Below are 57671 nucleotides of genomic sequence, written 5' to 3'. Positions count from 1 at the left end.
CCACCAACCGTCCTGACGTACTCGACCCGGCGCTGCTGCGTCCAGGTCGCTTCGACCGCCAGGTAGTGGTCGGCCTGCCGGACATCCGCGGGCGCGAGCAGATCCTCAAGGTCCATATGCGCAAAGTGCCGATGGGCGAGGATGTCGCACCGGCGGTGATCGCACGGGGTACGCCGGGCTTCTCCGGTGCCGACCTGGCCAACCTGGTGAATGAGGCTTCGCTGTTCGCTGCGCGCGCCGGCAAGCGCCTCGTCGAGATGAAGGAATTCGAACTGGCCAAGGACAAGATCATGATGGGTGCCGAGCGCAAATCCATGGTCATGTCCGAGAAGGAAAAACAGAACACCGCGTATCACGAGGCCGGTCACGCGATTGTCGGTCGTGTGGTGCCCGAGCACGATCCGGTCTACAAGGTGTCGATCATCCCGCGCGGTCGCGCGCTGGGCGTGACCATGTTCCTGCCGGAAGAAGATCGCTACAGCCTGTCCAAGCGTGCGCTGATCAGCCAGATCTGCTCGCTGTACGGCGGCCGTATCGCCGAAGAGATGACCCTGGGCTTCGATGGCGTCACCACCGGTGCCTCCAACGACATCATGCGGGCCAGCCAGATTGCCCGGAACATGGTCACCAAGTGGGGCCTGTCCGAGAAGTTGGGTCCGCTGATGTATGCCGAGGAAGAGCAGGAAGTGTTCCTGGGTCGTGGCGGCGGCGGTCAGGGCGGTAGCTTCTCCGGCGAAACGGCCAAGCTGATCGACTCGGAAGTGCGCAGCATCATCGACCAGTGCTACGGCACGGCCAAGCAGATCCTGACCGAACACCGCGACAAGCTCGACGCCATGGCGGACGCGCTGATGAAGTACGAAACCATCGATGCCGAGCAGATCGACGACATCATGGCCGGTCGTCCGCCGCGCGAGCCGCGTGACTGGGAGGGCGGTTCGGGTACTTCGGGCACCCCGCCGGTTATCCAGAACGAACGACCTGAAACGCCGATCGGCGGCCCTGCGGCTGATCATTAAGGTTTGAAATGACTTCTGTTCAGTCCTCGACCCGGTTGCCTTGCGGCAACCGGGTTCTTGATTTGGCCCAGACCCATGTCATGGGCATTCTCAACGTCACCCCCGACTCCTTTTCCGACGGTGGTCGCTTCAATCACCTGGATGCCGCCCTGCGTCATGCGCAGGCCATGGTCGAGGCCGGCGCGACCCTGATCGATATCGGCGGCGAGTCGACACGTCCCGGTGCCCGGGCGGTCTCTCCCGGCGAGGAGCTGGAGCGTGTCGCGCCGGTGGTCGAGCGTATTCACCGGGAACTGGATGTGATCATCTCGGTCGATACGTCCACGCCGGAGGTCATGCGCGAGAGCGCGCGGCTGGGGGCGGGCCTGATCAATGACGTACGCTCGCTGCAGCGCGACGGTGCCCTGGAGGCCGCCGCGGCGACGGGGCTGCCGGTGTGCCTGATGCACATGCTCGGCGAGCCGGGCAACATGCAGGACGACCCGCACTACGAGGATGTGACGCGCGAGGTGGTGGATTTCCTCGCCGAGCGCATGGCCCGGTGCGCGGCGGCAGGTATCGCGGCCGAGCGGATCGTGCTCGATCCGGGGTTCGGCTTTGCGAAAACCCTGGCGCACAACCTGAGTCTGTTCAAACACATGGAGGCGCTGCACGCCCTGGGTCGGCCCTTGTTGGTCGGCGTTTCGCGAAAGAGCATGATAGGGCAGGCCCTGGGTCGCCCGGTCGGTGAGCGCCTCTATGGTGGCCTGGCCCTGGCTGCATTGGCGATGAGCAAAGGGGCGCGGATTCTTCGTGTGCACGATGTCGCCGAAACGGTTGACGTGGTGCGCATGATCGCCGCCGTTGACGCTGCGCAATAGGAATGATGGAGCACTGATGAAGAAAAAATATTTCGGCACCGACGGTATCCGCGGGCGCGTAGGGCAATACCCGATCACTCCGGACTTCATGCTCAAGCTCGGCTGGGCCGCCGGCATGGCGTTCCGCAAGCTGGGTGCGTGCCGGGTGTTGGTGGGCAAGGACACGCGGATCTCCGGCTACATGTTCGAATCGGCCCTGGAGGCCGGTCTTTCCGCGGCCGGTGCCGATGTGATGCTGCTGGGGCCGATGCCGACACCCGCCATCGCCTACCTGACCCGGACCTTCCATGCCGAGGCCGGGATCGTGATCAGCGCTTCGCACAATCCCCATGACGACAATGGCATCAAGTTCTTCTCCGGTGCGGGCACCAAGCTGCCGGACGAGGTCGAGCTGATGATCGAGGAGTTGCTCGATGCGCCGATGACCGTGGTTGAGTCGGAAAAGCTCGGCAAGGTCTCGCGGATCAACGACGCGGCCGGTCGCTACATCGAATTTTGCAAGAGCAGCGTGCCGACCGGGACCAATCTCTCGGGCCTGAAGATTGTCATCGACTGCGCCCACGGTGCCACCTACAAGGTCGCGCCTAGCGTGTTCCGCGAGTTGGGTGCGCAAGTGACGGCCCTGTCGGCGGCGCCCAACGGCCTGAACATCAACGACAACTGCGGCTCGACGCACATGAAGCCGATCCAGGCGGCCGTGCTGGCCGAGCAGGCGGACCTGGGGATCGCGTTCGACGGCGACGGTGACCGGGTGCAGATGGTCGACCACACCGGTGCCGTGGTCGACGGTGACGAACTGGTGTTCATCATTGCCCGGGATATGGCTGAGCGCGGCAAGCTGAACGGCGGCGTGGTCGGCACCTTGATGAGCAACCTGGGCCTTGAGCTGGCGTTCAAGGAGCTGAACATTCCTTTTGTGCGCGCCAATGTCGGCGACCGTTATGTCATTGCCGAACTGCTGGAGCGCGAATGGCTGGTGGGCGGCGAAAACTCCGGACACATTCTTTGCCTGAATCACACCACCACGGGGGATGCGATCATCGCGGCCCTGCAAACCTTGATGGCGCTGCAACGCCGCGGTGAAAGCCTGGCGCAGGCGCGCCAGGCGATACGCAAGTGCCCGCAGGTGCTGGTCAATGTGCGTTTCGCCGGTGGCGTCGATCCGGTCAAGCACCCGAAGGTGGTCGAGGCCTGCGAGCAGGTCACCCAGGCCATGAACGGTCGCGGCCGCGTGCTGTTGCGCAAGTCCGGCACCGAGCCGCTGGTGCGTGTGATGGTCGAAGGCGAGGACGAGGCAACGGTTCGTGGCCACGCCGATGCGCTGGCAAAACTGGTGACTGAAGTTTGCGCCTGATTTCGGCTTGCCAGTAAGGATGCGGTTGGGTAACATCTGCGCCCACTTTGACCTGCGAGGTACAGCATGCGTCGCCCAATGGTAGCTGGTAACTGGAAAATGCACGGTACCCGCGCCAGTGTCGTCGAGCTGATCAAAGGCCTGCGAGACCTGGCCTTGCCGAGCGGTGTTGACGTGGCGGTGTTCCCGCCTTGTCTGCATATCAGCCAAGTGGTTGAAGGTTTGGAAGGCCAGTCGATTTCGGTCGGCGCGCAGAACTCGGCAGTGGAATCCATGCAGGGTGCGCTGACCGGTGAAATTGCGCCGAGTCAGTTGGTCGATGCAGGGTGTTCCCTGGTGCTGGTAGGGCATTCCGAGCGTCGCCTGATTCTGGGCGAGTCGGATCAGACCCTTAATCGCAAGTTTGCGGCAGCGCAGGCTTGTGGCTTGATCCCGGTGCTCTGTGTAGGGGAAACCTTGGAGCAGCGTGAAGCCGGCAAGACGCTGGAAGTGGTTTCGCGTCAGCTGGGCAGCATTATCGAGGAGCTGGGTGTCGGCGCTTTTGCCAAGGCTGTCATCGCTTACGAACCGGTCTGGGCCATTGGCACCGGGCTGACAGCTTCGCCGCAGCAGGCGCAGGATGTGCACGCAGCCATTCGTGCGCAGTTGGCGGCAGAGAATTCTGAGGTCGCGCAAGGTGTGCGGCTTCTATACGGCGGCAGCGTGAAGGCGGCCAATGCGGTCGAACTGTTCGGCATGCCGGATATCGATGGGGGGCTCATTGGTGGAGCGTCCCTGAATGCAGATGAGTTCGGTGCGATCTGTCGCGCCGCGGGAAACTGAAAAATGCTGGAAACAGTCGTAGTCGTTCTTCATCTGTTGGGTGCGCTGGGCGTTGTTGGTCTGGTATTGCTGCAACAGGGTAAAGGTGCGGACGCTGGCGCGTCTTTCGGAGCAGGTGCATCAAATACTGTGTTCGGAAGCCAAGGTTCCTCTACCTTTCTTAGTAAGTTTACTGCTATACTTGCCGCAGGTTTCTTCATAACCAGCTTGGGGTTAGGTTACTTTGCTAAAGAGAAGGCTCATGAGCTGACTCAAGTAGGTTTGCCAAACCCAGCGGTGTTGGAAGTACCAAAGCAGAAACCGGCATCTGATGATGTACCGGTGCTCCAGGAGCAGAAGTCGGCCTCACCGACTGATGTACCCAAGGCTCCAGAGCAGAAGTAAAATGGGTTTCATGTTGTAAACGTTGTATTGCCGAGGTGGTGGAATTGGTAGACACGCAACCTTGAGGTGGTTGTGCCCATAGGGTGTAGGGGTTCGAGTCCCCTTCTCGGTACCAATTATCAGGAGAGCCCGCTGTTGCGGGCTTTCTTGTAGGTGGAAGGTTACATTGACCCTGCAAGGGATCGGTCGTATACTTTCGCCCCAGCTTTGTCGCGGGGTGGAGCAGTCTGGTAGCTCGTCGGGCTCATAACCCGAAGGTCGTCGGTTCAAATCCGGCCCCCGCAACCAGTTTTCGCGGAGCCCCTTTTCAGGGGCTTTTTGTTGGCTGGGCACTTCATGACGCCGCTGTTCGACGGCGTTTCAGGGATGGGCGATTCGCCCATTTTTTGTTTATTTCAATAGCATGCACAGAGATGCACGAGGGGGTTCAGGTGTCGAGCAAGCTAGAACAGTTGCAGGCCTTGTTGGCCCCGGTGGTCGTGGCCCTTGGCTATGAATGCTGGGGTATTGAGTATTCGGCTCAAGGTCGCCATTCCGTGTTGCGCGTTTATATCGATAAAGAAGGCGGCGTGCTGGTGGACGATTGTGCCATCGTCAGCCGCCAGATCAGTGGTGTGCTGGATGTCGAAGATCCGATCTCCACTGAGTACACCCTTGAGGTTTCCTCTCCTGGCATGGAACGCCCGCTGTTCACCCTTGAACAGTTTGCCTCGCATGCCGGCGAACAAGTGAAGATCAAGTTGCGCTCGCCTTTCGAAGGTCGACGTAATTTTCAGGGCCTTCTGCGCGGAGTGGAAGAGCAGGACGTCGTGGTGCAGGTGGAAGACCACGAGTTTCTGTTGCCGATCGATTTGATCGACAAGGCCAACATTATTCCCAGTTTTGACTGAGACGCGGATCCCGCGGATCCAATGGCTTGCGAAAGGCGAGGCGTACGATGAGCAAAGAAGTATTGCTGGTTGTTGAGTCGGTATCCAACGAAAAGGGTGTACCGGCAAGCGTGATTTTTGAGGCGCTGGAGATTGCTCTGGCGACCGCTACCAAGAAGCGCTTTGAAGATGAAGTTGACCTGCGTGTGGAAATCAACCGCCACACCGGTGCCTATGAGACTTTCCGTCGCTGGACAGTCGTCGAGGAAGCCGATCTTGACGATCCGGCGATCGAGACCTGGCCGAGCAAAGTGGCGCAAACCCATCCGGGCGCCAAGGTGGGCGACGTCGTCGAAGAGAAGATCGAATCCATCGAATTCGGTCGCATCGCCGCTCAGACCGCCAAGCAAGTCATTGTGCAGAAGGTTCGCGAAGCCGAGCGTGCGCAGGTAGTCGACGCCTATCGCGAGCGCTTGGGGGAAATCATCTCCGGCACCGTGAAGAAAGTCACCCGTGACAACGTCATCGTTGACCTGGGCAACAACGCCGAAGCGCTGCTGGCCCGCGAAGACATCATTTCCCGCGAGACTTTCCGCGTGGGTGTCCGGGTTCGCGCCCTGCTCAAGGAAATCCGCACCGAGAACCGCGGCCCTCAGTTGATCCTGTCGCGTACCGCGCCGGAAATGCTGATCGAGCTGTTCCGTATCGAAGTGCCGGAAATCGCCGAAGGCCTGATCGAAGTGATGGCAGCGTCCCGTGACCCGGGTTCGCGGGCCAAGATCGCGGTCCGTTCCAAGGACAAGCGCATCGACCCGCAAGGTGCCTGCATCGGCATGCGCGGTTCGCGCGTCCAGGCCGTCTCCGGCGAGCTGGGCGGCGAGCGCGTGGACATCGTCCTGTGGGACGACAACCCGGCGCAGTTCGTGATCAACGCCATGTCGCCGGCGGAAGTCGCGGCAATTATCGTTGACGAGGATGCCCATGCCATGGACATCGCCGTCGGCGCAGACAATCTGGCTCAGGCCATCGGTCGCGGTGGTCAGAACGTGCGTCTGGCCAGCCAGTTGACCGGCTGGACCCTGAACGTGATGACCGAATCGGACATCCAGGCTAAGCAACAGGCAGAAACCGGTGACATCCTGCGCAACTTCATCGACGAGCTGGAAGTCGACGAAGAGCTGGCACAGGTGCTGGTCGATGAAGGTTTCACCAGCCTGGAAGAGATTGCCTACGTACCGTTGGAGGAAATGCTCAACATCGACGGCTTTGACGAAGACATCGTCAACGAGCTTCGCGCTCGGGCCAAGGATCGCTTGTTGACCAAAGCCATCGCTACTGAGGAAAAGCTGGCAGACGCCCATCCGGCCGAAGACCTGCTCTCGCTTGAGGGTATGGACAAGGATTTGGCGATGGAACTGGCGGTGCGCGGCGTAATTACCCGCGAAGACCTGGCCGAGCAGTCTATTGACGACCTGCTCGACATCGACGGCATCGACGACGATCGTGCCGGCAAGTTGATCATGGCCGCCCGAGCCCATTGGTTCGAGTAATAGGCGCGGCCTGAGGAGAGAAGTGCATGACGCAAGTCACGGTGAAACAACTGGCCGATGAGGTCAAAACACCGGTAGAGCGCCTGCTGCAGCAGATGCGTGAGGCAGGTCTGCCGCACACCGCCGCCGATGAAGGTGTGAGCGACAGTGAGAAGCAGTCTTTGCTGACTCACCTGAAGAGCAGCCACAAGGCGAAAGTGGAAGAACCGCGCAAGATTACCTTGCAGCGCAAGACCACCAGCACCCTGCGTGTTGCCGGTAGCAAGAGCATCAGCGTTGAAGTACGCAAGAAGAAAGTCTTCGTACAACGCAGCCCGGAAGAAATCGAAGCCGAGCGCAAGCGCGAGCTGGAAGAACGTCGTGCCGTAGAGAATGCGGCCCGTCAAAAGGCTGAAGAAGAAGCCAAGCGTCGCGCCGAAGAAGAAGCGCGCCGCCAGCCCGCTCCTGCTCCGTCGGTCGCTCCCGTGGTTGAAGCGGTTGCCCAGGCACCGGTCGCCGAGCCTGTACGCGAAGCCATGGTGGCTGCTCCCGCAGCACCGGCCGTCGAGCGCAAGCGCGAAGAGCCGCGTCGTCCGGACAAACCCCGTGCCGACGATAGCAATCGTCGTAGCGGCGGTGGCGATGGCGAGCGCAAGAACGCTCCACATCGTGCTTCGGTCAAGGAAAAGGCTCCGGCGCCACGTGTGGCACCGCGCACTACCGACGAAGAAAGCGATGGTTTCCGTCGTGGCGGTCGCGGCAAGGCCAAGCTGAAGAAACGCAACGCCCACGGTTTCCAGAGCCCTACCGGGCCAGTGGTGCGCGACGTGAAGATCGGCGAGACCATCACCGTCGGCGACCTGGCACAGCAGATGTCGGTCAAGGCGGCCGAGATCATCAAGTTCATGTTCAAGCTGGGCACCCCAGCCACCATCAACCAGGTGCTGGATCAGGAAACTGCCCAGCTGGTTGCCGAGGAACTGGGCCACAAGGTGACCCTGGTCAGCGACACCGCCCTGGAAGATTCCCTGGCCGAGTCCCTGAAGTTCGAAGGTGAAGCGTTCTCCCGTGCACCGGTCGTGACCGTCATGGGCCACGTTGACCACGGTAAGACCTCGCTGCTCGACTACATCCGTCGTGCCAAGGTTGCCGCCGGCGAAGCCGGTGGTATCACCCAGCACATCGGTGCGTACCACGTGGAAACCGATCGCGGCATGGTCACCTTCCTCGACACCCCGGGTCACGCCGCGTTTACCGCGATGCGTGCCCGTGGTGCCAAGGCGACCGACATCGTGATCCTGGTGGTTGCTGCCGACGACGGCGTGATGCCGCAGACCATCGAAGCCGTTCAGCATGCCCAGGCAGCTGGCGTGCCGCTGGTGGTGGCGGTGAACAAGATCGACAAGCCGGGCGCCGATCTCGATCGCATCCGCAGCGAACTGTCGGTTCACGGCGTGACCTCGGAAGACTGGGGTGGCGATACGCCGTTCGTTCCAGTTTCGGCGAAAGTCGGTACGGGCGTTGACGAGCTGCTCGAGGCCGTTCTGCTGCAAGCCGAGGTTCTGGAGCTCATGGCAACGCCTTCGGCACCTGGCCGTGGCGTTGTGGTCGAGTCGCGTCTCGACAAGGGCCGTGGTCCGGTGGCAACCGTGCTGGTACAGGACGGTACGCTGCGTCAGGGCGACATGGTGCTGGTCGGTTCGAACTATGGCCGCGTGCGCGCCATGCTCGACGAGAACGGCAAGCCGATCAAGGAAGCCGGTCCTTCCATCCCGGTCGAGATCCTCGGCCTGGACGGTACGCCGGATGCCGGCGACGAGATGAGCGTGGTTGCCGACGAGAAGAAAGCCCGTGAAGTGGCGTTGTTCCGTCAAGGCAAGTTCCGCGAAGTCAAACTGGCTCGCGCGCATGCCGGCAAGCTGGAAAACATCTTCGAGAGCATGGGCCAGGAAGAGAAGAAGACGCTCAACATCGTCCTCAAATCCGACGTCCGTGGTTCGTTGGAAGCACTGCAAGGTGCGCTCAACGGCTTGGGTAACGATGAAGTGCAAGTGCGCGTCGTCGGTGGCGGTGTCGGTGGTATCACCGAGTCCGACGCCAACCTGGCACTGGCCTCCAACGCTGTACTGTTCGGCTTCAACGTGCGTGCCGATGCTGGCGCACGCAAGATCGTCGAGCAGGAAGGCCTGGATATGCGTTACTACAACGTGATCTACGACATCATCGAAGACGTCAAGAAAGCCCTGACCGGTATGCTGGGCAGCGACGTCCGGGAGAACATCCTGGGTATCGCCGAAGTCCGCGACGTGTTCCGTTCGCCGAAGTTCGGTGCGATCGCCGGTTGCATGGTGATCGAGGGTACTGTCCACCGTAACCGTCCGATCCGTGTACTGCGTGAAGACATCGTGATCTTCGAAGGCGAGCTGGAATCCCTGCGCCGCTTCAAGGATGACGCTTCCGAAGTCCGTGCCGGCATGGAATGCGGTATCGGCGTGAAGAGCTACAACGACGTCAAGGTCGGTGACAAGATCGAAGTCTTCGAGAAGGTCCAGGTTGCTCGCAGCCTCTGACTCGTACACTTCAGGAGCCGTGATGGCCGGTCGCATGCAAATGCCCGGCACCTCGTCCGGACTCTAAACGCAACGCCCGGTCCGGCTTCTGCCAGGCCGGGCGTTTGCCGCTTTCAGACCTTGCGGGTTTCACCGCAGGGCAGCTACAGGTAACAAGACATGGCAAAAGAATACAGCCGTACCCAACGCATCGGCGACCAGATGCAGCGCGAGCTCGCGCAACTGATCCGTCGTGAAGTCAAGGACCCGCGCGTCGGCCTGGTCACCATTACCGCCGTCGATGTCAGCCGTGACGTCGGCCACGCGAAGATCTTCATCACCGTGATGGGCCAGGACAATCCGGACGACATCGCCCAGAGCATCAAGGTGCTCAACGCGGCGGCGGGCTTCCTGCGCATGCAACTGGCCCGTGAGATGAAGCTGCGCAGCGTGCCGCAGTTGCACTTCCACTATGACGAAAGCGTCGTGCGTGGCGCGCACCTGTCGGCGTTGATCGAGCGTGCCGTGGCCGAAGACAGCCAGCACGTCGACGGCGCGGCGGCACAAGACAATCTTCCAGAAGACGCCCGGGAGTAATCGGTGGCTCAGGTCAAGCGTATCCGTCGTAATGTCAGCGGCATCATTCTGCTGGACAAGCCGTTGGGGTTCACCTCCAACGCCGCCTTGCAGAAAGTCCGCTGGTTGCTCAACGCCGAGAAGGCCGGCCACACCGGCAGCCTCGATCCGTTGGCCACCGGCGTGCTGCCGCTGTGCTTCGGCGAGGCCACCAAGTTCTCGCAATACCTGCTCGATTCCGACAAGGGTTACGAAACCCTGATGCAATTGGGCAAGACCACCACCACCGGGGATGCCGAAGGCGAAGTTTTGCAGACGCGTGCGGTAACCGTTGGTCGCGCCGATATCGACGCGGTGTTGCCGGAATTTCGCGGTGAAATCAGTCAGATACCGCCTATGTACTCGGCGCTCAAGCGTGACGGACAGCCGCTTTACAAGCTGGCGCGTGCCGGTGAGGTAGTGGAGCGCGAACCGCGTTCTGTTACTATTGCGCGCTTGGAATTGCTCGCCTGCGAAGGCGATACTGCTCGACTGGCGGTGGACTGCAGCAAGGGCACCTATATTCGTACCCTGGTGGAGGATATCGGTGAGAAGCTCGGTTGTGGCGCGTACGTTGCCGAACTGCGACGGACCCAGGCCGGACCCTTCACCCTGGCCCAGACGGTCACGCTCGAAGAGCTGGAAGCGGTACATGCCGAAGGCGGCAACGAGGCGGTCGACCGCTTCCTGATGCCGTCGGACAGCGGCCTGCTGGACTGGCCGCTGCTGCAGTTCTCGGAGCACAGTGCGTTCTATTGGCTCAACGGCCAACCGGTACGTGCCCCGGACGCGCCGAAGTTCGGCATGGTGCGGGTACAGGATCATAACGGTCGCTTCATCGGTATCGGTGAAGTGAGCGAAGACGGGCGCATCGCGCCGCGTCGACTGATTCGGTCAGAATGACCGGAACCAGCCTGTGTCACAGCAGGCTGGCGAGGGTGGCTGTCAACAGGCACGGTCACTGCTCATTTATAGATACAGGGATTTGTCCCTGGCCTGTTGAAACCGTTTCTCTGAAACAGTTTCCTGATAAAAGGATTGCCTCATGGCTCTCAGCGTTGAAGAAAAAGCTCAAATCGTTACCGACTACCAGCAAGCCGTTGGTGATACTGGTTCGCCAGAAGTGCAAGTTGCACTGCTGACCGCCAACATCAACAAACTGCAAGGTCACTTCAAGGCCAACGGTAAAGATCACCACTCCCGTCGTGGTCTGATCCGCATGGTTAACCAGCGTCGCAAGCTGCTGGACTACCTGAAAGGCAAGGACGTGAGCCGTTACAGCGCTCTGATCGGTCGCCTGGGTCTGCGTCGCTAATCAGCGATTGCGCTATGAGGTTGGTTGTTTGCCAGGCGTCAGCGGGTTTCCCGCAGGCGCCTGGCAAGCTCCCAGCCTCTAGTTTTATCTGGACACCTGTTTTGCCTGAGTGACAGCAGCACCTGGACAATCACAGTCGGGCCGATTCCCGGCGTTGCCCAAGAATTTCGCAAGAAGACAAGTTCCCCAAGAGCCACAAAAGAAGGTAGGACACCGTGAACCCGGTTATCAAAAAATTCCAGTTCGGTCAGTCGACCGTTACCCTCGAGACGGGCCGTATCGCCCGCCAGGCCTCCGGCGCCGTATTGGTCACCGTTGACGACGACGTCAGCGTATTGGTGACCGTAGTGGGTGCCAAGCAAGCCGATCCAGGCAAGGGCTTCTTCCCTCTGTCGGTTCACTACCAGGAAAAAACTTACGCTGCCGGTAAGATCCCTGGCGGTTTCTTCAAGCGCGAAGGCCGTCCTTCCGAGAAAGAAACCCTGACTTCCCGACTGATCGACCGTCCGATCCGTCCGCTGTTCCCGGAAGGCTTCATGAACGAAGTGCAGGTTGTCTGCACCGTCGTCTCCACCAGCAAGAAGACCGATCCGGACATCGCTGCGATGATCGGTACCTCGGCGGCCCTGGCCATCTCCGGTATTCCTTTCGACGGCCCGATCGGCGCCGCTCGCGTAGCCTTCCACGAAAGCACCGGCTACCTGCTGAACCCGACTTACGAGCAACTGAAAGCCTCGAGCCTGGACATGGTCGTTGCCGGTACCTCGGAAGCGGTACTGATGGTTGAATCGGAAGCCAAGGAGCTGACCGAAGACCAGATGCTGGGTGCCGTACTGTTCGCCCACGACGAATTCCAGGCCGTGATCCAGGCCGTCAAGGAACTGGCTGCCGAAGCCGCCAAGCCAACCTGGACCTGGGCTCCACAAGCCGAAGCCACCGAACTGCTGGGTGCTATCCGTGCCGAGTTCGGCGAGGCGATCTCCCAGGCCTACACCATCACCGTCAAGGCCGACCGTTACGCTCGCCTGGGCGAGCTGAAAGACCAGGTGGTCGCCAAGCTGTCGGGCGAAGAAGGCCAGCCTTCCGCCGCTGACGTGAAAGCTGCGTTCGGCGAAATCGAATACCGCACCGTTCGCGAAAACATCGTCAACGGCAAGCCGCGTATCGATGGTCGTGACACCCGCACCGTACGTCCTTTGAACATCGAAGTCGGTGTTCTGCCAAAGACCCACGGTTCGGCCCTGTTCACCCGTGGCGAAACCCAGGCCCTGGTCGTCGCCACACTGGGTACTGCCCGTGACGCACAGCTGCTGGACACCCTGGAAGGCGAGAAAAAAGACCCCTTCATGCTGCACTACAACTTCCCTCCGTTCTCGGTGGGCGAGTGTGGTCGCATGGGCGGCGCGGGTCGTCGTGAAATCGGTCACGGTCGTCTGGCCCGTCGTTCGGTCCAGGCCATGCTGCCAAGCGACAGCGATTTCCCATACACCATCCGTGTGGTCTCGGAAATCACCGAATCCAACGGTTCCAGCTCCATGGCTTCGGTCTGCGGTGCTTCCCTGGCCCTGATGGACGCCGGTGTGCCGATGAAGGCGCCGGTGGCCGGTATCGCCATGGGTCTGGTGAAAGAGGGCGAGAAGTTCGCCGTCCTGACCGACATCCTGGGTGACGAAGACCACCTCGGCGACATGGACTTCAAGGTAGCCGGTACCGCCAAGGGCGTCACCGCGCTGCAGATGGACATCAAGATCAAGGGCATCACCGAAGAGATCATGGAAATCGCCCTGGGCCAGGCCCTGGAAGCGCGCCTGAACATCCTCGGTCAGATGAACCAGATCATCGGTCAGTCCCGCAGCGAGCTGTCCGCCAACGCTCCGACCATGATCTCGATGAAGATCGACACCGACAAGATCCGTGACGTCATCGGTAAAGGCGGCGCGACCATCCGTGCGATCTGCGAGGAAACCAAGGCTTCGATCGATATCGAAGACGACGGTTCGATCAAGATCTTCGGCGAAACCAAGGAAGCGGCTGAGGCGGCTCGCCAGCGCGTCCTGAGCATCACCGCGGAAGCCGAGATCGGCAAGATCTACGTCGGCAAGGTCGAGCGCATCGTCGACTTCGGTGCGTTCGTCAACATCCTGCCGGGTAAGGACGGTCTGGTGCACATCTCCATGCTGAGCGACGCTCGCGTTGAGAAAGTGACCGACATCCTGAAAGAAGGCCAGGAAGTGGAAGTGCTGGTACTGGACGTGGACAACCGCGGCCGTATCAAGCTGTCCATCAAGGACGTTGCAGCAGCCAAGGCGTCGGGCGTTTAATCGCGCTTCGACTTCAAGCTGAAAAAAAGCACCCTCCGGGGTGCTTTTTTTATGGGCGTTGTTCTGCGGCTCAGTGGCCGCGCTTGCTGTCGATGCGCTCCAGGCGTCCGCCGACGAAGCGCAGGTACTGGACCATGCCGCCGCTCTGGGGATAGACCCACTCTTCGATCGGCACCTCGACCCGCCGGTCGAAGCTGCGTTGATAGCCCACCACGTCCTGGGAGCGAGGTGTCCCGCACTTGTCGAGCACCTCCGACTTCCTGTCCCCGACACTGATCAACTGGCTGCCGCAACGCAAGCTGTCGGCCTGGACCTGGCCGGCGCTCAACGCCAGCGCCAGGCCGAACATCACCGGCTTGAACATGTTCACTCGCTATCCAGGTGCAACGGCGTCACGACGCTGCCATCTTTCTGCGCCTCGCCGAGGTTGGCGTCGATAAAGTACACGCGGTCGTCGGCCAACTGGCCCTTGTCCACCAGGAAGTCCTTGATGCTGCTGGCGCGGTCCTGGCCGAGCTTGCGCAGCAGCAGCTCATTGCCGCTCCAGGCGGTGATCACCCCTGCCTGCAGCTTGGCGGTACGCTCGTCGCGGCCCAGCTTGGCCCATTCGGCAGGCGGCTGCTGCTTGAGCAGGGTGCGATAGATGCCTTCGAGCATCGGTGCTTTTTCACCGTCCGGCACCTGGATCATCGAGGCCTGGGCCGGGACCTTGTCGCCACGGCGCTGGAGCATCTTGTAGTAGGTGTCCTGATACTCGCGATCCAGGCGCTGCTGGGCGATCAACGCGCCGTCGCTGCCCTGGGCCGCGGTGCCTTCGATCTCCAGGCGCAGGTTGGGGCGCTCCTTCAGGGCGGCCGCGAGCTTGGTCAGGGACGCTTGGGCACCACCGCTCAGTTCGCTGGAGCCGGGGGCAAAGGACACGTTGCTGAGGTCCTGGGCGTCGCCGCCGGAGATCAGCCCGCCAATGAACTTGAAGGGCGCGGTGGCGGCCCGCACGATCAGGTTGCGCAGGGTCTGCCAGACAATCGGCATCACGCTGAACTGCGGGTTGTTGAGGTCGCCGCTGACCGGCAGTTCGATGGAGATGTTGCCGTCGGAGTCCTTGAGCAGGGCAACCGCCAGCTTGATCGGCAGGTCCACGGCATCCGGGCTGTCGACCTTCTCACCCAGTTGCAGCTGTTCGACCAGCACTTTGTTTTCGGCTTTCAGCTGGCCCTTGGTGATCAGGTAGTGCAGGTCGAGATTGAGCCGGCCCTTGCGGATGCGGAAGCCGGCGAACTTGCCGGAATAGGGGGTCAGGGTGGTCAGCTCGACCCGCTTGAAGCTGGTGGCGATATCCAGGCTGGTCATCGGGTCGAAGGGCGTCAGGGCGCCCTTGATGGTCACCGGCGCATAGCGGTCGACCTTACCCTTGATATCGACGCCGGCAGGTTTTGGCTGGCGGTTGTCGATAGTGCCGATCTGGCCGTTGAGCTGTTGGATCGCCGTGGCGAAGTGGGGCGTCAGGCTGAAGTCGGCAAAGTTGGCCGAGCCGTCATTGATGGCAATGCCGCCGACGTGGATACCCAGTGGCTTGCTGTTCGAGGCCGCGGGTTGCGCCGTGGCTTTTTCATCGGACTTGCTCGCGGGCGGTTGCGGGATCAGCAGGTCATCGATGTTGGTGGTGCGGTCATCGTTGATCATGAAGCGCGCATAGGGTTGCAGCAGGTTGACCTTGTCGATCGACAGGCTGTCGCCGTGCTGATAATTCAGCCCGTCGACCGTCAGTTTCTGCCACTTCACGAAGTCGCGGCTCTTGAGGGTGTCGAGGGTGTGCAGCTGCTCGACCTGGGCCTTGCCGGTCACGCTGAAGGCCAGCGGGTCGGTGCTTTTCAGATTGACCGCGAGGTCGCTGCCGAGCATGCCGCTGCGTACTTCCAGGCGCATGAACGGCTCGACATAGGCCTGGGCCACCCGCAGGTCGATGTCCTGGGTATTGACCTTGAGCCTGGCGCTGATCGGGCTCAGGTTGACGTCGCCGCTGGCCAGGATCTTGCCCTGCTTGCCCAGCCCGGTGTCGAGCTTGAGGGAGAAGGGCGACTGGTTGAGGCTGTCGAAATTCTCCAGGTCCAGGTTCAGCGGGCCGAGCTCCAGGGCCACCGCGGTTTTCGGTACGCGGTCGGCCAGGTGCACGCGGTAGTCGCGCAGTTGCACGTCCTTGAGCAGGACCTGCCAGGGCTTGCTCGGCGCCGCCGGTTCGGCCTTGGCGGTGTCGGAGGCGGCCGGGGCTTCCTTGGCCGCTGGTTTGGCCGGTTGCGAGGCGAAGAGTTTCTGCCAGTCGAGTTGCCCGTCCTGCTCGCGGGCGGCCCAGGTTTCCAGTTTGTTGCTGCGGATTTTGCCGACGACCACCTGCTGCTTGGCCAGGTCGAGGCTGGTTTCGCTGACGTCCAGGCGTTCCAGACGCACCAGCGGGCGACCGTCCGGGGCCTTCATGGCGAAGGGGGCGACGCTGACGGCGGCGTTGCTCAGCTGCAACTCGGTGCCTTTGGCGAGACTGAACGTGTAGTCGCTGCTGAGGTTGACGACGCCGTCTTCCAGTTCCAGCGGCAGGGCATCGCGCACATAGGGCCACCAGGCTTTCATCCGGTTGTCGGTGACCTTGAGCGAACCTGCGGAGGTGACGGGCACCAGGCTGAGATGACCTTTCCAGTCGATCCGTCCACCGTCGGCGCCGATGGCCGCCAGGGTCATGTCGGCGTTGTCGTCAGGCAGGGTGCTGAGGTTCTTCAGCGCCAGGTCCATCGGGGTGTAGGTGAACTCGATCGGTTCGCTGGGGCGCAGGTCCTGGAAATGCAGGCGCCCGCCCGCCAGTGTGATCTGGTCGATGCGTACTGGAAACGGCTTGCTGTCGGGGGCGGCCGGGGTCGGCTGGCTGGGCGGCAGCTTGAACAGCTGGGTGAGGTTCAGGGTGCCGTCCTTGCTGAACGTCACCTCGGTGTTGGGTTTGTCCAGCTGGATGTCGGCCAGGTGCAGGGCGTGGGTCCAGAGGCTGTCGATCTGCAGGTTGACATAGAGGCGTTCGAAGGCGACCTGTTCCTTGCCCGGCTGGCCGATATTCAGGCCCCACAGCGTCAGTTCGAGACTGAACGGGTTGAACTCCAGGCGCTGGAGGCTGGCGGGCACCGTGGCGTAGTTCGCCAGTTGCTGGTTGGCGATACGCAGGCCGACGCCGGGGAGGATCAGGAACCCCAGCACGGCGTACAGCGCGAGGACGGTCAGCAAGGCGCCGAGGGCGCGTTTCAATCCTTTGGACATGTGAATCGTCGTCTTTCTCAGTCGGAGGTGCCTTGGAGTATGGCATGCGTTTGCGGTTCCAAAGCAAGGCTCTTGTTGCGCCGCAATAATGGCTGTTTGCGAGGCATTCCTAGAGTTGCAGAACCAGGGTCTTAAGTGGTGGTTGCAGGTCGCGGGAAGGGAAGTCGGCGGCGGGACTCAGCACCTGCCATTCGCGTACCGGACGCCCGGCTTTTTCCGCACAGCGCAGGACCTGTTCGCGCCAGTCCTCCATGCTGACTTTCGCCAGGTTGTTGCAGCAGATCAGCACGCCGTTGTCGGCGGTCGTCAGCAGGGCCGGCTTGAGCAGGCTCTGGTAGTCACGCAGCAGGTCGACGGTACCGAAGGCGCTCTTGGCCCAGGCGGGCGGGTCGAGCAGCACCAGGTCGTACTGGCGTTGGTCCAGGCGCGGGTAGCTGGGCAGCTTCTGTCCGCGCCGCTGGCTGATGGGCAGGCCGGCGAGCTGGCGAATGGCGGGGAAGTAGTCGGACTGGATGAACTCCATCTCCGGCAGTTGCGGGTTGAGCCGGCCGTTTTCCCGGCCTACCGCCAGGTTGCCTTCGGCGAAGTCCAGGTTGCAGACCTCCCGGGCCCCCCGGCCGCGGCACTGAGGCCGACGCCGCAGGTGTAGGCGAAGAGGTTCAGCACGCTCTTGCCGGCGCTGTGCTGCCGGACCCAGCCGCGAGCGTTGCGCAGGTCGAGAAACAGCAGCGGGTCCTGGCCGGGGTGACGGCCACGGACGCGATAGTTCAGGCCCCATTCGTGGCCCACCAGGTCGGCGAGGGCGGCGGCGTCGGCGCGATAGACCGGGTCTTCGCGATCGATGCGCGAGTTGCCCCGGGAGCGGTCGTTGTAGACCAGCAGGGTGTCCAGGTCCAGGTGTCGGTTGATCGTCGCGTGCAGCGCCAGCAGTTCTTCACGTTCCAGGGTCTGGTGGAAGGTCTGCACCATCAGTTGTGGACCGTAGCGGTCGACGGTCAGGCCGCCGGCGCCTTCCTGGCTGCCATGGAACAGGCGATAGCAGTCGGTGCCCTGGCTGTGCAGCTCGGCGAGCAGGTCCTGGCGATGATCGAGGGCGGCGCGCAGCGCCTGGTTCAAGGAAGACATGCACGGCGCCTTGGAATCGGATTTGGCGCGGGAGTTTACCAGCCTTCAGGGGGTCAGGCCCATGCGGCGTTTGGCGCGTTGGGCGGCGCCGTTGCGCATGGCCCAGCGCAACAACGGTGCGCTGCGTTTGACGCCGGCCCGGATGGCCTGGCGTTGCAGCGGGCTTTGCGACTGCCCGAGCATCTCGGCGGCCCAGTCCGGCAGCAGGTCGATACCGGCCTGCATGATCAGGCTGCCGAATGGCTGGGCCAGGCGGCTCGGCGCGGGGGCGGCCAGCAGCAGGCGCACGACTTCGAGGCTGCGGTCGTCGCAGAGCAACTGTGGGCGCATCCGTTGCAGGTAGTCGGCGATGGCCTGGCGCGAGCGCGGCACGTCCCGCGCGCCCAGGCGTTCGGCGATCAGGGCGATCTCATCGTAGTAGCGGTCCTGGTCCGCCGCCGACAGGTCTGGATTACGGTAGCGCAGATGGGCTTTGAGAAAGCTGCTGACTTCGGCCACATGTACCCAGGTCAACAGTTCCGGGTCGCTGGCGGCGTAGGGCCGGCCATCCGGTGCGGTGCCGACCACCTTCAAGTGGATGGTGCGTACCCTGTCGATCAGCCACTCGGCGTCCTTGCGTGAGCCGAAGGTGGTCCCGGCAATGAACTGGCTGGTGCGGCGCAAGCGTCCGAGCATGTCCTGGCGGAAGTTGGAATGGTCCCAGACCCCGGCCAGGGCCAGCGGGTGCAGGGCTTGCAGCATCAGGGCGCTGGTGCCGCCGATGAGCATGCTGCTGAAGTCGCCATGCACCCGCCAGCACACCGAGTCCGGGCCGAAGAGGCCGGGGTCGCCCTTGGGTTTTTCCAGGTCGAGCATGCCCAGGGACAGGCCGGTCAGACTCATGATCTGGGTTTCGATGCGGCGACGAAGGAATTCCATGCTGGCTCGGTGGTTGGGGCGGCGAATGTTGTTCGCCACCCGGGGTTCAGGGATTCAGGCGTTGTTCGATCAGGCCGTCGACCACCCCCGGGTCGGCCAGGGTCGAGGTATCGCCCAGGTTGTCCAGCTCGTTGCTGGCAATCTTGCGCAGGATACGCCGCATGATCTTGCCCGAACGGGTTTTCGGCAAGGCCGGGGCCCATTGGATCAGGTCCGGCTTGGCAAAACTGCCGATCTCCTTGCCCACCAGGGCCAGCAGGGCCTTCTTGAGGGTGTCGTCCGGCTCGACGCCTTTCATCGGGGTGACGAAGGCATACAGGCCCTGGCCCTTGAGGTCGTGGGGATAGCCGACCACGGCGGCTTCGGCCACGCTTTCATGCAGCACCAGGGCGCTTTCCACCTCGGCGGTGCCGATGCGGTGGCCGGAGACGTTGATCACGTCGTCGATACGGCCGGTGATCCAGTAGTCGCCATCCTCGTCGCGGCGGGCGCCGTCGCCGGTGAAGTAGTAGCCCGGATAGGGCTTGAAATAGGTCTCGAGCATGCGCTGCGGGTCGCCATAGACGCTGCGGATCTGCCCCGGCCAGCTGCTTTTCAGGGCGAACACGCCGCTGCCGGCACCGCTGATTTCCCGTCCCTGCTCATCCAGCAGGACCGGCAGCACGCCGAACATCGGCTGGGTGGCGCAACCGGGCTTGATGCGGCTGTTGGCGACCAGCGGGGTGAGCATGATGCCGCCGGTCTCGGTCTGCCACCAGGTGTCGACGATGGGGCAGCGCTGCTCGCCGACGGCATTGAAATACCATTCCCAGGCTTCCGGGTTGATCGGCTCGCCGACGCTGCCGAGCAGGCGCAGGCTGGCCCGCGAGGTGTTTTCCAGGGGCGCGTGGCCTTCGCGCATCAGGGCCCGCAGGGCGGTGGGCGCGGTGTAGAAGATATTCACCTGGTGTTTGTCGATGACCTGCCAGAAACGCGAGGCGTCCGGATAGCTCGGTACGCCTTCATAGATCAGGCTGGTCGCGCCGTTGGCCAGGGGACCGTAGACGATATAGCTGTGGCCGGTGACCCAGCCGACATCGGCGGTGCACCAGAAGACTTCGCCGGGGCGGTAGTCGAACACGTACTGGAAGGTCATGGCGACCTGCAGCAGGTAACCGCCGGTGCTGTGCAGCACGCCCTTGGGTTTGCCGGTGCTGCCGGAGGTGTAGAGGATGAACAGCGGGTCTTCGGCGTCCATCGGTTCCGGCGGGCAGTGGTCGCTGATGCCGTGCAGGGCTTCGTGGTACCAGAGGTCGCGTCCCGCGACCCAGTTCACCTCGGCCTGGGCGCGTTCCACCACGAGCACTGTGCTGACATTCGGGCAACTGAGCAGCGCCTGGTCGACATTCTGCTTGAGGGGGATGTATTTGCCGCCGCGTACGCCCTCATCGGCGGTGATCACTGTGCGGCAGTCGGCATCGAGGATGCGGTCGCGCAGGGCGTCGGGGGAGAAGCCGCCGAAGACCACCGAGTGAATGGCGCCGAGGCGGGCACAGGCGAGCATGGCGTAGGCGGCTTCGGGAATCATCGGCATGTAGATGCAGACCCGGTCGCCTTTCTTCACGCCGCGGCCCTTGAGCACGTTGGCCAGTCGGCAGACGTTGTGGTGCAGTTTGCGGTAGGTGATCTGCGCCGATTCGTGGGGATTGTCGCCTTCCCAGATCAGGGCGATCTGGTCGCCCCGGGTGGCGAGATGACGGTCGATGCAGTTGTAGCTGACATTCAGTTGTGCGCCGGCGAACCAGCGGGCCTCGCCGCTGTGCAGGTCCCATTGCTGGACCTTGTCCCAGGGGCTGGACCAGTCGAGAAAGCGTTTGGCCTGTTCGGCCCAGAAAGTGTCGGGTTGATCGATGGACTGGCGGTAGAGGCGCCGATAGTCGTCCTGGCTCAACTGCGCGGCCTGGCGCACGGCGTCGGCCTTGGGATAGGTGCGAAGATCGAACATGGCGGTTCCTTGTTCTTGTCTGCGACAAGTCTCAAGGTTGCACCCTGTTGAGGCGGGGTTCAAGAGGGTAAAAGGGCGAACATGGCTCCTACAGGTGTCGGTGATATCCCGGGCGGATGCGCCCGCCCGGGATACTGTGATCAGCCGCGATGGCGACCACGGAAGTAGTTGATCAACCCTTGGGTCGAAGCGTCTTCCGCCGCGCTTTCCTCGCTGCCGGTCAGGCGGTTGTAGACGCCCTTGCCCAGTTCCTTGCCCAGCTCCACGCCCCATTGGTCGAAGGCGTTGATGCCCCAGATCACGCTCTGCACGAAGACCTTGTGTTCGTACATCGCTACCAGGGCACCGAGACGGCGAGGGCTGATGCGCTCGACCACCAGGGTGTTGCTCGGACGGTTGCCCGGGATCACCTTGTGCGCTGCCAGTTTCTGCACCTCGGCTTCGCTCATGCCCTTTTCACGCAGCTCGGCTTCCGCTTCGGCGCGGGTCTTGCCGAGCATCAGTGCCTGGCTTTGCGACAGGCAGTTGGCGTACAGCCACTGGTGGTGGTCGGCCACCGGGTTGAAGCTGACGATCGGCACGATGAAGTCGGCCGGGATCAACTGGGTGCCCTGGTGCAGCAACTGGTGGTACGCGTGCTGGCCGTTGCAACCGACGCCGCCCCAGATCACCGGACCGGTATCGGTGGACACTGGCGTGCCGTCCTGGCGCACGCTCTTGCCGTTGGATTCCATGTCCAGCTGTTGCAGGTGCTTGGTGATGTTGCGCAGGTAGTGGTCGTACGGCAGGATCGCATGGCTCTGCGCGCCCCAGAAGTTACCGTACCAGACCCCCAGCAGGGCCAGCAGCACCGGCATGTTCTGTTCGAACGGCGCGGTCTGGAAATGCTGGTCCATGGTGTAGGCACCGGACAGCAGTTCCTTGAAGTTCGACATGCCGATGGCCAGGGCGATCGGCAGGCCGATGGCCGACCACAGCGAGTAGCGCCCGCCGACCCAGTCCCACATCGGGAAGATGTTCTCTTCACGGATGCCGAAGGCCACGGCGGCGGCGTTGTTGCTCGATACCGCGATGAAGTGCTTGTACAACTCCGCTTCGGAACCGCCCTGGGCCAGGTACCAGTCACGTGCGGCACGGGCATTCTTCAGGGTTTCAAGGGTGGTGAAGGTTTTCGACGAGACGATGAACAGGGTGGTCTCGGCGCGGATCTTGGCCGACAGCTCGTGGAACTCACTGCCATCGATATTCGCCAGGTAATGGCAGCGCACGCCTTTCTGGGCGTAGGACAGCAACGCCTCGGAAACCAGTTCCGGACCCAGGAACGAACCACCGATACCGATGTTCACCACGTCGGTGATCGGCTTCTCGCTGTAGCCGCGCCACAGGCCGTCGTGGATTTTTCCGACCAGCTCGGTCATCTGGTTCAGCACTTTGTGCACGTCGGGCATCACGTTGACGCCTTTGACCGACAGCTTGTCGCCTACCGGGCGGCGCAGGGCGGTGTGCAGCGCCGGACGACCTTCGGAGGCGTTGACCAGCTCACCGGCGAACAGCGCCTTGATCGCGCCTTGCAGGTCGACTTCGTTGGCCAGGCCCACCAGCAGGTTGCGGGTTTCCTGGGTGATCAGGTTCTTGGAGTAGTCGAGGAACAACCCGCAGCTGCTGAGGGTGAACTGATTGAAGCGCTGCGGATCGGCATTGAAAGCTTCGCGCATGCTGAAATTGTGCATGTTGTCGCGGTGTTGGTTCAGCGCCTGCCAGGCGGGCAGAGCGGTCACGTCGTGAGGAGTGCGGTAGTACGCCATCGCTGCGGGTTTCCTTTTACGAGAGCTGCCTTTTGGACATTTGGCTTGTTGGACACCAGAAACGCCGGAACGTCCCTTTAATCGGTGGCAGTGTCCGGCAACCTGCGTCAGCACGGTTGAATGATGCAGGGGCGATTACAGTAACGCTCGCGCCTGCATCTGTCTTGGCTTTGTCTGACCTTTACTCGGTACTTTTTCGCACTCTCAGGGCTGAAAGGCGTTTTTGCGTACGCGGCCGGGCGGCGATCAGGCGACCTGCACCGGAATCGAGTGGCTGGTGTGGCTCAACTCGTTGCCCGGGGCCATGTAGAGCATGCGGGGTTTGAAGTCGACCAGCTCGGCCTCGCTGTAATGGGCGTAGGCGCAGATGATCACCCGGTCGCCGACGCCGGCCTTGTGGGCCGCGGCACCGTTCACGGAGATGATCCGCGAACCTTCCTCGCCGCGAATGGCGTAGGTGGTGAAGCGCTCGCCATTGTCGACGTTGTAGATCTGGATCTGTTCGTATTCACGGATGCCGGCCAGGTCCAGCCACTCGCCGTCGATGGCGCAGGAACCTTCGTAATCGAGCACCGCGTGGGTGACTTCGGCGCGATGCAATTTGGCTTTGAGCATGATGGCGTGCATGGGCTGTTTCCTTGGTCGGATCCTCGTGCGGCGCCACGCATTTGCGGTGCGTGGCGCCGGGCGGCGGCAGTTTGCCCGAACCCGTGGGGCCGGGCAATCGGGCGATCAGGCCGGGCTGTCGAGGTTCAGGTGCAGGTTGTCGATCAGGCGCGTGGTGCCGAGGAACGCGGCGACCAGGATCACCAGGTCACGGTCCTCCGGCGTGGCCGGGCGCAGGGTCAGGGCGTGGCGGATTTCCAGGTAGTCGCCCCGGAAGCCGGCGCTTTCGATCTGGCGGCTCTGCTCGGCCAACAGCTTGGGATAGTCGCGCTCGCCCTGTTCGATGGCGTCGGCGATCTGTTTCAGGCTGCGGTACAGCGTCGGCGCCTTGGCCCGCTGTTCTTCGCTGAGGAAACCGTTGCGCGAAGACAGCGCCAGGCCGTCGTTGGCGCGTACGGTCGGCTCGCCGATGATCTGGATCGGCATGTTCAGGTCATGCACCAACTGCCGGATCACCGCCAGTTGCTGGAAATCCTTCTGGCCGAACACCGCCAGGTCCGGTTGGACCATGTTGAACAGTTTGCTGACCACCGTCGCCACCCCTTCGAAATGCCCGGGACGGCTGGCACCGCACAGGCCTTCGGACAGTTGCGGGACACTGACGCGGGTCTGTCCGCTCATGCCGCCGGGGTACATTTCCTCGACGCTGGGGGCGAACAGCAGGTGGCAACCGGCCTCGAGCAGCTTTTCCTGGTCGGCGGCGAGGGTGCGCGGGTATTTGTCCAGGTCTTCGTTGGCGCCGAATTGCAGCGGGTTGACGAAAATGCTCGCCACCACGAAGTCCGCGCGCTGGGCGGCCTTGGTCACCAGGGCCGCGTGGCCGCTGTGCAGGTTGCCCATGGTCGGCACGAAACCGATGCGTTTGCCCTCGCTGCGGGCGCGGGCCACGGCGGCGCGCAGTTCGCGAACGGTCTTGACTGTGTTCATGCGCTGAATCCGTGTTCGATGCCGGGGAAAGTGGCGGCCTTGACCTCGCTGACGTAGGCGCTGAGCGCCCCGTGGAGGCTGTCCTGGCCGGCCATGAAGTTCTTCACGAACTTGGGCACGCGACCGCTGATGGACAGGCCGAGCATGTCGTGCAGGACCAGGACCTGGCCATCGGTGGCGCTGCCGGCGCCGATGCCGATCACCGGGACCTTCACCGCCTGGGTGATTTCCGCGGCCAGTTCGCTCGGTACGCATTCGAGGAGGATCATCGCCGCGCCGGCCTGCTCCAGGGCGATGGCGTCGGCACGCATCTGCCGGGCCTGGGCTTCGCCGCGGCCCTGGACCTTGTAGCCGCCGAAGAGGTTCACCGACTGCGGGGTCAGGCCCATGTGCACGCACACCGGTACGCCGCGTTCGGCCAGCAGGCGGATGGAGTCGGCCAGCCAGGCGGCCCCTTCGACCTTGACCATGTGCGCGCCGGCCTGCATCAGCAGGCCGCTGTTGTGCAGGGTCTGCTCGACGGTGGCGTAGGCCATGAACGGCAGGTCGGCAATAATGAAGGCCCCCTGGTTGCCGCGCTTGACGCTGGCGGTGTGGTAGCACATGTCGGCCACTGTGACCGGCAGTGTGCTGTCATGCCCTTGGGTAACCATGCCCAACGAATCGCCGATCAGCAGCACTTCGACACCGGCGGTGCAGCAGGCATGGGCGAAGGTCGCGTCGTAGCAGGTCAGCATGGTGATTTTTTCACCCTTTTGCTTGAGGCCTTGCAGGGTGGTCAGGGTAATGTCTGGCATGAAAAAAGTCCTCATTCAGGCGCCGTGCAAATGACTGCGAGTAACGCGCGTGATTCGTCGTGTATACAGGCGCACGTTCTGATGTCGTGCTTGCAAAGCCTGGATTGCGCCCTTCAAACGCCGCAGGGGCGGCAACGGGACGCCTATAGTCGTGAGGAGAACTGGGGAAGTCAATCGTGTGTGTTACCGCCATGTTACGCCGTGAGTGTTACCGGCGTAACTGATGCGATTCAGCAAGGTGGCAGTACCTATCGGTCACTTTGGGAGCGGCCGGTCGACGCGTCTAGTGGGGAAGACGTTCCAGGCCGACGAACGGGCAGTCCGCCAGCAGTGCCTTGAGGGTGCGGCCATCGGCCAGTTGCAGATCGACCGGTGCCAGTTCCGCCAGCGGATACAGCACGAACGGCCGGGCCTGCATATGGTAGTGCGGGACCTTCAGGCGCGGCTCGTCGATCAGGCGGTCGCCGAACAACAGGATATCCAGGTCGAGGGTGCGTGGCCCCCAGCGCTCGTGGCGCTCGCGGCCCTGGTCGATTTCGATGGCCTGCAGCGCATCCAGCAGCGCCAGGGGCGCCAGGTCGCTGTCGAGGGCGACGACGGCGTTGGTGTAGCGCGGCTGGCCGGGCAGCAACGAATCGCTCTGGTAGAACGCGGAAACTCCCACCAGCACGCTGTCGGGTAGTTGCCCCAGGGCCTGGACGGCGTTGCGCAACTGCTCCGCCGGGTCCGCCAGGTTGCTGCCCAGTCCGATATACACGTGTTCCATCGACTTACTCGTCCGTACCGGCGGCACGCTTGCGCTTGCCGGCACTGCTGCGACGGCGTTTGCGCGGACCGGTGCCTTCTTCCTTGCTGCCCAGGTCGCGGATCATGTCGCGACGACCGGCGTCGTTGGCATCCTGGTAATCGGTCCACCAGTCACCCAGGCCATCGGTCTCCTCGCCGGCGGTTTCGCGCAGCAGCAGGAAGTCGTAGCCGGCGCGGAAGCGCGGGTTGTCCAGCAGCACGTCGGCACGCTTGCCGCTGCGCCGTGGCAGGCGTTCCTGCATGTCCCAGATCTCGCGGATCGGCAGGGTGAAGCGCTTCGGAATCGCAATGCGCTGGCACTGTTCGCTGATCAATTCGTGGGCGGCTTCCTGCATCGCCGGAATCGGCGGCATGCCACGGGCCTGCAAGCGCAGGACGCGGGCGGGCAGGGCCGGCCAGAGCAGCGCGGCGAACAGGAACGCCGGGGTCACCGGCTTGTTCTGCTGGATGCGCAGGTCGGTGTTGATCAAGGCTTCGCTGATCAGCGTGTGGGTGTAGGTCGGGTTGTGCTCCAGGGCCTCGAAGCTGGCCGGGAACAACGGTTCGAACAGCTTGAGGTCCACCAGCATTTCGAAGGTGTCGGCGGCATAGCCCGAGAGGAACAGCTTGAGCACTTCTTCGAACAGGCGGGCCGACGGGATCTCGCGCAGCATCGGCGCCAGGTTGCGAATCGGCGTGACGGTGTGCTTCTCGATACCGAAATCCAGCTTGGCGGCGAAACGCACGGCCCGCAGCATGCGAACCGGGTCTTCCTGGTAGCGCTGGGTCGGGTCGCCGATCAGGCGGATCAGGCGGTTGCGGATATCGTGCACGCCATTGGCGTAGTCGAGGATGCGCTCGCTGACCGGATCGTAATACAGGGCGTTGATGGTGAAATCGCGGCGTTGCGCATCGTCTTCGAGGGTGCCGTAGACGTTGTCGCGCAGGATCCGCCCGCTTTCGTTGCGCGAGGACTGGTTGCTGTCCTCGTCTTCGTCTTGCGGGTGGTTGGCGCGAAAGGTCGCGACTTCGATGATTTCCCGACCGAAGTGGATGTGCACCAGCTTGAAGCGACGACCGATGATCCGGGCGTTGCGGAATTCGGCGCGGATCTGCTCGGGCGTGGCGCTGGTGGCGACGTCGAAATCCTTGGGGGTGATGTTGAGCAGCAGGTCGCGCACGCAGCCGCCGACCAGGTAGGCCTGGTAGCCGGCGTTCTGCAGGCGCTCGACGATATTCACCGCATACCGGCTGAACTGGGCCTTTTGCAGCGAGTGTTGGCTGCTGTTGAGCACTTCAGGGGTGCTGCGTTTATGTTGCGTTCGACGCGAGGGAGAACGGAATGACTGGAACAGCTTCTTCAGCATGGGAGGCACTGTTTGAAGGAATATTCGGCCACCACGAAGAATGACCGCACGATGGGCGAGGATTCTAGCATTTAGTCGAGGGATGGTGTAGGAAGCCGCCGCAGTATCGGGCAGAGACCGGGGCAGACCGCTATCCACAGGCGTTGGAGGCCCGCGAATCGATCGATCCGGCGTCAGGGTGGGGGCTTGCAGGGGGCTGTATCGCGGAAACTACAAGGGGAGCCGAAGCTCCCCCAGAAGTAGTTGCGTGCTCTATTTTTATTATGGTTGCGGGCTTCTTGTTTTTGTTGATCGCCCTGTGCCACTAGGCTTCAAGCCTGTGGGCGCTCCCAACCGGGAGCCAAGAGCAAACGGATTGCTTTGATCGCTGTAGTGTGATGATCCGGGGGATCCAACCAGTTCAGGCGCTGCCTTGAGGGCAGTTTTTGTTGTTCTCGGCCTGGTCGTGGGGCAAGCCCCAATTACAGTACTTCTCCAAAAGAATCAGTTAGCTACGCCTCTCGCCGTGTTGTTTTTATTGTGCGTGAGTCGATACGTCTTGTTTTTATTGTCTGGTGCATTGCTTGTTATTGTTCTTGTACCAAAGCTATAGCAGGTGCCGTGCCAACTTTTGCGAAACCCCGTAAACATTGGGTTTTCCCGGGCGGATGGTTTTTTCAGGGCAGAAAAAAGCCGGATCCTCGTTACCGATAGACCCGGCTTTTGTTACGTGAAAATCCTGGGGTAACAGTTTTTTCAGCGCACGGAGTGTTACCCGTGCGCGCGCCTGGCTCAGCTCTCGCTGGCCACGCCGGTCTTGCGCCGTGGAATGCCCAGGCGCTGGCGCCGTTCCCACAGGCACTTGCGGCTGACGCCGAGCTTGCGAGCCAGCTCGGTCTCGGTCATGTGGTCCTGGTGCTCGAGGACGAAATGCTGGAAGTAGTCTTCCAGCGACAGGTCTTCGGTCGGCTCATGGCTGGCGTTGCTGGCGCTGACCGGTTGCGGCGCCAGGCTGATGAATTCTTCCTCTTCCAGGTCGCCGAGCTCGATGTCGATGCCCAGCAGGTCGGCGGAGATTTCCGGGCTTTCGCACAGGATCACCGCGCGCTCGACCGCGTTCTCCAGTTCGCGGACATTACCCGGCCAAGCGTAATGGCGAATGGCCTGTTCGGCGTCGGGGGCGAATCGCAGGTCGCTGCGGCCCACCCGCGCGCTCTGGCGGGCGAGGAAGGCATTGGCGATCTCGTTGACGTCGGCCCCACGCTCGCGCAACGCCGGCAGCTTCAGGGCGATGACGTGCAGGCGGTAGTAAAGGTCTTCGCGGAACTGGCCGATCTTGGCCAGGCTCTTGAGGTCGCGGTGGGTCGCGGCGATCAGGCGCACGTCGACTTTCTGCGACTGCACCGAGCCGACCCGACGGATCTCGCCTTCCTGCAGCACCCGCAGCAGACGCGCCTGGGCTTCGAGGGGCAGTTCGCCGATTTCGTCGAGGAACAGGGTGCCACCGTCGGCGGCTTCCACCAGACCGGCGCGACCGGCGCTGGCACCGGTGAAGGCGCCTTTTTCGTGGCCGAACAGTTCGGACTCGATCAGGCTTTCCGGGATCGCCGCGCAGTTGACCGAGATCATCGGCGCCTTGGCTCGCTTGGACAGGTTGTGCAGGGCGCGGGCTACCAGTTCCTTGCCGGTGCCCGACTCGCCCTGGACCAGGACGTTGGAGTCGGTGGGCGCCACTTTGCGGATCTTGCCGTAGAGGTCCTGCATCGGCGCACAGGAGCCGATGATGCCGATTTCGCCGTTGCCGGCACCGGCTTTTTCCGCCGCGCCATTGCCCTTGCCGGCGACTTTCTCGGCCGGGGCGCCTTGTCCGCCCTGCCGATCGCGCAGGATGCGGGCCACGGCCTGGAGCATCTCATCGTGGTCGAACGGCTTGGCGATGTAGTCCACCGCGCCCATTTTCATCGAGTCCACGGCCGAGCGCAGGCTGGCGTAGCTGGTCATGATCAGCACCGGCGTGCCTTGGCCGAGCTTGATCAGTTCGGTGCCGGGGGCGCCGGGTAGACGCAGGTCGCTGACGATCAGGTCGAACGAGGGGATACTGAAACGTTCCTGGGCTTCCTGCACCGAACCGGCTTCGCTGACCTGGTACTGATTACGTTCCAGCAGGCGACGCAGGGCGGAGCGGATAATGGTTTCGTCTTCGACGATCAGAATGTGAGGCATTGATTCGGTTCTCTCGACGGTCTCAGTTCACAGCGGACGTCGCTTCGACATGACGCGGCAGGGTGACCCGGATACGGGTGCCGCGTTGGCTTTGGATGTCAGCCGGGCTGTCGATGGTGATTTGTCCATAATGCTCTTCAACGATGGAATAGACCAGAGCGAGGCCCAGTCCAGTGCCCTCGCCAGGATCCTTGGTGGTGAAGAAGGGTTCGAACAAACGGTCCATGATGTTCTTCGGGATGCCAGTGCCTTCGTCTTCGACGATCAGGTCGACCGTGTGTTCGAAAGCTTCGCTCTTGACCCGCACCGCAGCGCCGGCAGGGGAGGCGTCGCGGGCGTTGGAAAGCAGGTTGATCAGCACCTGGGCCAGGCGCTGGGAATCGCCGTCGACCCAGTGCTCGGGATCGCACAGGTTGAAGAACTGTACTTCGAAGTTGCGCCGATTCAAGGCCAGCAGACCAATGGCATCCTGGGCGACCTCGGCCAGGCAGACGGCTTCGTCGTTGTGCTGGTGACTGCCGGCGTGGGCAAAGCTCATCAGTGACTGGACGATGCGCGACACACGCTTGGTCTGTTCGAGGATCTGCCCGCTGATTTCGGTCAGTTCACCGTCGTCCTCGCGCTCTTCGCGCAGGTTCTGCGCCAGGCAGGCGATGCCGGTGATCGGGTTGCCGATCTCGTGGGCGACGCCGGCCGCCAGCCGGCCGATGCTCGCCAAACGTTCGGAGTGCACCAGCTTGTCTTCGAGCATCTGGGTTTCGGTCAGGTCTTCGACCAGCAGCACCAGGCCGCTGTTGCCCGGTGCCAGCGGCTCGTCGATGGCCGCCTTGTGCAGGTTCAGCCAGCGGGTCTGGCCGTCGAGGGCCAGGTGCTGCTTGTGCAGGTGTTCGTCCGGCAGGTTGATGAAGCCTTGCAGCAAATCCTTCCAGGGCTCGCCCAGGGTGCCCAGGCGCGAACCGACCACACGCTGTGCAGTCACGCCGGTGAGCTCTTCCATGGCCTTGTTCCACATCAGGATTTCCTGGTCCTTGGCCAGGGAGCAGACGCCCATGGGCAATTCCTGCAGGGTCTGGCGGTGGTAGCGACGCAGGGCATCGAGTTCGGCGGCCAGGCCGGTGAGACGCGAGTGGTAGTCTTCCAGGCGGCTTTCGATGAAGTGGATGTCTTCGGTGACGTAGCTTTCGCCGCCGGCCTTGTAGGGCAGGAAGGTTTCCACCATGTCCTGGGCCACGCTGGGGCCCATCAACCCGGACAGGTTGGCTTCGATGCGGTCGCGCAGGCGGCGCAAGGCGTAGGGTCGGCGCTCGTCGAAGGGCAGGTAGAGATCGCGCAGGGCCTGTTCGACCTCTTTCTGCGCGGCCTTGGCACCCAGGGGCTTGGCCAGTTGGGTGGCGAATTCCTGTGGCGAGGCGGCGTGCAGTTCGCGGCGTTGCGGGCGCCGCACGTTGTCGACCGCGCAGGCTTCGGCGGCGCTGGCCTCTTCGGGGCTGGCGGCGGTGAACAGCGAGATCAGGGTAAACATCAGCACGTTGGCCGCCAGGGAAGCAATGGCCGCCATATGCCAACTGGTGTCGTCGAGCACGTAGATCATGTTCAACAACGGAATATAGAAACCCTGCAGGTTGCCGACCAGCGGCAGCAGCATGGTCACCAGCCAGACCGTGATCCCCGCCAGCAGGCCGGCGATGAAGCCACGCCGGTTGGCGGTCGGCCAGTAGAGCACCGAGAGCACGCCGGGAAGGAATTGCAGGGTCGCGACAAAGGCGACGATGCCGAGGTGGGCGAGGTCCTGCTCGGCGCCCAGCAGCAGGTAGAAACCGTAGCCGGCCATGATGATGGCGACGATCAGGGCGCGGCGCGTCCATTTCAGCCAGCGATAGATATTGCCTTCGGCCGGGGGCTGGTAGAGCGGCAGCACCAGGTGGTTCAGGGCCATGCCGGACAGCGCCAGGGTGGTGACGATGATCAACCCGCTCGCCGCCGAGAGTCCGCCGACGTAGGCCAGCAGGGCCAGCGCCTCGTTGTTGGCGGCAATGCCGATGCCGAGGGTGAAGTATTCCGGGTTGGTGGTGGCGCCGAGCTTGAGCCCGGCCCAGAGAATCAGCGGCACCGCCAGGCTCATCAGCAGCAGGAACAGCGGCAGGCCCCAGCTGGCGCTGACCAGCGAGCGCGGGTTGAGGTTCTCGGTGAAGGTCATGTGATACATGTGCGGCATCACGATGGCCGAGGCGAAGAACACCAGCAGCAGGGTGCGCCACGGACCTTCCTGCAACGGTGTGTGCAGCGCGGCCAGGGCGGTCTGGTTCTGCAGCAACCAAAGCTCGAGCTGCTGCGGGCCGTCGAACACCCCGTACAAGGCGTACAGGCCGACCCCGCCGATGGCGATCAGCTTGATCACCGACTCGAAGGCGATGGCGAACACCAGTCCTTCGTGCTTTTCCCGGGTGGCGATGTGGCGCGAACCGAAGAAGATGGTGAACAGGGTGATCAGCGCGCAGAAGCTCAGGGCCACCCGATGCTGCACCGGTTCGCGGGTGAGGATGCCGATGGAGTCGGCCACCGCCTGGATCTGCAGGGCCAGCAGCGGCAGCACGCCGATCAGCATGAACACCGTGGTCAGGGCGCCGGCCCAGGTGCTGCGAAAACGGAAGGCGAACAGGTCGGCCAGCGACGAGAGCTGGTAGGTGCGGGTGATTTTCAGGATCGGGTAGAGCAGCACCGGCGCCAGCAGGAACGCCCCGGACACCCCCAGGTAGCTGGAGAGGAAACCGTAGCCGTACTGGTAGGCCAGGCCCACCGTGCCATAGAAGGCCCAGGCACTGGCGTACACGCCCAGGGACAGGGTGTAGGTCAGCGGGTGGCGAATGATCGAGCGCGGGATCACTCCCCGCTCACTGATCCAGGCCACGCCGAACAGCGCCAGCAGGTACGCGGCGCTGATCAGCAGCATCTGGGTCAGGCTAAAGCTCATCGGCATCTTTTTGGCTCTGCAGGATGAAGGTCACGACGATCAGGATCAGCCAGAGCAGATAAGGGCGATACCAGGCGCCTGTGGCGTCGATCCACCAGTCCATGATCGCTGGCGAGAACAGGTAGATCCCGACCACCAGCAGCAGGACCAAGCGATAGATGTACATCCCGGCCTCTCTTTATTGTGTGCGTGCCCGAAAACGTGCGGCGATGGTAACGGATGGGCGCCAACCTGCAAGGGGCGTCAGTGCAATTGCGCTTCGGCCAGCGTCGCTGTCCTGGGAATCAGTGTGGCATCCCAATGGCTGATTCCCCAGTCGAGGACCTCCCGCGGCGTGCCCTGTTCCAGTGCCGCCGGCGGGCGTTGCCCCAGCGTACGCAGGGCGCGCATCAGCAGGGGCGTGGCCTGGTCGGCCGCCAGCGGTGGCGAACGGTAGGACTTGCCGAGCTTGTGACCGTCGGGCTGGATGATCAGCGGGACGTGCAGGTAACGCGGCTGCGGCAGCCCGAGCAGCTCCTGCAGGTAGAGTTGTCGCGGGGTGGAGTCCAGCAGGTCGGCGCCCCGCACGATATCGGTCACGCCTTGCCAGGCGTCGTCCAGCACCACCGCCAGTTGGTAGGCGTAGAGCCCGTCGCGGCGGCGGATCACGAAATCGCCGGCTTCACGGCCCAGGTGCTGCTGGAACGGGCCTTGTACCCGGTCCTGGAAGCGGTAGGTCAACTCCGGTACGCGCAGGCGGATGGCGGCATTGTCGATGCCGTGGCCGAGGTTGCGGCACAGTCCCGGGTAGATGCCGTGGTAGGCCTCCAGGTCCTTGCGCGAGCAGGTGCAGGCGTACGCCAGGCCTTGGCTGAAGAGGCGCTCGAGCACCTGGGCATAGGCCTCGTGGCGTTCGCTCTGGCGGACCAGTTCGCCGTCCCATTCGAAACCGTAACGCTGCAGAGTGTCGAGGATCGAGGCCTGGGCGCCGGGGACTTCGCGCGGCGGATCGAGGTCTTCCATGCGCAGCAGCCAGCGCCCGCCGACCGAGCGTGCGTCCAGGTACGAGGCCAGTGCGGCGACCAGCGAGCCGAAGTGCAGGTGGCCGCTGGGGGTAGGGGCGAAGCGGCCGATATAGGCGGAAGTGGCAGTCATGGTTCGCAGATTACTGGACAATCCGTAGGCGGTGGACGGCGCCGGCGGCGCAAACGAAAACGGAGCGTTCGCACGCTCCGTTTGCTCAGGCATCGGCGGGGATTACTTGCCGACCTGTTTTTCCTTGATTTCCGCCAGGGTCTTGCAGTCGACGCACATGTCGGCGGTCGGTCGGGCTTCCAGTCGGCGGATGCCGATCTCGACGCCACAGGACTCGCACCAGCCGTACTCTTCGTCTTCGATGAGCTGCAGGGTCTTGTCGATTTTCTTGATCAGCTTGCGCTCGCGGTCGCGGGCACGCAGTTCGAGGCTGAATTCCTCTTCCTGACTGGCTCGGTCAGCCGGGTCGGGGAAGTTGGCCGCTTCGTCCTTCATATGATCAACGGTGCGGTCGACTTCATGCATCAACTCCTGCTTCCATTTCTGCAGGATCTTGGTGAAGTGTTTGCGCATGGGCTCGCCCATGTACTCCTCGCCCTGGCTTTCAACATAGGGTTCGAAGCCGCCGATCTTTGGCTCAATGCTTTGCTGCTTTGCTTGGGTGGGCATGAATGGACCGCCTCTACTCTTCTAATCCATTGCGCAGGATTTCAACATCACCGACACCTGCCGGCCCTGCGGCTGCAAGCGGGCGAACTTACCAGATCGAATCGGGGTGCGCTACTCCCGGTTGTCGAGGCTGGGTTTGTCGGGTCGAACGCGTGACTGAACTCTCCCTGTTGGTAGGAGCGAGCCAATGTATGCCGGATGGAAGACGTCAGCTTCGTGAAATAATGGTTAATTGTTTATTTTAGTCAATCTTCCGGGAAGCGTAGGATGCGTTAAATATTCCGGGTTGCCCGAGGTTGGGTAGAATCGGTGTTCGCCCATTTCCCCGTCGAATCAAGGTAGGCCAATGGCTCAGCACTACAGCGCGCGCAGTCGCGCAATCGAACCGTTTCATGTGATGGCCCTGCTGGCGCGCGCCAACGAGCTGCAGGCGGCCGGGCATGATGTGATCCACCTCGAGATCGGCGAGCCGGACTTCACCACCGCCGAGCCGATCATCCGCGCCGGCCAGGCCGCCCTGGAGGCGGGCAAGACTCGTTACACGGCGGCGCGCGGGCTGCCGCAACTGCGCGAGGCGATCTCGGGTTTCTATCAGCAGCGCTACGGGCTGGCGATCGACCCGCAGCGCATCCTGATCACGCCGGGCGGTTCCGGTGCCTTGCTGTTGACCAGCGCCCTGCTGGTGGACCCCGGCAAACACTGGCTGCTGGCCGATCCGGGCTACCCGTGCAACCGGCACTTCCTGCGGCTGGTGGAGGGTGCGGCGCAACTGGTGCCGGTCGGGCCGGAGGTGCGCTATCAGCTGACGGCAGACCTGGTGGAGCGTCATTGGGACCAGGACAGTGTCGGGGCCCTGGTGGCATCGCCGGCCAACCCTACCGGTACCCTGTTGACCCGCGACGAGCTGGCATCGCTGTCGGTGGCGGTCAAGGAGCGCCATGGCCACCTGGTGGTGGACGAAATCTATCACGGCCTGACTTACGGCTGCGACGCGGCCAGTGTGCTGGAAGTCGATGACAGCGCCTTCGTGCTCAACAGCTTTTCCAAGTATTTCGGCATGACCGGCTGGCGGCTGGGCTGGCTGGTGGCGCCTCCGGAGGCGGTGGCAGACCTGGAAAAACTCGCGCAGAACCTCTACATCAGTGCGTCGAGCATGGCCCAGCATGCGGCGTTGGCCTGTTTCGAACCCAATACCCTGAGCATTCTCGAAGAGCGCCGGGCCGAGTTCGCCCGGCGTCGGGACTTCCTGTTGCCGGCGTTGCGCGAATTGGGTTTCGGGATCGCCGTGGAGCCGCAGGGCGCCTTCTACCTGTACGCCGACATCAGCGCGTTCGGCGGCGATGCCTTCGCGTTCTGTCGTCATTTCCTTGAAACCGAGCACGTGGCCTTTACCCCGGGACTGGACTTCGGGCGCCACCTGGCCAGTCATCATGTGCGGTTTGCCTACACCCAGAGCCTGGAACGACTGGAACAGGCGGTGGCGCGGATTGCCCGGGGCCTGCGGACCTGGCAAGGCTGATGCGTTTTCCTCCTGACCTCGAAGAAGGCCGTCTGATCCAGCGCTACAAACGTTTCCTGGCGGACATCGAAACCGCCTCCGGCGAGTTGCTGACGATTCACTGTCCCAATACCGGCTCGATGCTCAACTGTATGGTTCCGGGCGGGCAGGTCTGGTTCAGTCGTTCCAACGACCCCAAGCGCAAGTTGCCCGGCACCTGGGAAATCGGCGAGACCCCGCAGGGGCGGCTGGCCTGCGTGAATACCGGACGGGCCAATCCCTTGGTCGAAGAGGCGCTGCGGGCTGGGGTCATCCGCGAGCTGGACGGCTTTACCGGCCTGAAGCGCGAGGTGGCCTACGGTCAGGAGAACAGTCGGATCGATTTTCACCTCGACTACCCGACAGGTCCGGCGTTTGTCGAAGTCAAAAGCGTCACCCTAGGTTTCGACGGCACGGCGGTTGCGGCCTTTCCGGATGCGGTCACCCAGCGCGGTGCCAAGCACCTGCGCGAGTTGGCGGTCCTGGCGCGCGAAGGTGTGCGGGCGGTGCAGCTGTATTGCGTGAACCTGACCGGCATCGAGGCGGTGCGTCCGGCCGAGGAGATCGATCCGGGCTATGCCGCCGCCCTGCGTGAAGCGGTGGCGGCCGGGGTCGAGGTGCTGGCCTATGGGGTGAGCCTGACGCCGCAGGAGATCCGCGTCGATCGCCGTTTGCCGGTGCTCCTCTAGAGAGAGCAGTTCAGGACGCCAGCCAGATGCCCCGGGCGTCTTCCGTGCAGGGTATCGCCAGCAGTGATTGTCCGGCGCAAGGCCCGGCCACGCACTCGCCGCTTTCAATCAGGAACAGGGCGCCGTGGGTCGCGCATTGGATCAGGCTGGCGCTGGGGTCGAGAAACTGGTCGGGTTGCCACTCCAGGGCGATACCCCGGTGCGGGCAGCGATTCTGGTAGACGTAGACCCGGCCCTCACGGCGTACGGCCAACAGCGGTTGACCTTCCACGACAAAGCCACGACTGCCGTTGTCGACCAGGGTGTTCGAGTCGCAGAGAAATTTCATGCTGATCCTTGGGGATGGTGGGCGTAGGGTATTTCTTGTTCTGATGTGGGCTAAGTCCTTGTCATGGGCTGGCACCTGCGTTGGCCAAGGCGAGTCCTTTATTGTGGCCCCCATAGCGTATTTCGCGCCATCCGGCTGCCCAAGGCTGCCGAGGAGGCGTCTCGGACGCTCGTCACGTTTATGCAACGATCCGGGTTGGGGTGAATGATGAAGCAGATGAATGAAGCAGATCAGCAACTGGCACGTCAGGCCATCGGCCTGCTCGACTTGACCTCGCTGAGCGGTGATGACGATGCCGAGCGCATTATCGCGCTATGCCGGCGGGCGCAGACACCTTTCGGCCCGGTGGCGGCGGTCTGCGTTTTTCCCCGTTTCGTCGCCCTGGCGCGGCGGACCCTCGATAGCCTGGGCGGGCAGGCGATCCGGGTCGCCACGGTGGTCAATTTCCCCCACGGTGGGGCCAATGTCGCCTCGGTTGTCGCTGAAACCCTGGAGGCGATCGATGCCGGTGCGAATGAAGTGGATCTGGTCTATCCCTACCGTTCATTGTTGATGGGCGACGCGCAGACCGGCTTGAGCATGGTTGCCGCCTGCCGTGATACCTGCGCGGGACGCGCCCGGCTCAAGGTGATCCTGGAGACCGGCGAACTGCGCGATCCGCAGATGATCCGCCAGGCCAGTCAGGACGCGATTGCCGCCGGCGCCGATTTTCTCAAGACCAGTACCGGCAAGGTGCTGGTCAACGCCACCGAGCAGGCCGTGCGCATCATGCTCGAAGCCATCGCCGAGCGTGGCGGGCTGGTGGGGTTGAAAGCGGCCGGCGGCATACGCACGTTCGACGACGCGCGCACCTATATCGAACTGGCGCGTTCGCGCTTCGGCACGGCCTGGATCAACGCCGACCATGTGCGGCTGGGGGCCTCGGGATTGCTGGATGAACTGCTGGCGCAACTGGAGTGCCCGGTGGGCGGGGAGGCGTGACGCGCCTTGATGGCCGGCGTTTCGAGCGGGCAAAAAAAGACCCGGCAAAAAGCCGGGTCAATAACCGTGATTAGCCTGATGAGGAGATAATCGGAGAGTCCGAACCAGGGCCCTCCAGAAAATCCAACCGATCTCGCGATCAGTTGTGATAATCATAGTGATTCTCATTTGTAAGTCAACGTCTTTTTATCGACCGCTCGTCCAGGCTGTGACGCTGGGCGAACGGTCGGCGCGGGGGAGGTTCAGCGAGCGGCGTTGGCGGCATTCAAGCGCGTCACTTCCTTGTTCAGCAGGTCGATGCGCCGCGCCATGCTTTCGATCAGGCTGTGAGCGATGCGCGGGTTGCTCTGGGTCAGGCTGAGGAACTGGTCCTTGGGGATCAGCATGACGGTGCAGGGCTGGCTGGCAATCACGGTGGCGCTGCGCTTCTCGCCGGTGAACACCGCCATGGCGCCGAAAATCTCGTCCTTGGGCACATCGCCGACCTTGTGGCCGTCGACAAAGGCCTCGGCGTGCCCGTCGGTGATGATGAACACATGATCGGCATCGTCGCCCTGGCGGATCATCACCTCGCCGCTCGCCACCTGCTGGAAACCGTTGCTGCTGCGAAACTCCGGCTGTTTCAAGCGCGAGACGGCATCTGAGAGCAGCGCCGTCTGGCCGATCAGGTAACGCAACAGCGCTTCGGCGCGGGCTTCATCGGCGTAGATATGGGCGAAGACCTCGGCGCGCCGATAGGGGATCAGGCGCAGTGGGTTGTCACTGCTCAGGACGCAGCGCGGCCAATCGATGCCCTGGCGCAGCCCGACCAGATCGCCTTCGTGCAGATAGAACAGCGCACGCTCATCGACCCGGGCATGCAGCAGGCCACTGTCGATCAGGAAAAGTTGATCGTCCTGCAGCAAGGCGCCCAGGTTGTCGGTTTCTTCAAGCTCCAGGGGTTGTGCACAGGGGCTCAAGCCTTTGAGCAGTTGTGCCGGGATCGCCTGCAGACGATTGATCAATTCATCGGCGTAGGCCGGTTGCTCCCCGAGTAAATACATGCCAAACCTGCGAAATCAGTTTTTATGACGCGACGATATCGCGTCCAACTGTTTATTCAAGGCTTCTTTGCGTTCTTGAGGGATATCGTTCCAGTGAATGTCCATCAAGGCCCCTTCGATGGCGTACAACAGTACTTTCGATGCGCGAAATCCGCGGGTCCTGACCGCGCGGTAGGCATCAACCGCTCCCAGTCGACGCAAATCCGATGCGCTGTGGATACCCACCGCGTGCAGCCATTGCGCCGAAGTCTTGCCAAGGTTTTTCAGGTGTTGCAGTTCATCGTTCATCAAGCCTCCTTGCGACGGCCGAATGCTGCGTGGACGAAAGTAGGCAAGCCTGAAAAGAGTGTAGCGGTCAGCAGGAAAAGCGTGGTTCTTTGCTCGGCGTTGGTGCAAATGCTTCTAAGCCACGGGGCAGGGGGAGGCGCGTAGAGGCGAAAGGGCGCACGACAGGTACTTTGTCCGGGCGTGAGTGAGCCTAGGGACAGACAGTGCAGTCCCCTTGGGAGCCGCGAGGATTAGACGCTGTAACGCAGTCGGGTACCGAACTGCATCGACATGAGGATCTCGGCGGGGCTCAGTTCCACCGGGAAGTAGGCACCGGAAATCTGTGCATGGGCCACGCTGGCACCGATCAGGATGGATTTCTGGAAGTCCACGCCGCGCAGGTCGGCGGAGCGGAAATAGGCATCGGTGAAGTCGATCCCGTCGGCGTTCAGTTCACGCAGGTCCAGGCCGCGGAAGTCACCGCCGCGCATATCGATCGGGCCGTCCTTGGGACGTGCCTTGTTGAAGCCTGCAATGTCATCCTTGTGCAGCAGGGCATACAAGGGCGAATCGAGCAGCTTGGGATGGCTCATGGGGCGTCTCCTGTTGGATTTATGGCGCCAGTATAATGCCACTATGTTTCAGCCGTGAAGCACTTGCGGCCCCACGGCTGAAATACTTTCCTACAGGCCTGGCAGGCGCTGGCGAATCTGCTCGATCAGGGCGTCGAGGCTCCCGCTTTCATGGGTTTCGACGCGCTTGGTGCGCAGGATTTCATCGGCGCCGAGGGCTTCGCGGCTGGCCTGTTGGGCGGCGATCACTTCCAGTGTGGCGTCGGAGGGGTCGACGGCATCGGCCTGACGCTGTGCCAACCAGTTTTCGATCACGGCTTGTGGGGCGTTGCAGTCGAGGATCAGGCAAGGCGCGCCCGTGGCTTCGGCGACCTTGGCGGCGGCATCGCGTTGTTCGCGCTTGAGGTAGGTGGCATCGATCACCACCGGGAAGCCGGCACGCAGGACGCTGTCGGCGATTTCATGCAGGCGCTGATAGGTGCTGACGCTGGCGTCGCGGCTATAGATGCCGTCGCCAACCCCGTTCTCGACCTGCTGGTCGCCGAACAGGCGCTTGCGCTCCACGTCCGAGCGCAGTCGCACCGCACCCAGTGCTTCCACCAGGCGCAGGGCGACATGGCTCTTGCCGACGGCGGAGACGCCGCTGGTGATCGCCAGGAAGCGCGAAGGAATGGTGCTGTAGCTTTCCGCCAGGTTGGCGTAGTTGCGGTACTGGCGCATGCTGCTGGCGCGTTGTACCGGGTCCTCGGCCGACATGCTGAACAGCGCGACCTTGGCGCGCACCAGGGCGCGGTAGGCCTTGTAGAAGTTCAGCAGGGCCAGGCCCTGGTAGTCGCCGGTCAGTTCCAGGTACTGGCTGATGAAACGTCGGGCCAGGCTCTTGAGGCCGCGGTCTTCCAGGTCCATCGCCAGGAAGCCGGTATCGGCGTAGACGTCGGTGAAGCGGAAGGGTTCGTTGAACTCGATGCAGTCGAAGATCACCACCTTACCGTCGATGACGGTGGCGTTGCCCAGGTGGATGTCACCGTGGCATTCACGGATGAAACCCTCGGCCTTGCGCTGGGCCAGCAGCGGCTTGAGGCGCTCGAAGCTGGTCTCGGCCCAGGCTTGCAGGGCGTCGAGTTGCTGCAGGTCGGCCTTTTCGCTGAGGAACGGGCGGATCTGTTCGAAGTTCTGGCGGACCGGGTCCATGACCGCTTCCGGGGTGCCCTGGTAGTGCGCCTTCGGCACTTCGGGGGCGTTCTGGTGGAAAGCCGCAATCTGTTGGGCCATGGCATCGATGTGCGCGGTGGTCAGTTCGCCGTTGGCCTGCAGGGTGCTCAGCAACTGGCTCTGCGGGAACTGGCGCATTTTCAGCGCGTATTCGATGGCCGGGCCGGTGCCGCCGAGTACGGGGGCCTCGGCGCTGCCGGTGATCGGCAGGACTTCCAGGTACAGATCGTCGGTCAGGCGCTGGTTCAGGCGCAGTTCTTCAGCGCAGAAGTGCGCGCGCGCGGACAGCTCGGTGAAGTCGAGGAAACCGAAATTGACCGGCTTCTTGATCTTGTAGGCATAGGAACCGGTGAGCAGGACCCAGGAAATATGGGTTTCGATAACCTGGAACCCGTCCACCGGATGGGGGTAGAGGGCCGGGTTTTGCAGGGCGGTAATCAGGGACTGGCTCACTGGCGATCCTTCAGAAGGCGGTAAATTCAAGTCGGTCATTATGGCTGTTGAAGGCGTTGGTGCAAACCGCCGGACGTGCATGTTGATCATCAATAAAGTGCGTATAATCCGCCGCCATGACTCGTACCCGATCCCCCCGTTCCCGTCCCAAATCCAAACCTTCCGCTGGTCGCCTGCGTCCCTGGCTTGGCTGGGTGATCAAGCTCAGCTTGGTCGGCCTCGTCGTGCTCGCCGGTTTTGCCGTCTACCTCGATGCGGTGGTGCAGGAGAAGTTCTCCGGCAAGCGCTGGACCATTCCGGCCAAGGTCTATGCCCGGCCGCTGGAGTTGTTCACCGGTCAGAAGCTGAGCAAGGAAGATTTTCTCACCGAACTCAATGCCCTCGGTTATCGCCGCGAAGCCGTGACCAACGGTCCGGGGTCGGCGCAGGTCAACGGCAATACCGTGGACCTGAACACCCGTGGCTTCCAGTTCTATGAAGGCATGGAGTCGGCCCAGCCGGTGCGCGTGCGCTTCTCCGGCGACTATGTGGCCGAGCTGTCCTCGCTCAATGGTGCGAAGCTGTCGGTGGTGCGCCTCGAACCGCTGCTGATTGGCGGCCTGTACCCGAAGAACCTCGAAGATCGGATCCTGATCAAGATCGACCAGGTGCCGCCATACTTGCTCGACACCCTGGTCGCGGTCGAGGACCGGGATTTCTATCATCACTTCGGCGTCTCGCCCAAGTCGATTGCCCGGGCCCTCTGGGTCAATACCTCGGCCGGCCAGATGCGCCAGGGCGGCAGTACCCTGACCCAGCAGTTGGTCAAGAATTTCTTCCTGACCAACGAACGCAGCCTGAGCCGCAAGCTCACCGAGGCCATGATGGCCTTGTTGCTGGAGCTGCATTACGACAAGAAAGAGATTCTCGAGGCCTACCTCAACGAGGTCTTTATCGGCCAGGACGGCCAGCGCGCGGTGCACGGCTTCGGCCTGGCCAGCCAGTTCTTCTTCAGCCAGCCGCTGGCGGAGCTGAAGTTGCATCAGGTGGCCTTGCTGGTGGGCATGGTCAAGGGCCCGTCCTACTACAACCCGCGGCGCTCCCCGGAGCGGGCGCTGGAACGGCGTAACCTGGTGCTCGACCTGCTGGAACAGCAGGGCGTGGCGACCGCCGAGCAAGTGGCGGCGGCGAAGAAAATGCCGTTGGGGGTGACCACCCGCGGCAGCCTGGCGGACAGCTCGTTCCCCGGTTTCCTCGACCTGGTCAAGCGGCAACTGCGTGAAGACTACCGCGACGAAGACTTGACCGAGGAAGGCTTGCGCATCTTCACCAGCTTCGACCCGATCCTGCAGATGAAGGCCGAGGCGTCGGTTGACGACACCTTCAAGCGTCTGGCTGGTCGCAAGGGTGGTGACGATGTCGAGGCGGCGATGGTAGTGACCAACCCGGAAACCGGTGAGGTCCAGGCCATGATCGGCAGTCGCCAGGCCAGCTTCGCCGGTTTCAACCGGGCGCTGGATGCGGTGCGCCCGGTGGGCTCGCTGATCAAGCCGGCGGTCTATCTGACGGCGCTGGAGAAACCCAGCCAATACACGCTGACCAGTTGGCTATCGGACGAATCCTTCTCGGTGAAGGGGGCCGACGGCCAGATCTGGAAACCGCAGAACTACGACCGGCGTTCCCACGGCACGATTTTCCTCTATCAGGGCCTGGCGCACTCCTACAACCTGTCGACCGCCCGACTGGGCCTGGAAGTCGGCGTGCCGAATGTCCTCAAGACCCTCGGGCGCCTGGGGATCACCCGCGAGTTCCCGGCCTTCCCTTCGATGTTGCTGGGGGCCGCGAGCATGACGCCGATGGAAATCGCGACCATGTACCAGACCTTGGCCAATGGCGGATTCAATACGCCGATGCGTGGTATTCGCAGCGTCCTGACGGCCGAGGGCCAGCCGCTCAAGCGTTATCCGTTCCAGGTCCAGCAGCGCTTCGATCCGGGGTCGATCTACCTGATCCAGGCGGCGATGCAGCGGGTGATGCGTGAGGGTACGGGGAGCGGGGTTTACAATGTACTGCCCAAGACCCTGACCCTGGCCGGCAAGACCGGTACCAGTAACGACTCGCGTGACAGCTGGTTCGCCGGTTTCGGCCAGGACCTGCTGGCGGTGGTCTGGCTCGGTCGCGACGACAACGGCAAGACGCCGTTCACCGGCGCCACCGGTGCCTTGCAGGTCTGGACCAGCTTCATGCGCAAGGCCGATCCGCTGCCATTGGATATGCCGCAGCCGGATAACGTGGTCCAGGCCTGGGTCGATCCGCGCACCGGGCAAGGCTCCGATGGCAATTGCCCGGGGGCGGTGCAGATGCCGTATATTCGCGGCAGTGAACCGGTGCCCGGTGCGGCATGCGGTGGCGCTGCGCCTACGCCGGCCACGGAAGTAATGGATTGGGTCAAGGGCTGGTTGAATTGAGCGAAGAGGATTTGACGTGAACAAGTGGTGGATTCCAGCTTTTGCAGCGCTGACCGTGCTGGGCGGTTGTTCCAGCGTGCCGCGGGGTTCGATCCCGGTGGTCGATTCGGGGACGGCGGTCTCCAATAACGAACGGATCTCGTCCACGGGCGGTTTCCGCAAGACCATTGTCAAAGGGCAGGTGCCAAGCCAGACCCAGGCGGTTCCCCAGGATTCCGGCGTGGTGGTGATGGTTCCGGGCGGTGGCGCGGCAACGTCGGCACCGATCAGCACCGAACCGTTCACACCGGGGCCGATTACCCCGGGCCCGGCGAACAACGCGCCGATCCAGACTGCGCCGATCGACTCTGGTGCCTATAACCAGGGCGCTTACAATCAGAGCACTTACAATCAGGGTGCCTACAACCCGGGCGCCAATCAGGGCACCTACAATACGCCGAGCCCTGTGGCGCCGAGCGGTATTCCGTCCAACAACAACAGCGGCGGCCTGTCCGCTGACGAGCAACTGGACGGACCGGTGCTGGCGCTGTTGACCACGGCCCAGCAGCAGCAATCCAGCGGCGACCTCAATGGTGCCTCGTCCAGTCTCGAGCGTGCCCAGCGCGTGGCACCGCGTGAGCCGCAAGTGCTCTATCGACTGGCCCAGGTGCGCATGGCCCAGGGCGATGCGCCGCAGGCCGAGCAACTGGCCCGGCGTGGCCTGAGCTTCGCCAACGGACGTCCGGACTTGCAGGCCAACCTCTGGGGCATCATCGCCCAGGCGCGGGACAAGCAGGGTGACGCCGCGGGTGCTGCGCAGGCCCGGCAGAAGGCCCAGGGCGGTTACTGATGGATGCGCGTTTTCCGTTGATTGCCGAGCAACTGCTGCTGATCGAGCGGGAGTTGCGCGTCCAGGGTTGTTGGGATGAGGTGTCGCCCAGTGCCGAGGCCCTGGCCAGTGTCGAGCCGTTCAGCGTTGATACGCTGGAATTCGAACAGTGGCTGCAATGGATTTTCCTGCCGAGGATGAAGGTCATCCTCGAGCGGGATCTGCCGCTGCCCAATGCCTCCGGGATTCTGGCCATGGCGGAAATGGTCTATGCCCAGCGGCCGGGGCAGGGGCGGGGACTGCAGCGGTTGCTGGCGCAGTTTGACCGGTTGATTGCAGAGACGCGCTGATAGATGTGGGAACCGGCAAGCCGGCTCCCACAGTGTGCTTACGAGCAGTTTTCCTCGATGTTCTTGCGCGTCTCCTTCAGTCGCGCCTGGCGCTCCTCTTCGCTCAGGCGACGCTGTTCGCCATTGACCTCTTCGCGCACCCGCGCATTGTTTTCCAGTTGGGCCAGGTTGGTCCGCACCTTCTCGCAATACGCCTTGCGGGCGACTTCCTGATCGGCAATCTGTTTCTTGACCTTGGCATCCACGGCCTGCTGGTCACCCACCGGCGTGCTCGCTGGCACGGCCGGACGCGGTGGTGGCGCGGGCGCATTGCCGATCGCCGGCGTCACCACCGTGGCCGCTTGCCCGGTTGGCGGTTGTGCGTCGAAATGCGTCACGCCCTGGGCGTCGACCCATTTGTAGATCGGACCGGCCTGGCATAGGGGGACCAAGGCGAATAACAGGCCCGTCATCAGAATGCTTCTACGCATCAGGTTTCCTTGTCAGACAATGCGATAAGCAACGTAGCACATTCCCCTGGGAAAGGTTTTCTTCTGCGTTGTCATGCGCTTAGTTCGAAGAAAGCTCACAAGATGACTTGACTTAGGCGGGGCGAATCAGAACAATCCAAAGTCCGCTGTAGAGGGGCTGCCAGAAGCAGGCCCACTCGGCAGATCATGAGGCGCACATCCGCGCCGACCTGTTACACCCGCAACGCGTTACCTCGCGCTGGGTGGGAAACCCCCGCAACATTTGGGGCACTCCCAATACTTGCTCAGTCAGTGCTGACGTAGTCGGCGACCACCGTCGCTCATGCTCTGCCGAGAAGTAAACCTATTAAGACCCGTCTCCAGTGTCTGTGGACGGTATTCTGGCGTTTTAGAGGTGAACAACGTGGAGCTTTTATCTGGCGGTGAGATGCTCGTCCGCTTCTTGCGTGACGAAGGCGTCAAATATATCTACGGGTACCCGGGTGGTGCTCTTCTTCATGTCTACGATGCCCTGTTCAAAGAACCGGAAGTGACCCACATCCTGGTTCGTCACGAGCAGGCCGCGACCCATATGGCCGACGGCTACGCCCGTGCCACCGGTAAAGCCGGCGTGGTCCTGGTGACCTCGGGCCCAGGCGCCACCAACGCGATTACCGGTATCGCCACGGCCTACATGGACTCCATTCCGATGGTGATCATCTCCGGTCAGGTGCCGAGCACCCTGGTCGGTACCGATGCGTTCCAGGAAACCGACATGATCGGTATCTCCCGGCCGATCGTGAAGCACAGCTTCATGATCAAGCACGCCTCGGAAATCCCGGAAGTCATGAAGAAGGCGTTCTACCTGGCGCAATCCGGTCGTCCTGGTCCTGTCGTTGTCGATATCCCGAAAGACATGACCAACCCGGCCGAGAAGTTCGAATACATCTTCCCGAAAAAAGCCAAGCTGCGTTCCTACAGCCCGGCGGTACGGGGGCACTCCGGGCAGATTCGCAAGGCGGCCGAAATGCTCCTGGCGGCCAAGCGTCCGGTGCTCTACTCGGGCGGCGGGGTGATCCTCGGCGGCGGTTCCGCGCCGCTGACGGAACTGGCGAAAATGCTCAACCTGCCGGTGACCAACACCCTGATGGGCCTCGGTGCCTTCCCGGGCACCGACCGGCAGTTCGTCGGCATGCTCGGCATGCACGGCAGCTACACCGCCAACCTGACCATGCACCACGCCGATGTGATCCTGGCCGTGGGCGCGCGCTTCGATGACCGGGTGATCAACGGCGCCTCGAAGTTCTGCCCGAACGCCAAGATCATCCACATCGACATCGACCCGGCGTCGATCTCCAAGACCATCAAGGCAGACGTGCCGATCGTTGGTCCGGTGGAGAGCGTGCTGACCGAGATGGTCGCGGCCCTGAAGGAAATCGGCGAGACGCCGAACAAGGAGTCGGTGGCCAGCTGGTGGAAGCAGATCGACGAATGGCGCGGTGATCGCGGCCTGTTCCCTTATGACAAGGGCGACGGCAGCATCATCAAGCCGCAGACCGTGATCGAGACCCTGTGCGAAGTGACCAAGGGCGATGCCTACATCACCTCCGACGTGGGCCAGCACCAGATGTTCGCGGCGCAGTACTACAAGTTCAACAAGCCCAACCGTTGGATCAACTCCGGCGGCCTGGGCACCATGGGCTTCGGTTTCCCCGCGGCCATGGGTGTGAAACTGAGCTTCCCGGATGCCGACGTCGCTTGCGTCACCGGCGAGGGCAGCATCCAGATGAACATCCAGGAGTTGTCGACGTGCCTGCAGTACGGCCTGCCGGTGAAGATCGTCAGCCTGAACAACGGCGTGCTCGGCATGGTGCGCCAGTGGCAGGACATGAGCTACGGCAGTCGTCACTCGCACTCGTACATGGAATCGCTGCCTGACTTCGTCAAGCTGGTCGAGGCCTATGGTCACGTCGGCATCCGTATCACGGATCTGAAAGACCTGAAGCCGAAGATGGAAGAAGCGTTCGCCATGAAGGATCGCCTGGTGTTCCTCGATATCCAGGTCGACACCAGCGAGCACGTCTACCCGATGCAGATCAAAGACGGCTCCATGCGCGATATGTGGCTGAGCAAGACGGAGCGTACCTAACATGCGGCACATCATTTCCCTGCTTCTGGAAAACGAACCTGGCGCTCTGTCCCGTGTGGTTGGCCTGTTTTCGCAGCGCAACTACAACATCGAAAGCCTGACCGTGGCCCCGACCGAGGACCCGACCCTGTCGCGTCTGACGCTGACCACCGTGGGGCATGACGAGATCATCGAGCAGATCACCAAGAACCTGAACAAGCTGGTCGAAGTGGTCAAGCTGGTGGACCTGTCGGAAAGCGCTCACATCGAGCGCGAGCTGATGCTGGTCAAGGTCAAGGCCACCGGCGCCCAGCGTGCCGAGATCAAACGCACCACCGATATCTATCGTGGGCAGATCGTCGATGTCAGCGCCAGCGTTTATACCGTGCAATTGACCGGTACGAGCGACAAACTGGACAGCTTCATCCAGTCGATCGGGACGGCCTCGATTCTGGAAACCGTACGCAGCGGCGTCACCGGGATTGCCCGTGGCGACAAAGTACTGAGCATCTAATCTTAATTTAGCGAATGGCCTGAACGGCCTGGATATAAAGGGGAATTTCATGAAAGTTTTCTACGATAAAGACTGTGACCTGTCGATCATCCAGGGCAAGAAAGTCGCCATCATCGGCTACGGCTCCCAGGGCCACGCGCAAGCTTGCAACCTGAAGGACTCCGGCGTTGACGTGACTGTCGGCCTGCGTAAAGGTTCGTCCACTGTCGCCAAGGCTGAAGCCCATGGCCTGAAAGTGACCGACGTGGCCAGCGCCGTTGCCGCTGCCGACCTGGTCATGATCCTGACCCCGGACGAATTCCAGTCCCAGCTGTACAAGAACGAAATCGAGCCGAACATCAAGAAAGGCGCCACCCTGGCCTTCTCCCACGGCTTCGCGATCCACTACAACCAGGTTGTGCCACGTGCCGACCTCGACGTGATCATGATCGCGCCGAAGGCTCCAGGCCACACCGTACGTTCCGAGTTCGTCAAGGGCGGCGGTATCCCTGACCTGATCGCGATCTACCAGGACGCCTCGGGCAACGCCAAGAACGTTGCACTGTCCTACGCCGCCGGCGTGGGTGGCGGTCGTACCGGCATCATCGAAACCACCTTCAAGGACGAGACCGAAACCGACCTGTTCGGCGAACAGGCCGTTCTGTGCGGCGGTACCGTCGAGCTGGTCAAGGCCGGTTTCGAAACCCTGGTTGAAGCCGGCTACGCGCCGGAAATGGCCTACTTCGAGTGCCTGCACGAACTGAAGCTGATTGTTGACCTCATGTACGAAGGCGGTATCGCCAACATGAACTACTCGATCTCCAACAACGCCGAATACGGCGAGTACGTGACCGGCCCTGAAGTCATCAACGCCGAATCCCGCCAGGCCATGCGCAACGCTCTGAAGCGCATCCAGGACGGCGAATACGCGAAGATGTTCATCAGCGAAGGCGCTACCGGCTACCCATCGATGACCGCCAAGCGTCGTAACAACGCCGCTCACGGCATCGAGATCATCGGCGAGCAACTGCGCTCGATGATGCCGTGGATCGGTGCGAACAAGATCGTCGACAAAGCCAAGAACTGAGTTGACGTTCAACCCGTGCCCAACCCCTGGGGTTGAGCGCGGGAAGAGCTTGCACACACAAACGCCCCGACTTGTCGGGGCGTTTTGTTTTGTAACATAAAGCCTTTGTGTCGGACGTTGAACAATTCAGGCAAAGGACGTAATTTGCTTACATGTAAGATTTTTCGGAAGATCGATGCCCCGTAGAAAAGCACCGGATGACCAGGCCTTACCGGGCGACAAGCCGGCTGACACATCGTCATTGCCTTCCAAGGCCAAGACGACGGCTGACTATGTTCGCGACATGCGCACGCGCTTGCGCGAAGCGGGTCTGGTGAAACGGGAGTTCTGGATTCTCCCCGAGAATGCGGCGGCCCTGCGGGGTATCGAAAAGGCGTTACGCCAACCCTTCCTGGGTGAACGGATCAAACTGGAGGCATTCATGACTGAGAACATCAACTGGACGATCAACTCGCTGCACAAGGCGCTGGCGGAGCTGGAGGTCGTGACCCATGGCGAAATTGCCCTGACCCTCGCCGAGAATGCAGAGCAGAGCCTCAAGCTGACCATGACCGAGTTCGGCGACCTGCCGCTCTACCTCGCGGTGTCCGGCGACCAGATCCTGGTGGACGCGACCCTGGTGGAGGTCAGCCGGGTCAAGGATCCGACCGTCTTCAACAGCCTGGTGCTGCGCAGTCGCGACCTGTTCCCGCTGTCCTCCGTGGGCATCGAGCGGGTCGGCGATGGCACCGAGGTCTACTGCATGTTCGGCGCGCTGAGCGCGGCTTCCACGATCACCGTGATCGTCCAGGAGATCTACACCCTGGCGGAGAACGTGATCCGTGCGGTGGAAGCCTTTGAAGACCACATCCACGTTTAATGAAGTCCCCAAGGAGTTTTCGATGAGTATCTGGAAGAAAGTCATGACCGCCATTCGCGGCGGTGTTTCCGAGGTGGGCGAGAGCATCGTCGACGCCAACGCCATTCGCATCCTCGAGCAGGAACAGCGCGACGCCGAGAATGCCGTGGCCAAGGCCAAGAACGGCCTGGTGGACATCAAGGCCCGGCACAAACTGTCGCAACAGCGCCTCGACGGCCTGAACAACGACATCGCCAACTGGGAAGGCAAGGCCATGGCCGCGCTGGACAAGGGCCAGGAAGGCCTGGCTGGCGAGTGCGCCAACAAGGTGGCCGAGATCGAGGCCCAGCGCGACCAGGAGAAAATCCTGGCCGATCAGTTCGGTGCCCAGGTGCAGATGCTGCAAGCCCAGTTGAGCAAGGCGGAAAGCCAGATCAAGGGGTTGAAGCAGCAGGTCGAGATGGCCAAGGCCCGCGAGACGGTGCAGCAGGCACGCGTTGCCACTGCGGCAGCCACCGGCGGGGCGAACGGCAAGCTGGAAACGGCGGTCGGTTCGCTGGCGCGGATCAAGCAGCGCCAGGACGAGCGGGACGCCAAGCTGGATGCCGCCCAGGAAGTGGCCGACGGGGCTAATGGTGGCGATCTGGAGCGCCGTCTGCAGGAGGCCGGCATCGGGGCCAAGTCGGGCAGTGGCAGTGATGTGCTGGCGCGCTTGAAGGCCCGGCAGAATCCTGGCTCGGGCCAGTAAGCAACGGTCACAGGGCAAGCGCGTGAGCGCCTTGCCCTTTTTGCCGTCTGGAAAACCGGCGGGATAGCCGGTTGTCGCGACAGGAAGGAGAGGCACGATGAGTTGGATCAAGCGCGTCATGGGGTTCGAGGCACCGAAGCCTGCCGCGGACGCGAACCCGGTAGCACAGGGCAACCCCTTGGGGTTGGCCTCGGGGCGGATGCTCTGCCTGGACCGTTCCTTGAAACTGTTGCTCGAGGGGCAGTCCCATGTGGTGGTGCCTGATGACGAGAAGGTCTGGGCGGTAGGTGACATCGATCTCGGGCAGTCGATGCGCCTGCAACGGTTTTACCTCGACAACGAAGATTACTTCCTGCAAATGGTCATGAACGGGCCTGCAGCCGAGGACATTCAGGACATCATCCTGTTCGGCTATCACGACGTCACCACGATCAACAGCAAGGAACAATTGCTGAGCCTGACCGGCCCCAACGCGAAGATCGGCATGCCGGTCTACGAGCTCGAGGGCGAGGAATATGGGCGGCAATGGGGGAGCGAAGACGGGCAGACCGAACTCACGCCCCTGCAGGAGTTCGTCAGGAGTCCGGACGGCGCCTACTCGATCAAGCACCTGAGCATGCTTTATGCGCGGGAGATCGGCCTGCTCAACCGCCGGGAGTTCCTGCTGTTTTCGGTCGAGGAAGACGAGGAGGGGGTGATCACCCTGTCCACCGCCGTTGGCGTGACGCTGCAAATCACAGATATCGAAGTTCTCTGACAAGGAAATCATCATGCTCGATGCGCTGCGCATCTCGCTCAACGCCACCGCGGTATTCGGCTTCATCATCTATATGGCGGTGGCGGCTGTTCTGTTCGTGCTCTTTCAGTTCATCTACACCTGCCTGACGCCCCACAAGGAATTCACCCTGATCCGCGAGGGCAATAGCGCCGCCGCGGTCGCGCTGGGCGGTTCGTTGGTGGGGTTTGCCCTGCCGGCCAGCAATATCATCGCCAACAGTATCAGCGTCGTGGACGTCGTCGTCTGGGTACTGATCGCGGCCGTGGTGCAGTTGCTGGCGTTTGCCGTGACCAGCCTGGTGCTCAAGGGGCTGTCCGCGCGTATCGTGCGTGGCGAGATGGCGGCGGCGATCTATTCGGCGGCGGTGGCCATCAGCGTCGGCTTGCTGAATTCGGCCTGCATGACACCGTCGGCCTGAGCCCAGGGCAAGGATAAGGATCATTCGATGAGAACCCGTAGCTGCGTAACACTGGTACTGGCCGGCACCTTGCCGTTGGCGCTTTCCGCCTGCGGTGCATCCCAGGACAACGTTGAGGTGACTTCGAAGAGCAACTTCAAGTCGGTCGAGGAATGTGTGGGGGCGAAAGTGCCGGTGGAGGTCTGCTCCGACGCCTTCATGCAGGCGCTGGCCGATCACCGGCGTATCGCGCCGACCTATGACGACCAGGCTTCCTGTGACAGCGATTTCGTCCCCGGCTATTGCCAGGTCACCCCGGACGGCAAGTACATGCCGAAGATGGGCGGCTTCGAACTGGCGATGTCCGGTGAGGTTCCACGCAAGGAGCTCGAACAGGCCCAGCAACAAGCGTCCGCACAGTCGGGCGGCAACTCCGGTGGTGGTGGCAATGGCGGGCTGCTGACCGGGCTGTTGCTCGGCAATCTGCTCAGCAACAGCGGTGGGGGCGGGCGCTACTATTCACAGCCGATCTATGACAGCCGCGATGACCGCGGTTCCTATACCAGTTCGACGTTGTCGCGGCAGATCGAGCAGGGCAAGTCGTTCAGTCGTTCGACCCAGGCCCGCAACAGTTCCACCAACACCTACACCCCGACCACCCTCGGCAAGAGCCTGGGCAGCGGTTCCGGCTCGGTTTCCTCGACGGTCTCGCGTGGCGGATTCGGCAGCCAGGCCACCGCGCGCAGTGGCTGGGGCGGCAAGAGCAGCAGCAGCTTCTTCAGTTCCGGCGGTTGAGGAGAACAGCCAGGGTGAAAAAGATCGGTATCGAAGAACGCCCGCACTGGCGCGAAAGCGTCGAACGCGAAGGCTTCGGTTTCCACACCATCGGTGGCGAGCGCTATTGGGATGAACGAGGTTATTACCTGTTCACCGAGGAGCAGATCACCCGGGACCTTGAAGCACCGACCAAGGCGCTTCACGACCTGTGCCTGGATGTGGTCGGGCGCGTGGTGGACAGCGAAGAACTGCTGACGAGCCTGGCCATACCGCCGGCGTTTTTCGATCTGGTCCGCGACTCCTGGAAACAAGGGCATCCGCATTTGTATGGCCGTTTCGACCTTGCCTATGACGGCAGCGGTCCGGCCAAGTGCCTGGAGGCCAACTACGACACCCCAACCAGTTTGCTCGAAGCCGGTTCCGTGCAATTGCTCTGGCTTGAGGAGCAGATCGCCCGGGGGGTGCTGCCGGCGCATGCCAACCAGTTCAACACCCTGGCCGAAGATCTGGTCAGGGCCTTCGCGGCGTTTCCACCGGGCGGGGCGTTCTACTTCTCGGCCATGTCAGGTTCGGAGGAGGATCGTGGGACCACGGACTTCCTGCGCAAGATGGCGGCGCATGCGGGTATCGAGGCGCGCCATATCGATATCGAAGACATCGGCCTCACGGCGCAGGGTCGCTTTGTCGATCTGGATGGGCAGTGGATCGAGCGGCTGTTCAAGCTGCATGCCTGGGAACATATCTTCCACGAGGCGTTCGGCCAGGCGGTGCCGGGCTGCGACACCCAGTTTATTGAACCGGCCTGGAAATCCATTGTCAGCAACAAGGGCATATTGCCGTTGCTGTGGAAATTCCATGAAGGGCACCCCAACCTGCTACCCGCCTATGTCGACCAGAACCCGCAGTACCCCGTGCCCAAGGGCTGGGTGCGCAAACCGTTCTTTTCCCGTGAGGGCGCGAACATCGAGATCCGTACCGGCGACGACCGGGTGGTGGCCGAGGACGGGCCTTACACCGATGCACCCTATATCCTGCAGGCGTTTTCCCCGCTGCCGAAGTTCGGCGACAGCTACACCGTGATCGGCTCCTGGGTGGTGGGGGATGTGGCGTCGGGGATCGGCATTCGTGAAGACGATAGCCTGATCACCAAGGACAGCAGTCGATTCCTGCCGCATGTGGTCCTGGATTGATTGACCTGGCTCCTGGGTTTTTCCGCAGGCAGGGACGCTTCTGGTATAAAGCGGGATCGTTTTGCGCTCCCATAGCGGTCGCCGAGTGCTGTTGAAACCATTCATTTAGCTGCAAGGTAATGTCATGACTGAACGTCCCGAAGAGCCCGGTCAGGTCTCCGACGCCGAAAGCCTGCTGCCCATCGACGAACATGTCGAAGAAGGGCATGACGCCAACGGCCAGAAAGTCCGCCATCGCGGTATCTATCTGTTGCCGAACCTTTTCACCACCGCCAACCTGTTCGCCGGTTTCTACGCCATCATCAGTGCCATGAGCGCGCAGAACGCCGCCAGTGCGGGTGACCCTGCGGGGGCGAGCAAATATTTCGCGTTTTCCGCCATCGCGATCTTCGTCGCCATGGTGCTCGACGGCCTCGACGGTCGCGTGGCGCGCATGACCAATACCCAGAGTGCCTTCGGTGCCGAGTATGACTCGCTGTCCGACATGGTGGCCTTCGGTGTTGCGCCGGCACTGCTGGCATTTGGCTGGGCGCTGGGTGACATGGGCAAGGTCGGCTGGATGGTGGCCTTCATCTATGTGGCTGGCGCGGCATTGCGTCTGGCGCGCTTCAATACCCAGGTCGGCACCGCCGACAAACGCTACTTCATCGGCCTGGCCAGTCCAGCGGCGGCCGGCGTGGTGGCGGGTACTGTCTGGGCATTCAGCGACTACGGGATCCAGGGGTCGAAGATGTCGTTCCTGGTGGCGCTGCTGGTAGCGGCGGCCGGGATGCTGATGGTCAGTAACATCAAGTACAACAGCTTCAAGGAGCTGGATCTCAAGGGGCGCGTGCCGTTCGTGGCGATTCTCGCCGTGGTGCTGGTGTTCGCCGTGGTGTTCAGCGATCCGCCGCGCATCCTGCTGCTGATTTTCCTCGCCTATGCGGCCTCCGGCCCCATCCAGTACCTGTTGCGTCTGCGTCGGCACAAAGCCGGCGAGTGATGTAATTTCCCGCAGACTCCGTAGTCTATTGGTGCATCAGTCCTCCAATGCTACGGAGTTGCCATGTTCATCAAGCTTCCCAAACGATCCGATTGCAAAGAGTCGGACGTCACGCCTGAATCCCTCTATCTCTCCCGTCGTACCTTGCTCGGTGCCTCCGTCGCCGGGTTGGCGCTCGGCAGCTTGCCGCGTTGGGCCAGTGCCGCCGAGGCGGCGCGGTATGCCGATGTAGAGGCGGGGAATGCGCCCTCGTGGTTTGCCGGGAAACTGCCCGGGACCCAATGGGGTGCGGTGACGGTCAAGGGGGAGGCGATTACGCCGTACAAGGATGCGACCCACTACAACAACTTCTATGAGTTCGGCACCGACAAGGGGGATCCGGCGCAGAACGCCGGTTCGCTGAAGACCGAACCCTGGTCGGTGGTGGTGGACGGCGAGGTCGGCAAACCGGGGCGGTATGCCCTGGAGGACTTCATGAAGCCTTATCAGTTGGAGGAGCGGATCTATCGCCTGCGCTGTGTCGAGGCCTGGTCCATGGTGATTCCCTGGATCGGCTTTCCCGTCTCGGCGTTGCTCAAGCAGGTCGAGCCGACGTCGAAGGCCAAGTACATTCGTTTCGAAACCCTGCAGGACCCCAAGAGCATGCCGGGCCAGCGTTCCGGTTTCGCCCTGATCGACTGGCCTTATGTGGAAGGGCTGCGTCTGGACGAAGCAATGAATCCCTTGGCGATTCTGGCGGTGGGCATGTATGGGCGAGAGCTGCCCAATCAGAACGGTGCGCCGTTGCGTCTGGTGGTGCCCTGGAAGTACGGGTTCAAGAGCGTGAAGTCGATTGTGCGTATCAGCCTGGTGGAGGAGCAGCCCAGGACCACCTGGCAAAGCATTGCCGCGGATGAGTATGGCTTCTATGCCAATGTGAATCCTACCGTCGACCATCCGCGCTGGACCCAGGCACGGGAGCGGCGCTTGCCCAGTGGTCTGTTCAGTCCCAATGTGCGCGAGACGCAGATGTTCAACGGCTACTCGGATGAGGTCGCTTCTTTATATGCCGGTCTCGATCTGCGGAAGAACTACTGATGCGATATCCGTTCTGGCGCGTGGGTGTCTTTATTGCCGCGGCGATCTGGCCGCTGCTCTGGTTGTATCAGGCCTGGAGCTTTGCCCTGGGACCGGATCCGGGAAAGGTCCTGGTTGATCGGCTGGGTTTGGGGACGCTGGTCCTGTTGTTGGTGACCTTGAGCATGACGCCGCTGCAGAAGCTCACTGGCTGGCCGGGCTGGATCGCGGTGCGGCGTCAATTGGGCTTGTGGTGTTTTGCCTATGTGCTGCTGCACCTGGCCGCTTACCTGGTGTTTGTGCTCGAGTTGGACTGGTCGCAATTGGCGGTCGAGTTGCGCAAGCGGCCCTACATCATTGTCGGTGCGCTGGGGTTCCTCTGTTTGTTGGCGCTTTCCGTGACGTCGAACCGTTACAGTCAGCGTCGCCTGGGTACGCGCTGGAAGAAGTTGCACCGCCTGGTCTATGTGATCCTGGGGTTGGGGCTGCTGCATATGTTGTGGATCGTGCGGGCCGATCTGAAGGAGTGGACGGTATATGCCTCTATAGGTGCGCTGCTTATTGCGTTGCGTATCCCTGTAGTGACACGTCGAATTCCCCGTCTTGTGGCGCGAAAACCGCTCGCATGACAGAAAAGTGAAATTAACGGTTGACGGCAAATCCTACAGGTCTATAATTCGCCCCACTTCCGGCGCGGTCGAAACGGAAAAGCCTTTGAGATTCAATGAGTTACGAAGGTTTTTAGGTTTGGGTCAAGCGGTTCGCTTCAGTGTATCGAAGCCCAGAAGGAGCTGAAACGGCAGCGTGTTTTCGCCGGTTCAGCGGTTCGATCCTCTCGATCGAAAGCGGTGTAAAAGAGGTGTTGACAGCAGCGTGTAACGCTGTAGAATTCGCCTCCCGCTAACGAGAGATCGGAAGCGCAAGTGGTTGAAGTTACACGGGAAACCTTGAAAACTTCTGAAAATAATCACTTGACAGCAAATGAGGCTGCTGTAGAATGCGCGCCTCGGTTGAGCGAACAGCTCACCAACCGCTCTTTAACAACTGAATCAAGCAATTCGTGTGGGTGCTTGTGGAGTCAGACTGAATAGTCACTAGATTATCAGCATCACAAGTTACTCCGCGAGAAATCAAAGATGTAACCAACGATTGCTGAGCCAAGTTTAGGGTTTTCTCAAAACCCAAAGATGTTTGAACTGAAGAGTTTGATCATGGCTCAGATTGAACGCTGGCGGCAGGCCTAACACATGCAAGTCGAGCGGATGAGAGGAGCTTGCTCTTCGATTCAGCGGCGGACGGGTGAGTAATGCCTAGGAATCTGCCTGGTAGTGGGGGACAACGTTTCGAAAGGAACGCTAATACCGCATACGTCCTACGGGAGAAAGCAGGGGACCTTCGGGCCTTGCGCTATCAGATGAGCCTAGGTCGGATTAGCTAGTTGGTGAGGTAATGGCTCACCAAGGCGACGATCCGTAACTGGTCTGAGAGGATGATCAGTCACACTGGAACTGAGACACGGTCCAGACTCCTACGGGAGGCAGCAGTGGGGAATATTGGACAATGGGCGAAAGCCTGATCCAGCCATGCCGCGTGTGTGAAGAAGGTCTTCGGATTGTAAAGCACTTTAAGTTGGGAGGAAGGGCATTAACCTAATACGTTAGTGTTTTGACGTTACCGACAGAATAAGCACCGGCTAACTCTGTGCCAGCAGCCGCGGTAATACAGAGGGTGCAAGCGTTAATCGGAATTACTGGGCGTAAAGCGCGCGTAGGTGGTTCGTTAAGTTGAATGTGAAATCCCCGGGCTCAACCTGGGAACTGCATCCAAAACTGGCGAGCTAGAGTATGGTAGAGGGTGGTGGAATTTCCTGTGTAGCGGTGAAATGCGTAGATATAGGAA

At 62.2% G+C, this 57671-nt stretch carries 51 protein-coding genes, 2 tRNA genes, 1 rRNA gene and 1 pseudogene (2 of these 55 only partly in view); 33 read left to right on the top strand and 22 right to left on the bottom strand.

What is annotated here, in order from left to right; all coding sequences use genetic code 11:
• The 14 genes from ftsH to pnp all read left to right on the top strand — a co-directional run.
• Positions 1-1019, top strand: the 3' portion of a protein-coding gene (gene ftsH, locus NUH87_RS14190; RefSeq protein WP_040064119.1) for an ATP-dependent zinc metalloprotease FtsH. 892 nt of this gene lie to the left of the window's left edge; the window shows 1019 of its 1911 coding nt (coding positions 893-1911); the start codon falls outside the window, past its left edge; the stop codon is at positions 1017-1019.
• A gap of 8 nt (positions 1020-1027) precedes the next feature.
• Positions 1028-1879: a dihydropteroate synthase gene (gene folP / locus NUH87_RS14185; protein ID WP_338526472.1), complete on the top strand. Its 852-nt coding sequence runs from the start codon at positions 1028-1030 to the stop codon at positions 1877-1879.
• Positions 1880-1895: 16 nt separating this feature from the next.
• A complete protein-coding gene (gene glmM, locus NUH87_RS14180; RefSeq protein WP_338526471.1) occupies positions 1896-3233 on the top strand; it encodes a phosphoglucosamine mutase in 1338 nt (445 codons plus the stop codon).
• Between the two features lie 66 nt (positions 3234-3299).
• Entirely contained in the window at positions 3300-4055 is a 756-nt protein-coding gene (gene tpiA / locus NUH87_RS14175; RefSeq protein WP_040064122.1) for a triose-phosphate isomerase, read from the top strand.
• A 3-nt stretch (positions 4056-4058) separates the two neighbouring features.
• On the top strand, positions 4059-4439 hold the full coding sequence (gene secG, locus NUH87_RS14170; protein WP_040064123.1) for a preprotein translocase subunit SecG: 381 nt from the start codon (positions 4059-4061) through the stop codon (positions 4437-4439).
• Positions 4440-4468: 29 nt separating this feature from the next.
• Positions 4469-4554, top strand: a tRNA-Leu gene (locus tag NUH87_RS14165).
• A 96-nt stretch (positions 4555-4650) separates the two neighbouring features.
• Positions 4651-4727: transfer RNA gene (locus NUH87_RS14160), tRNA-Met, on the top strand.
• A 143-nt stretch (positions 4728-4870) separates the two neighbouring features.
• The gene (gene rimP, locus NUH87_RS14155) at positions 4871-5329 is read left to right on the top strand and encodes a ribosome maturation factor RimP (protein WP_040064193.1); all 459 of its coding nucleotides are present in this window, start codon (positions 4871-4873) and stop codon (positions 5327-5329) included.
• A 47-nt stretch (positions 5330-5376) separates the two neighbouring features.
• A complete protein-coding gene (gene nusA, locus NUH87_RS14150) occupies positions 5377-6858 on the top strand; it encodes a transcription termination factor NusA (RefSeq protein ID WP_338526469.1) in 1482 nt (493 codons plus the stop codon).
• A 26-nt stretch (positions 6859-6884) separates the two neighbouring features.
• Positions 6885-9407, top strand: coding sequence for a translation initiation factor IF-2 (gene infB, locus NUH87_RS14145; RefSeq protein WP_338526468.1), 2523 nt, complete (start codon positions 6885-6887; stop codon positions 9405-9407).
• A gap of 159 nt (positions 9408-9566) precedes the next feature.
• Entirely contained in the window at positions 9567-9983 is a 417-nt protein-coding gene (gene rbfA, locus NUH87_RS14140) for a 30S ribosome-binding factor RbfA (protein ID WP_040064126.1), read from the top strand.
• Positions 9984-9986: 3 nt separating this feature from the next.
• Complete coding sequence (gene truB / locus NUH87_RS14135; protein ID WP_040064127.1) at positions 9987-10904, top strand: tRNA pseudouridine(55) synthase TruB; 918 nt, start codon at positions 9987-9989, stop codon at positions 10902-10904.
• 142 nt (positions 10905-11046) lie between these two features.
• On the top strand, positions 11047-11316 hold the full coding sequence (rpsO, locus tag NUH87_RS14130) for a 30S ribosomal protein S15 (RefSeq protein WP_002555121.1): 270 nt from the start codon (positions 11047-11049) through the stop codon (positions 11314-11316).
• 215 nt (positions 11317-11531) lie between these two features.
• The gene (gene pnp, locus NUH87_RS14125; RefSeq protein ID WP_040064129.1) at positions 11532-13637 is read left to right on the top strand and encodes a polyribonucleotide nucleotidyltransferase; all 2106 of its coding nucleotides are present in this window, start codon (positions 11532-11534) and stop codon (positions 13635-13637) included.
• 70 nt (positions 13638-13707) lie between these two features.
• On the opposite strand, the gene NUH87_RS14120 is transcribed toward pnp, so the two are convergent.
• The 16 genes and pseudogenes from NUH87_RS14120 to dksA form a co-directional block, all read right to left on the bottom strand.
• Positions 13708-14001 carry a DUF2845 domain-containing protein gene (locus tag NUH87_RS14120; RefSeq protein ID WP_338526815.1) on the bottom strand — a complete coding sequence of 98 codons (294 nt, stop codon included), beginning with the start codon at positions 13999-14001 and terminating at the stop codon, positions 13708-13710.
• A gap of 2 nt (positions 14002-14003) precedes the next feature.
• A complete protein-coding gene (locus tag NUH87_RS14115) occupies positions 14004-16931 on the bottom strand; it encodes a DUF748 domain-containing protein (protein ID WP_338526466.1) in 2928 nt (975 codons plus the stop codon).
• A 109-nt stretch (positions 16932-17040) separates the two neighbouring features.
• A pseudogene (locus NUH87_RS14110) lies at positions 17041-18056 on the bottom strand (class I SAM-dependent rRNA methyltransferase).
• A gap of 45 nt (positions 18057-18101) precedes the next feature.
• Entirely contained in the window at positions 18102-18974 is an 873-nt protein-coding gene (locus tag NUH87_RS14105; RefSeq protein ID WP_040064137.1) for an oxygenase MpaB family protein, read from the bottom strand.
• A gap of 46 nt (positions 18975-19020) precedes the next feature.
• The gene (gene acs, locus NUH87_RS14100) at positions 19021-20958 is read right to left on the bottom strand and encodes an acetate--CoA ligase (protein WP_338526464.1); all 1938 of its coding nucleotides are present in this window, start codon (positions 20956-20958) and stop codon (positions 19021-19023) included.
• 140 nt (positions 20959-21098) lie between these two features.
• A complete protein-coding gene (pgi, locus tag NUH87_RS14095) occupies positions 21099-22763 on the bottom strand; it encodes a glucose-6-phosphate isomerase (RefSeq protein ID WP_338526463.1) in 1665 nt (554 codons plus the stop codon).
• Between the two features lie 246 nt (positions 22764-23009).
• Positions 23010-23390, bottom strand: a complete 381-nt coding sequence (gene panD, locus NUH87_RS14090) for an aspartate 1-decarboxylase (protein WP_040064140.1) — start codon at positions 23388-23390, stop codon at positions 23010-23012.
• Between the two features lie 105 nt (positions 23391-23495).
• Positions 23496-24356, bottom strand: coding sequence for a pantoate--beta-alanine ligase (panC, locus tag NUH87_RS14085; protein ID WP_338526462.1), 861 nt, complete (start codon positions 24354-24356; stop codon positions 23496-23498).
• Positions 24353-25153: a 3-methyl-2-oxobutanoate hydroxymethyltransferase gene (gene panB, locus NUH87_RS14080; RefSeq protein ID WP_338526461.1), complete on the bottom strand. Its 801-nt coding sequence runs from the start codon at positions 25151-25153 to the stop codon at positions 24353-24355. The genes panC and panB overlap by 4 nt, the downstream gene beginning before the upstream one ends.
• A 283-nt stretch (positions 25154-25436) precedes the next feature.
• Positions 25437-25919: a 2-amino-4-hydroxy-6-hydroxymethyldihydropteridine diphosphokinase gene (gene folK / locus NUH87_RS14075; protein ID WP_040064143.1), complete on the bottom strand. Its 483-nt coding sequence runs from the start codon at positions 25917-25919 to the stop codon at positions 25437-25439.
• A 4-nt stretch (positions 25920-25923) separates the two neighbouring features.
• Complete coding sequence (locus NUH87_RS14070; RefSeq protein ID WP_338526459.1) at positions 25924-27306, bottom strand: polynucleotide adenylyltransferase PcnB; 1383 nt, start codon at positions 27304-27306, stop codon at positions 25924-25926.
• Positions 27307-28077: 771 nt separating this feature from the next.
• The gene (locus tag NUH87_RS14065; protein WP_040064146.1) at positions 28078-29508 is read right to left on the bottom strand and encodes a sigma-54-dependent transcriptional regulator; all 1431 of its coding nucleotides are present in this window, start codon (positions 29506-29508) and stop codon (positions 28078-28080) included.
• 22 nt (positions 29509-29530) lie between these two features.
• The gene (locus NUH87_RS14060) at positions 29531-32485 is read right to left on the bottom strand and encodes a sensor histidine kinase (protein WP_338526457.1); all 2955 of its coding nucleotides are present in this window, start codon (positions 32483-32485) and stop codon (positions 29531-29533) included.
• Positions 32469-32645: a hypothetical protein gene (locus tag NUH87_RS14055; RefSeq protein WP_003176118.1), complete on the bottom strand. Its 177-nt coding sequence runs from the start codon at positions 32643-32645 to the stop codon at positions 32469-32471. The genes NUH87_RS14060 and NUH87_RS14055 overlap by 17 nt, the downstream gene beginning before the upstream one ends.
• Before the next feature lie 77 nt (positions 32646-32722).
• A complete protein-coding gene (gluQRS, locus tag NUH87_RS14050; RefSeq protein WP_338526456.1) occupies positions 32723-33613 on the bottom strand; it encodes a tRNA glutamyl-Q(34) synthetase GluQRS in 891 nt (296 codons plus the stop codon).
• Between the two features lie 102 nt (positions 33614-33715).
• On the bottom strand, positions 33716-34162 hold the full coding sequence (dksA, locus tag NUH87_RS14045; RefSeq protein WP_040064153.1) for an RNA polymerase-binding protein DksA: 447 nt from the start codon (positions 34160-34162) through the stop codon (positions 33716-33718).
• Positions 34163-34508: 346 nt separating this feature from the next.
• Here dksA and NUH87_RS14040 point away from each other — a divergent pair, with 346 nt between their 5' ends.
• Both NUH87_RS14040 and sfsA read left to right on the top strand, forming a co-directional pair.
• Positions 34509-35681 (top strand): pyridoxal phosphate-dependent aminotransferase, encoded by a 1173-nt coding sequence (locus NUH87_RS14040; RefSeq protein ID WP_338526454.1) that lies wholly within the window; start codon positions 34509-34511, stop codon positions 35679-35681.
• Positions 35681-36388: a DNA/RNA nuclease SfsA gene (gene sfsA / locus NUH87_RS14035; protein ID WP_338526453.1), complete on the top strand. Its 708-nt coding sequence runs from the start codon at positions 35681-35683 to the stop codon at positions 36386-36388. The genes NUH87_RS14040 and sfsA overlap by 1 nt, the downstream gene beginning before the upstream one ends.
• 10 nt (positions 36389-36398) lie before the next feature.
• Here sfsA and NUH87_RS14030 read toward each other — a convergent pair whose 3' ends face one another.
• Positions 36399-36716 (bottom strand): Rieske (2Fe-2S) protein, encoded by a 318-nt coding sequence (locus NUH87_RS14030; RefSeq protein WP_338526452.1) that lies wholly within the window; start codon positions 36714-36716, stop codon positions 36399-36401.
• Positions 36717-36923: 207 nt separating this feature from the next.
• On the opposite strand from NUH87_RS14030, the gene deoC reads away from it, so the two are divergent.
• Positions 36924-37697 (top strand): deoxyribose-phosphate aldolase, encoded by a 774-nt coding sequence (deoC, locus tag NUH87_RS14025; RefSeq protein ID WP_338526812.1) that lies wholly within the window; start codon positions 36924-36926, stop codon positions 37695-37697.
• Between the two features lie 242 nt (positions 37698-37939).
• Here the strand turns inward: deoC and NUH87_RS14020 are convergent, their stop codons facing one another.
• The 4 genes from NUH87_RS14020 to NUH87_RS14005 form a co-directional block, all read right to left on the bottom strand.
• Positions 37940-38740, bottom strand: coding sequence for a cyclic nucleotide-binding domain-containing protein (locus NUH87_RS14020; RefSeq protein ID WP_338526450.1), 801 nt, complete (start codon positions 38738-38740; stop codon positions 37940-37942).
• A gap of 15 nt (positions 38741-38755) precedes the next feature.
• The gene (locus NUH87_RS14015; RefSeq protein ID WP_100939569.1) at positions 38756-39028 is read right to left on the bottom strand and encodes a TfoX/Sxy family protein; all 273 of its coding nucleotides are present in this window, start codon (positions 39026-39028) and stop codon (positions 38756-38758) included.
• A 230-nt stretch (positions 39029-39258) separates the two neighbouring features.
• The gene (locus tag NUH87_RS14010) at positions 39259-39600 is read right to left on the bottom strand and encodes a pentapeptide repeat-containing protein (RefSeq protein WP_040064163.1); all 342 of its coding nucleotides are present in this window, start codon (positions 39598-39600) and stop codon (positions 39259-39261) included.
• Positions 39601-39690: 90 nt separating this feature from the next.
• Positions 39691-41244, bottom strand: coding sequence for an AAA family ATPase (locus NUH87_RS14005; protein WP_338526446.1), 1554 nt, complete (start codon positions 41242-41244; stop codon positions 39691-39693).
• A gap of 116 nt (positions 41245-41360) precedes the next feature.
• Between NUH87_RS14005 and mrcB the strand changes: the two genes are divergently transcribed.
• The 3 genes from mrcB to NUH87_RS13990 are packed head-to-tail and all read left to right on the top strand — an operon-like array spanning position 41361 to position 44849.
• Positions 41361-43691: a penicillin-binding protein 1B gene (gene mrcB / locus NUH87_RS14000; RefSeq protein WP_338526444.1), complete on the top strand. Its 2331-nt coding sequence runs from the start codon at positions 41361-41363 to the stop codon at positions 43689-43691.
• Positions 43692-43707: 16 nt separating this feature from the next.
• Positions 43708-44520 carry a tetratricopeptide repeat protein gene (locus tag NUH87_RS13995; RefSeq protein WP_338526442.1) on the top strand — a complete coding sequence of 271 codons (813 nt, stop codon included), beginning with the start codon at positions 43708-43710 and terminating at the stop codon, positions 44518-44520.
• The gene (locus tag NUH87_RS13990) at positions 44520-44849 is read left to right on the top strand and encodes a YqcC family protein (RefSeq protein WP_338526441.1); all 330 of its coding nucleotides are present in this window, start codon (positions 44520-44522) and stop codon (positions 44847-44849) included. The genes NUH87_RS13995 and NUH87_RS13990 overlap by 1 nt, the downstream gene beginning before the upstream one ends.
• A gap of 38 nt (positions 44850-44887) precedes the next feature.
• Here NUH87_RS13990 and NUH87_RS13985 read toward each other — a convergent pair whose 3' ends face one another.
• Positions 44888-45319, bottom strand: a complete 432-nt coding sequence (locus NUH87_RS13985; RefSeq protein WP_338526439.1) for a DUF4124 domain-containing protein — start codon at positions 45317-45319, stop codon at positions 44888-44890.
• A 403-nt stretch (positions 45320-45722) separates the two neighbouring features.
• On the opposite strand from NUH87_RS13985, the gene NUH87_RS13980 reads away from it, so the two are divergent.
• From NUH87_RS13980 to NUH87_RS13920, 13 genes are all read left to right on the top strand, one after another.
• The gene (locus tag NUH87_RS13980; RefSeq protein WP_040064198.1) at positions 45723-47447 is read left to right on the top strand and encodes an acetolactate synthase 3 large subunit; all 1725 of its coding nucleotides are present in this window, start codon (positions 45723-45725) and stop codon (positions 47445-47447) included.
• Position 47448: 1 nt separating this feature from the next.
• Entirely contained in the window at positions 47449-47940 is a 492-nt protein-coding gene (ilvN, locus tag NUH87_RS13975; protein WP_040064172.1) for an acetolactate synthase small subunit, read from the top strand.
• A gap of 49 nt (positions 47941-47989) precedes the next feature.
• Positions 47990-49006 carry a ketol-acid reductoisomerase gene (gene ilvC, locus NUH87_RS13970; protein WP_040064174.1) on the top strand — a complete coding sequence of 339 codons (1017 nt, stop codon included), beginning with the start codon at positions 47990-47992 and terminating at the stop codon, positions 49004-49006.
• Between the two features lie 283 nt (positions 49007-49289).
• Entirely contained in the window at positions 49290-49865 is a 576-nt protein-coding gene (locus NUH87_RS13965; RefSeq protein WP_422393941.1) for a YjfI family protein, read from the top strand.
• A gap of 22 nt (positions 49866-49887) precedes the next feature.
• On the top strand, positions 49888-50592 hold the full coding sequence (locus NUH87_RS13960) for a PspA/IM30 family protein (protein ID WP_338526435.1): 705 nt from the start codon (positions 49888-49890) through the stop codon (positions 50590-50592).
• A gap of 97 nt (positions 50593-50689) precedes the next feature.
• Complete coding sequence (locus NUH87_RS13955; protein WP_338526433.1) at positions 50690-51349, top strand: DUF2491 family protein; 660 nt, start codon at positions 50690-50692, stop codon at positions 51347-51349.
• Positions 51350-51362: 13 nt separating this feature from the next.
• Positions 51363-51788 carry a DUF350 domain-containing protein gene (locus tag NUH87_RS13950; RefSeq protein ID WP_040064179.1) on the top strand — a complete coding sequence of 142 codons (426 nt, stop codon included), beginning with the start codon at positions 51363-51365 and terminating at the stop codon, positions 51786-51788.
• Between the two features lie 27 nt (positions 51789-51815).
• On the top strand, positions 51816-52562 hold the full coding sequence (locus tag NUH87_RS13945) for a DUF1190 domain-containing protein (protein ID WP_338526431.1): 747 nt from the start codon (positions 51816-51818) through the stop codon (positions 52560-52562).
• Between the two features lie 14 nt (positions 52563-52576).
• On the top strand, positions 52577-53734 hold the full coding sequence (locus tag NUH87_RS13940) for a glutathionylspermidine synthase family protein (RefSeq protein WP_338526430.1): 1158 nt from the start codon (positions 52577-52579) through the stop codon (positions 53732-53734).
• Positions 53735-53858: 124 nt separating this feature from the next.
• A complete protein-coding gene (gene pssA / locus NUH87_RS13935) occupies positions 53859-54716 on the top strand; it encodes a CDP-diacylglycerol--serine O-phosphatidyltransferase (RefSeq protein WP_040064183.1) in 858 nt (285 codons plus the stop codon).
• A 63-nt stretch (positions 54717-54779) separates the two neighbouring features.
• Entirely contained in the window at positions 54780-55793 is a 1014-nt protein-coding gene (msrP, locus tag NUH87_RS13930; protein WP_338526429.1) for a protein-methionine-sulfoxide reductase catalytic subunit MsrP, read from the top strand.
• Complete coding sequence (msrQ, locus tag NUH87_RS13925; RefSeq protein ID WP_338526428.1) at positions 55793-56401, top strand: protein-methionine-sulfoxide reductase heme-binding subunit MsrQ; 609 nt, start codon at positions 55793-55795, stop codon at positions 56399-56401. Before msrP ends, msrQ begins: the two co-directional genes overlap by 1 nt.
• A gap of 564 nt (positions 56402-56965) precedes the next feature.
• A 16S ribosomal RNA gene (locus NUH87_RS13920) occupies positions 56966-57671 on the top strand; it runs 831 nt beyond the window's last position.

This window comes from Pseudomonas batumici (assembly GCF_036585405.1).
Taxonomy (GTDB): Bacteria; Pseudomonadota; Gammaproteobacteria; order Pseudomonadales; family Pseudomonadaceae; genus Aquipseudomonas; species Aquipseudomonas batumici.
The sequence above is the reverse complement of the archived record's forward strand: the minus strand, read 5'-3'. Positions and strand labels throughout refer to the sequence as shown.

Bases quoted from the DNA above. Each gene is read 5' to 3' on its own strand.
- NUH87_RS14120 (WP_338526815.1), bottom strand. From the start codon at position 14,001: ATGTTCAAGCCGGTGATGTTCGGCCTGGCGCTGGCGTTGAGCGCCGGC.
- NUH87_RS14015 (WP_100939569.1), bottom strand. From the start codon at position 39,028: ATGAACGATGAACTGCAACACCTGAAAAACCTTGGCAAGACTTCGGCG.
- NUH87_RS14030 (WP_338526452.1), bottom strand. From the start codon at position 36,716: ATGAAATTTCTCTGCGACTCGAACACCCTGGTCGACAACGGCAGTCGT.
- NUH87_RS14070 (WP_338526459.1), bottom strand. From the start codon at position 27,306: ATGCTGAAGAAGCTGTTCCAGTCATTCCGTTCTCCCTCGCGTCGAACG.
- NUH87_RS14055 (WP_003176118.1), bottom strand. From the start codon at position 32,645: ATGTACATCTATCGCTTGGTCCTGCTGCTGGTGGTCGGGATCTACCTG.
- gluQRS (WP_338526456.1), bottom strand. From the start codon at position 33,613: ATGACTGCCACTTCCGCCTATATCGGCCGCTTCGCCCCTACCCCCAGC.
- folP (WP_338526472.1), top strand. From the start codon at position 1,028: ATGACTTCTGTTCAGTCCTCGACCCGGTTGCCTTGCGGCAACCGGGTT.
- panC (WP_338526462.1), bottom strand. From the start codon at position 24,356: ATGAACACAGTCAAGACCGTTCGCGAACTGCGCGCCGCCGTGGCCCGC.
- folK (WP_040064143.1), bottom strand. From the start codon at position 25,919: ATGGAACACGTGTATATCGGACTGGGCAGCAACCTGGCGGACCCGGCG.
- glmM (WP_338526471.1), top strand. From the start codon at position 1,896: ATGAAGAAAAAATATTTCGGCACCGACGGTATCCGCGGGCGCGTAGGG.
- NUH87_RS14105 (WP_040064137.1), bottom strand. From the start codon at position 18,974: ATGGAATTCCTTCGTCGCCGCATCGAAACCCAGATCATGAGTCTGACC.
- panD (WP_040064140.1), bottom strand. From the start codon at position 23,390: ATGCACGCCATCATGCTCAAAGCCAAATTGCATCGCGCCGAAGTCACC.
- NUH87_RS13960 (WP_338526435.1), top strand. From the start codon at position 49,888: ATGAGTATCTGGAAGAAAGTCATGACCGCCATTCGCGGCGGTGTTTCC.
- dksA (WP_040064153.1), bottom strand. From the start codon at position 34,162: ATGCCCACCCAAGCAAAGCAGCAAAGCATTGAGCCAAAGATCGGCGGC.
- tpiA (WP_040064122.1), top strand. From the start codon at position 3,300: ATGCGTCGCCCAATGGTAGCTGGTAACTGGAAAATGCACGGTACCCGC.
- rpsO (WP_002555121.1), top strand. From the start codon at position 11,047: ATGGCTCTCAGCGTTGAAGAAAAAGCTCAAATCGTTACCGACTACCAG.
- infB (WP_338526468.1), top strand. From the start codon at position 6,885: ATGACGCAAGTCACGGTGAAACAACTGGCCGATGAGGTCAAAACACCG.
- NUH87_RS14065 (WP_040064146.1), bottom strand. From the start codon at position 29,508: ATGCCTCACATTCTGATCGTCGAAGACGAAACCATTATCCGCTCCGCC.
- rbfA (WP_040064126.1), top strand. From the start codon at position 9,567: ATGGCAAAAGAATACAGCCGTACCCAACGCATCGGCGACCAGATGCAG.
- pgi (WP_338526463.1), bottom strand. From the start codon at position 22,763: ATGGCGTACTACCGCACTCCTCACGACGTGACCGCTCTGCCCGCCTGG.
- NUH87_RS13965 (WP_422393941.1), top strand. From the start codon at position 49,290: ATGCGCACGCGCTTGCGCGAAGCGGGTCTGGTGAAACGGGAGTTCTGG.
- msrP (WP_338526429.1), top strand. From the start codon at position 54,780: ATGTTCATCAAGCTTCCCAAACGATCCGATTGCAAAGAGTCGGACGTC.
- panB (WP_338526461.1), bottom strand. From the start codon at position 25,153: ATGCCAGACATTACCCTGACCACCCTGCAAGGCCTCAAGCAAAAGGGT.
- mrcB (WP_338526444.1), top strand. From the start codon at position 41,361: ATGACTCGTACCCGATCCCCCCGTTCCCGTCCCAAATCCAAACCTTCC.
- NUH87_RS13945 (WP_338526431.1), top strand. From the start codon at position 51,816: ATGAGAACCCGTAGCTGCGTAACACTGGTACTGGCCGGCACCTTGCCG.
- NUH87_RS13990 (WP_338526441.1), top strand. From the start codon at position 44,520: ATGGATGCGCGTTTTCCGTTGATTGCCGAGCAACTGCTGCTGATCGAG.
- nusA (WP_338526469.1), top strand. From the start codon at position 5,377: ATGAGCAAAGAAGTATTGCTGGTTGTTGAGTCGGTATCCAACGAAAAG.
- msrQ (WP_338526428.1), top strand. From the start codon at position 55,793: ATGCGATATCCGTTCTGGCGCGTGGGTGTCTTTATTGCCGCGGCGATC.
- NUH87_RS14010 (WP_040064163.1), bottom strand. From the start codon at position 39,600: ATGAGCCATCCCAAGCTGCTCGATTCGCCCTTGTATGCCCTGCTGCAC.
- NUH87_RS14115 (WP_338526466.1), bottom strand. From the start codon at position 16,931: ATGTCCAAAGGATTGAAACGCGCCCTCGGCGCCTTGCTGACCGTCCTC.
- acs (WP_338526464.1), bottom strand. From the start codon at position 20,958: ATGTTCGATCTTCGCACCTATCCCAAGGCCGACGCCGTGCGCCAGGCC.
- NUH87_RS14020 (WP_338526450.1), bottom strand. From the start codon at position 38,740: ATGTATTTACTCGGGGAGCAACCGGCCTACGCCGATGAATTGATCAAT.
- sfsA (WP_338526453.1), top strand. From the start codon at position 35,681: ATGCGTTTTCCTCCTGACCTCGAAGAAGGCCGTCTGATCCAGCGCTAC.
- secG (WP_040064123.1), top strand. From the start codon at position 4,059: ATGCTGGAAACAGTCGTAGTCGTTCTTCATCTGTTGGGTGCGCTGGGC.
- NUH87_RS13950 (WP_040064179.1), top strand. From the start codon at position 51,363: ATGCTCGATGCGCTGCGCATCTCGCTCAACGCCACCGCGGTATTCGGC.
- NUH87_RS14040 (WP_338526454.1), top strand. From the start codon at position 34,509: ATGGCTCAGCACTACAGCGCGCGCAGTCGCGCAATCGAACCGTTTCAT.
- deoC (WP_338526812.1), top strand. From the start codon at position 36,924: ATGAAGCAGATGAATGAAGCAGATCAGCAACTGGCACGTCAGGCCATC.
- pssA (WP_040064183.1), top strand. From the start codon at position 53,859: ATGACTGAACGTCCCGAAGAGCCCGGTCAGGTCTCCGACGCCGAAAGC.
- ilvC (WP_040064174.1), top strand. From the start codon at position 47,990: ATGAAAGTTTTCTACGATAAAGACTGTGACCTGTCGATCATCCAGGGC.
- NUH87_RS13985 (WP_338526439.1), bottom strand. From the start codon at position 45,319: ATGCGTAGAAGCATTCTGATGACGGGCCTGTTATTCGCCTTGGTCCCC.
- NUH87_RS13955 (WP_338526433.1), top strand. From the start codon at position 50,690: ATGAGTTGGATCAAGCGCGTCATGGGGTTCGAGGCACCGAAGCCTGCC.
- NUH87_RS14060 (WP_338526457.1), bottom strand. From the start codon at position 32,485: ATGCCGATGAGCTTTAGCCTGACCCAGATGCTGCTGATCAGCGCCGCG.
- ilvN (WP_040064172.1), top strand. From the start codon at position 47,449: ATGCGGCACATCATTTCCCTGCTTCTGGAAAACGAACCTGGCGCTCTG.